This window comes from Klenkia terrae, assembly GCF_037083865.1.
Lineage (GTDB): Bacteria > Actinomycetota > Actinomycetes > Mycobacteriales > Geodermatophilaceae > Klenkia > Klenkia terrae.
Genome location: NZ_JBAPLV010000012.1, coordinates 1 through 56,079, shown reverse-complemented (window position 1 = coordinate 56,079; position 56,079 = coordinate 1). Strand labels below are relative to the sequence as shown.

Here is a 56,079-nt window from a genome sequence, read left to right as displayed (position 1 = left end):
ACAGGGCCCGGGCACCGGGTCGCCTGGACCTACCCGGCCTGGCCCTGCTGACGACCGCGCTGCTGCTGGTGATGGCCGGGCTGGTCGCCGTCCGGCTGCTCGGGCCCGGCGCCGTGCTGCCCTGGCTCCTGGTCGCCGCGGGGCTGGCCACCCTGGTGCTGCTGGTCCGGGTGGAGGCCCTGCAGGCCGAGCCGCTGGTCGACGTGCCGGTGCTGGCCGCGCCGGGGCAGTGGCCGATCCAGCTCACCGCGTTCCTGTTCGGCATGTCCGTGCTGGGCGCCCAGGTGCCGCTGTCCACGTTCGCCCGGGCCGACCCCGCGGTGACCGGGTACGGCCTGGGTGCAGCCGCGTCGTTCGTCTCGGTGCTGATCGGGCTCTACGTGCTCACCCTGCTCGCCGGCGCGCTGCTGCTGCCGCTGGTCGCCCGCGCGCTGGGCACCCGGGGCGCGATGGCCGCGGGCTGCGCCACGGTCGCCGTCGGGTACGCCCTGTGGCTGCCGTTCCACGACACCGCGGCGCAGGCGCTGACCAACATGGGCGTGGCCGGCGTGGGCTCGGGCCTGCTGGTGGCCGCGCTGCCGACGGCCGCGGTGGCCGCCGCCCCGGCCGACCGGACCGGGTTCGCCGCCGGGATGACCAACACCACCAAGACCATCGGCGGCGCGATCGCCTCGGCGGTCTTCGCGGTCGCCCTGGCCGCCACCGGCGGCATCGACGACCCCACGGCCGGCGCGGCCCCGCTGTCGGGCTACCTCACCGTGTGGGCGGTCTGCGCGGCGACGGCCGCCGTCGCCGGGGTCGTCCTGGTCTCCGTACGCCAGCGGCCCGGGACCGAGTCGGTTCCGGGCCGCTGAGGTACGTCGCTCAGTCCAGGTAGTCCCGGAGGACCTGCGACCGGGACGGGTGGCGCAGCTTGGACATCGTCTTGGACTCGATCTGGCGGATCCGCTCGCGGGTCACGCCGTAGACCTGGCCGATCTCGTCCAGCGTCCGCGGGGTGCCGTCGGACAGGCCGAAGCGCAGCCGGACCACGCCGGCCTCGCGCTCGGACAGCGTCTGCAGCACCGAGGTCAGCTGCTCCTGCATGAAGCCGTAGGACACGGCCTCGACGGCCACGACGGCCTCGGAGTCCTCGATGAAGTCACCGAGCTGGCTGTCGCCCTCGTCGCCGATGGTCTGGTCCAGCGAGATGGGCTCCCGGGCGTACTGCTGGATCTCCAGCACCTTGTCCGGGGTGATGTCCATCTCCTTGGCCAGCTCCTCGGGGGTGGCCTCGCGGCCCAGCTCCTGGAGCAGCTCACGCTGTATGCGGCCGAGCTTGTTGATGACCTCGACCATGTGCACCGGGATGCGGATGGTGCGCGCCTGGTCGGCCATCGCGCGGGTGATCGCCTGGCGGATCCACCACGTCGCGTAGGTCGAGAACTTGAAGCCCTTGGTGTAGTCGAACTTCTCGACCGCACGGATCAGGCCCAGGTTGCCCTCCTGGATCAGGTCCAGGAACGCCATGCCGCGGCCGGTGTAGCGCTTGGCCAGCGAGACCACCAGGCGGAGGTTGGCCTCGAGCAGGTGGGTCTTGGCGCGCTCGCCGTCGCGGACGACCCAGTTGAGGTCGCGGCGCATGGTGGGCGTGAACTTGGCGTCGCTCTCGGCGAGCTTGTGCGCGGCGTAGAGCCCGGCCTCGACGCGGCGGGCGAGGTCGACCTCCTGCTCGGCGGTCAGCAGCGCGACGCGGCCGATCAGCTTGAGGTAGGCGCGGACGGCGTCGGTCGAGGTGGCCAGCTCGGCGTCCTTGCGGGCCTTCTGCAGGGCGAGCGACTCCTCCTCGTCCCACTCGAAGGACGTCGAGGCGGCGGCCGGGACGGCCGGCTCGTCCGCGACGTCGGTGTCGTCGTCGAGCTCGGCGTCGGCGTCGGGCGCGGGGGCGATCTGCACCGACTCGCCGTCGGTGGACCGGGCCTTGCGGGCGCCCGCGGCGGCCTTCTTGCGGGGGGTCTTGGCGGTGGTGCTGTCGGCGACTGTCGTGCTCATCTCGCCTCTCCTGAGGATGTCGTGCGGCGTCGCGAGGACACATCGGTCCTGGCGGAGAGGCCGCCCACGGATGGGCGGCACAGGCCGCCCACGTGAGGGACGGGTGGTCGGAGGCCGGGCGGCTGAAGCATCGGCCTCCGACATTCTAGTCCGGATGGTGCACGAGGGGGGCGCCGGTGGGTACCCGGGTGGGGGAAAGACGACACCTCGGGTACCCACCGGACCTGCTCAGCGGTCGATGGAGGACATGTCGCCGTACCGGTCGCCGGCCACCGCGTCGCGGGGCACGGCCTCGGAGAGCCTGGTCAGCGCCGCGTCGTCGAGCCGGACGCCGGCCGCGGCCACGTTCTCCTCCAGGTAGCGGACCCGCTTGGTGCCCGGGATCGGGGCGACGTCCTGCCCCTGCGCGAGCACCCAGGCCAGGGCCAGCTGACCCGGGGTGCAGCCCACCTCGGCGGCCAGCTCGCGGACCCGGTCGACGAGAACCAGGTTGGCCGCCAGCGCCTCGCCCTCGAAGCGCGGGAAGTAGCCGCTGGCCCGGCTGTCGCCCTGCGCCGGGGTCTGGGTGACCGCGCCGGTGAGCAGACCGCGGCCCAGGGGCGAGTAGGGCACCAGGCCGATCCCGAGCTCGCGGAGCACCGGCAGGACGTCGTCCTCCAGGTCGCGGGTGAACAGCGAGTACTCGGTCTGGACCGCGGTGACCGGGTGCACCGCGTGCGCCCGGCGGATGGTCTCCGCGGAGGCCTCCGAGAGCCCGAGGAAGCGCACCTTGCCCGCGGTGACCAGCTCGGCCATCGCGCCGACGGTGTCCTCGATCGGCACGGTGGGGTCGACCCGGTGCTGGTAGTAGAGGTCGATGGTGTCCACGCCCAGGCGCTGCAGCGAGGCGTCGCAGGCCGACCGGACGTACTCCGGGGAGCCGTCGATGCCCAGCCGGGAGCCGTCCTCGCCGCGCTTGTTGCCGAACTTGGTGGCCAGCTGCACCTCGTCGCGGCGGCCGGCGATCGCCCGGCCGACCAGCCGCTCGTTGGTGAACGGGCCGTACATGTCGGCGGTGTCCAGGAACGTGACGCCGAGGTCCAGGGCGCGGGCGATGGTGTCCAGCCCGGCCTGCTCGTCGGGGGCGCCGTAGAACTCGCTCATGCCCATGCAGCCCAGGCCGAGGGTGGAGACGGTGAGGCCGGCGGGGCCGGTGCCGAGGGTGCGGGAGCCGAGAGGGGTGGGGGTCGAGGTCATGGCTCCCAGCCAACTCCTTCGAGCGCGCTCGAAGTCAACTCGACAGCTGGGCCCGGTACCGGTCGACCTTGGCGTCGATGGCGTCCAGGTGCCGGGCGGTCTCGGCCAGCTGGGCCTGCACCCGGTCGCGGTGGTCCTGCAGCAGGGCCAGCCGCTCGGCCTCCGACCCGGCCCCGCCGCGGACCAGGGCGGCGTAGCGGCGGACGTCGCGGATCGGCATGCCGGTGGCCCGCAGCGCCGCGAGCATGGCCAGCCACTCCAGGTCCCGCTCGGTGTAGCGCCGGCGGCCCCCGGCGTCCCGGTCCACGGCGGCCAGCAGCAGCCCGTCGCGCTCGTAGTAGCGCAGCGTGTGGGGGGTCAGGCCCGAGCGCTGCGCCGCCTCGGCGATGCCCAGGGCGGGGATGGTGGTCACGGTCCCCAGTGTGGCGCCGGGCAGGATCGGACGACGTGGCGTACTTCCAGCGGCTGAGCACCGCACCCGACGGCGGCGGCCGGTTCCGCGCGACCGAGCACACCGGCGGCGGCTGGAACCCCGCCGAGCAGCACATCGCCCCGACGATCGGGCTGGTCACGCACTGCCTGGTGACCGCCGGCGGCGGGGCGCCCGTGCAGCGGCTGGCCGTGGACATCCTCGGCGTGATCGGCGTCGACGAGGTCGAGGTGACCGTGGCGACGGTGCGGCCGGGCAGGACGATCGAGCTGGTCGAGGCGACGGTCACCTGGGCCGGCCGGGACGTCGTCCGGGCGCGGGCCTGGCGGCTGGCCGGGGCGGACACCGCCGAGGTGGCGTCGTCGGCCGAGCCGGCCCTGCCCGCCCGGGACGAGCTGCCGGCGTGGGACATGAGCGTGGGCTGGCCCGGGGGCTACATCGCCTCGCTGGAGCTGCGGCACCGCGACGTCGCGCCGGGTCGGGCCCAGGCGTGGCTGCGGTCGCGGCAGGACCTCGTCGAGGGCGAGGAGGTCGGCGGGCTGGCCCGGTTCCTCACGCTGGCCGACACCGCCAACGGCCTGGTGCAGGGCCCGGAGCGGCGCGGGTGGTTCTACCCGAACGTCGACCTGACCGCGCACCTGTTCCGGGAGCCGACCGGTCCGTGGGTGGGCATGGACACCGCGGTCAGCTGGGGGCCGGGCGGGCACGGGCTGACCGCGACCGTGCTGCACGACGACGCCGGTCCGGTCGGCCGGGTCGCCCAGCTGTGCACCCTGCGCCGCCCCGCCGGGTAGCTGCCAGCATGTGCCGGTGCCCGCCACCCCGCTGACCCGGATCGCCGACGCCCTCCTCGACCGGGCGGTGGTCCCCGGCTACAGCAAGCTCGGGCCGGCGCTGCGCCGCCGCTGGTGGCCGGCCGACCCGGCGCCGGGCTCGATGGCCGGGAAGCGGGTGCTGGTCACCGGGGCGACCTCGGGCATCGGGACGGCGATCGCCGAGGGCCTGCTCGACCTGGGCGCCACCGTGCACGTGCTGGGCCGCAACCGCGCGAAGACCGACGACCTGGTGGCCCGGCTGACCGCGGAGAACCGGGGCGCGGACGTGGTGGCCGAGGTCTGCGACGTGGGCGACCTGGCCGCCGTCCGGGCCTGGGCGGCGGACTTCACCGGCCGGGTGGACGCGCTGCACGGCCTGGTGCACAACGCCGGCGCGCTGCCGCCGGAGCGCTCGGAGACCGCGCAGGGCCACGAGCTCACCCTCGCCGTCCACGTGCTGGGCCCGCACCTGATGACCGCCCTGCTGGCCGACACCCTGGTCGACGGCGCGTCCGCGGTGGTCTGGATGTCCTCCGGCGGCATGTACGGCGCCGGCCTGCGCGACGACGACCTGGAGTTCACGCAGGGCGAGTACAGCGGGGTGCGCGCCTACGCCCGCACCAAGCGCATGCAGGTCGTGCTGGCCGCGGACTGGGCGCAGCGGCTGGCCGGCCGACGGGTCGGCGTCTACTCGACACACCCGGGCTGGGTGGCCACCGACGGCGTCACGGCGTCCATCCCGGGCTTCGGCAAGGTGATGGCCCCGCTGCTGCGCACCCCCGAGGACGGCGCGGACACCACCGTCTGGCTGGTCGCCACCCGGCCGTCGTCCCGGGCACCGCACTTCTGGCACGACCGCGCGCAGCGGCCCTCCACGCTGGGCTGGGAGCGCAGCCAGGACCCGACGGCGGTCGGCCGGTTCCTGGCTCAGGTGGCGACGGACACCGACGTCGCGCGCTGAACCGTGCTGTGCGGCCGCCGCTGCCAGGCCGCCCACTCGCCGCTGATCTCCCCCGCCGTGCGCAGCAGCAGCGGAAGGTGCTCCTCCAGCAGGGTCTCCCGGCCGGTCTCCGCGGCGTGCACGGTGACGTTGGCCGCCGCCCGCACCGCCCCGGTGCCGTCCCGCACCGGGACGGCGACCGACCGCACGCCGGGTGCCAGCTCCTCGTCGGCCAGCGCCCAGCCCCGCGCCCGGACCTCGGCCAGCTCGTCGTGCAGCTGCTCCGCGCTCCGGCCGATGTAGCGCGGCAGGCCCGAGCGGGAGGGCTCAGTGAGCGCGGCGGCGAGGTCGTCGCCGTCCAGCGCGGCGAGCAGCACCTTGCCCTGGGAGGTCTGCACCGCCGGGAACCGGGTGCCGATCTCCACCCGGAGGGTGATCAGCTTCGGCACGGCGACCCGGGCGACGTAGACGATGTCGGACCCGTCGAGCTGGGCCATCGACGAGGACTCCCCCGTGCGCGCCACCAACGCCTCCAGGTGCGGCCGGGCGATGTCCCACAGGCCCAGCGACCCGATGTAGGCCATCCCCAGCGACAGCACCTTGGGCGTCAGCCGGTAGCCGCCGTCCGCCGCGGCCACGTACCCCAGCTCCTCCAGGGTCAGCAGCAGCCGGCGGGCGGTCGGCCGGGCCAGCTCGGCCGCCCCGGCCACCTCCGACAGCGACAGCACCGGCCGGTCGGCGGAGAACACCCGGAGGACGTCGAGCCCCCGGGCCAGCGCCTCGACGAAGTCCGGGCCGTGCCCGCGGCCGGCCATCAGTCGCCGAACAGCGAGCCCCGGGCGCCGTGGGTGTCCTCGCTCTTGTAGTCGGTGTAGGTGTACGGGTTGTCCAGGACGTCGTCGCCGTCCTCGGGCATCGCCGGGTTCATGCCGGCCTGCCACGTCTCCTCGCCCATGGCGCCGCGCAGGTGCTCCACGGTGCTCTCCACGGCCGAGCGGACGGCGGCCCCGTCGTAGCCGACCAGCCGGCCCTCGCTCTTCACGACCCGGCCGCCCACCAGCACGGTGTGCACGTCGCCGCGCTGGGCCTGGAAGGCCACGTGGCCGTAGGGGTTGAGCAGCGGGAACGAGACCGGCGAGGCGTCGTTCTTGATCAGCACGACGTCGGCGGTCTTGCCCGGCTCCAGCGAGCCCAGGTCGTCCCGGCCCAGCGCGCGGGCGCCGCCGCGGGTGGCCCACTCGACGACCTGCTCGGCCCGCAGGTGCACCTGGGTGACGGTGTTGCCCTCGACGTGGGCCTCCAGGTGCTCGCGCGACCGGTCGGCGCCCAGCGTGGTGCGCATGGCGGAGAACAGGTCCGCCGACCACCAGACGCTGGTGTCCATCGACAGCGAGACCGGGATGCCGTGCTTGCGGACCTGCCAGGTGGGCGGGTAGCCCTGGCCGGCGCTCTGCTCGCTCTCGGTGGACACCGACACCGAGCCGCCGGACGCGGCGATCCGGTGGTAGCTGTCGGTGCTCAGCGAGGCGGCGTGCACGTAGACGGTCTCCGGCGTCATGAACCCGGCGTCGTGCATGAGCTGGATCGAGGCGTCGGAGGTCGCACCCCAGACGCCGGCGTGCGTGGTGACCGGCAGGCCCAGCTCGCGGGCCACCTCGAAGGCGGCCTTCTCCGGGAACGCCGGGTCGCCGGTGACGTCGAAGGCCAGCTGCAGCCCGAGCTTGCCCTCGTCGGCCCGGCGCTTCAGGAAGGCCTGCACGGCCGGGTCGGCGGTCCACTCCCAGGGGCCGGCCTGGATGTTGCCGTAGGCCAGCACGAACCGGCCGGGGACGGCGAGCAGCGCGTCGGCGGCGGCCTCGGCGTGGTCCACGCTCTGCAGGCCGTGGCTCCAGTCCACCGTCGTGGTGACCCCGGCCTCCAGGCCCTCCCAGGCGCTGAGCAGGTTGCCGGCGTGCACGTCCTCGGGGCGGAAGGTCTTGCCGTGCTCGAGGTAGTACCAGACGAAGTACTGGGTGAGGGTCCAGTCGGCGCCGTAGCCGCGCATCGCGGTCTGCCACATGTGCCGGTGGGTGTCGACCATGCCGGGCATGACGACTCCGCCGGTGGCGTCGACCTCCTGCGTGCCCTCGGGGACGTCGAGCCGCTCGCCCACCGCCGCGATCTTGCCGTCGACGACGAGGACGTCGCCCCGCGGGAGGACGGTGTGCGCGTCGTCCATGGTCAGCACGGTGCCGCCGCGGAGCACCAACGGGCGGGCGTCGGGGGTGGACATCGTCGTCTCCTCGGGATAGCAGCGGACAGGTGTCCGCAGAACGGTCAGCGTCACCCTGGACGTGACGGGCACCACCTGTCAAGAGGGCTCGTTCCCGGTTGACATGCTGGCCCCGCGGTGGTGAGACTGCGGTGCCGGTCACACCGGACAGCTGTCCGCCGACGTCGAGGAGTGCTCCGACCCGATGACCGACCCCGCACCGACCGGCCCGCTGGCCGGGCTCCTGGTCGCCGACTTCTCCCGCATCCTGGCCGGCCCCTACGCCACCATGCTGCTGGCCGACCTGGGCGCCGAGGTGGTCAAGGTCGAGGGCCCGGCCGGCGACGACACCCGCACCTGGGCGCCCCCGGTCCGCGACGACGTGGCCACGTACTACCTGGGCGTCAACCGCAACAAGCGCTCGGTCGCCCTGGACCTCAAGGACCCGACCGACGTGGCCGCGGCCCAGGAGCTGGCCCGCCGCGCCGACGTGGTGGTGGAGAACTTCAAGCCCGGCGGCCTGGCCCGCTTCGGCCTGGACTACGACACCGTCGCCGCCACCAACCCCCGCGTCGTCTACGCCTCGATCTCCGGCTTCGGCAGCGGCCCGGGCGGGGCCGCGCTGCCCGGCTACGACCTCATCGTGCAGGCCATCTCCGGGCTGATGTCGCTCACCGGGCCCACCGACGGCGAGCCCTACCGGGCCGGCGTCGCCGTGTTCGACGTGATGGCCGGGCTGCACGCCACCATCGGCGTGCTGTGCGCGCTCAACCTGCGGCACGAGACCGGGGTCGGCCAGCACGTCGAGGTCAACCTGCTGTCCTCCGCGCTGTCCGGGATGGTCAACCAGACCTCGGCCGCCGTCGCCGGGGGCACCGTGCCGTTCCGGATGGGCAACAGCCACCCCTCGCTGTTCCCCTACGAGCCGCTGCAGTGCGCCGACGGCGAGCTGATCATCACCGCCGGCAACAACGGCCAGTTCCGCAAGCTGGTCGAGGTGCTCGGCGTCCCCGAGCTGGCCGACGACCCGCGCTTCGCCCGCAACGAGGACCGGACGGCGAACCGCGACGAGCTGCGGCCGCTGCTGGTCGAGCAGCTGTCCCGCAAGGGCAAGCAGGAGTGGTTCCGCGAGATCATCGCCGCCGGGGTGCCGTGCGGGCCGATCAACACCGTGGACGCCGGGGTCGCCTTCGCCGAGGAGGTCGGGCTGGACCCGGTGGTCGAGGTCGGCGGCATCCCGTCGATCCGCAACCCGATCACCTTCTCCGCCTCCGCCGCCTCCTACCGGCTGCCCCCGCCCGGCCTGGACGAGCACGGCGCCGAGATCCGCGCCTGGCTGTCCTCCGACGACTCGGCCTCCGATGACTGAGCCGCGCCGCTACGAGACCGCGCTGGGTGCCTCCACCCGGGAGACGATCACGCTGCTGGGCACCGACCTGGCCCGCGACGTCATGGGCACCGTCGGCTTCGGCGAGCTGGCCTTCTGGTTGGCCACGCAGCGCCGTCCCACCCCGGGCGAGACCCGGGTGTTCGAGTCGGTGCTGGCCGCCCTGGCCGACCACGGGTTCACCCCGACCGCGATCGTCACCCGGCTGACCTACCTGTCCGCGCCGGACTCGGTGCAGGGCGCGCTGGCCGCCGGCCTGCTCGGCGGTGGCTCGCGGTTCCTCGGCGTCACCGAGGACTGCGGCCGGTTCCTGGACGACGTCCTCGTCGCCCAGGACACCCTGCCCACCGACGACGCCGGCTGGGACGCCCTGGCCCTCACCGTCGTGCAGCGCGAGCGGGAGGCCAAGCGCTTCGTGCCTGGCCTGGGCCACCACGTGCACAAGGACGGCGACCCGCGCACCCCCCGGCTGTTCGAGATCGCCACCGAGGAGGGCCTGGTCGGCCCGCACCTGTCGCTGTTCGCCGCGATCGGCCGGGTGCACCCGCAGGTGCTGGGCAAGACGCTGCCGCTCAACGGCGCCGGCGTCTGCGGCGCAGCGCTCGCCGACCTCGGCCTGCCGCTGGAGCTGCTGCGCGGGTTCGCCCTGCTGGCCCGCACCGCCGGGCTGATCGGCCAGCTGGCCGAGGAGCTTCGGCACCCCGTCGCCAACGACGTCTTCCTGTCCGTCGACCTGAACAACCGCTCGGTCGACCCCGACCCGTACGAGAGGGGCCCCCGTGGCTGAGGTCTGCGCCGTCGTCGCGTCCACCCACCACCCGTTCTACTACAAGACCTCGACCATGCCCGAGGCCGAGCGGCCGCCGTTCGCGGCGGAGTGGATCGCGAAGATCGAGTCCTTCCGGGAGACGCTCACCGCGGCCCGGCCCGACGTCCTGGTGATGGTCGGCAGCGACCACTTCCACCAGCTGTGGCTGGACAACATGCCGCAGTTCCTGGTGGGCAAGGCCCCGTTCTTCGACGCCAACTGGCACAACGAGGAGCGCGAGTTCGGGCTGCCGAAGATGCGGCTGCCCGGGCAGGAGGAGCTCGCCGCGCACCTGCTGCGCGACGGGCTGGACCGGGACTTCGACCTGGCGTTCTCCAACGAGCTGCGGATCGACCACAGCATCACCTGCCCGATCATCACGCTGCGGCCCGAGGCCGACCTGCCGATCGTGCCGGTCTACACCAACATCTTCGCCCCGCCGCTCCCCCAGCCCCGCCGGTTCGTGGCGCTGGGCAAGGCGATCCGGGAGATGGTCGAGTCCTGGGAGTCCGACCTGCGGGTGGCCATCATCGGCACCGGCCACCTGTCCCTCGAGCTCGGCGGCCCCCGCCAGTTCGGGCCCACCGGCCCGGACCCGGTGTTCGACCGCAAGGCCGTGGACTGGATCGCCTCGGGCGACATCGAGGGCTGCCTGGCCGAGGTGAGCCTGGACAGCCTGCACGCCCCGGGCAACGCCACCCACGGGTTCATGGACTTCATGCTGATGATGGGCGCGGCCGGCGAGGGCGTGGCGGCCGACTTCGTGGAGACCGTGGACCTGTTCCACACCATGGAGGCCTACTTCACCTGGTACCCGGGAGGCGACCCGCGATGAGCAAGTACCTGGTCGACAAGTTCCTCTACTCGGTGGACCGCGACCCCGAGCTCACCGAGCGGTACCGCACCGAGCCGGCCGAGCTGGTCACCTGGTGGGAGGCCAACCTGGCCGGCTCGCTGCTGAACTGCATCCCGGCGGAGCAGACCACCTGGCTGGCGTTCACCGACGAGGAGCGCCGGGCGCTGGCCGCCCACGACCACGTCGCGCTGTTCGAGCTGGGCGCGCACCCGTTCCTGACGCTCACCCTGTTCATCGCCCTCTTCGAGCGCGACCACGGGCCGATGGAGTACCAGCTCGCCTACGCCCGGGCCCTGGACCACGTCACCCAGCCCTACCCGGACATCGCGACCTAGCCGGTCGGGCGCCCACCACCGGGGCCACCACCACCCGGGCCGCCGGCCACCGCGCCGCCGCCGGCCTGGGTGGTGGTGTCCACGCCCACGGTCATCGCGACCGTGTAGCCGGCCGACGCCGAGCCGGTGACCGTCGGCGTCTCCAGCTCCGCGCCGTCGGAGAAGACCCCGTCGGTGTCGAGGCTGACCGCCGACAGGTTGGCCACCGAGGCGTCGTAGCCCTCCGTGGCGTAGACGGCCTCGCAGGCCTCCTGCGGCATGGCGATCTGCGAGGTGGCGACCGCGTTCGCGGAGTCGGTGATCGAGCCCTCGTCGGGGTAGACCTCGACGTGGATGTGCGGCCACCGGCCGTCGTAGCAGGCCGGCCAGATGCTGGTGAAGGTCACGACCCCGTCGGCGTCGGCGACCTGGACCCCGCGCAGGTAGTTCTGGTCGGTGATGCCGTCGGAGTAGAGCGAGTACCCGCCCTCCCGGGTGCAGTGCCAGACGTAGACCGCGGCGCCCTCGTAGGCCCCGCCGGCGGCCAGGTCCTGGACGGTCAGGGTCAGCGTCATGGGCACGCCCCCGGCGATGCCGGTCATCCCGCCGAAACTGGTGGTGAGGTCGCTGCGCACGATGCCGTCCAGCTCGAGCACGTCCGGGCCGTTGGACCCGTCGCCGGGGTAGGGACCAGCCGTCTCCTCGGGGATCTCCCCGGCCGAGGTCGTCGTCGTCCCGCTGGTGGCGGTTGCGGTCGTGGCGGAGCCGCCGCAGGCTGCCAGCCCCACGGTGGCCGCCCCGATCCCGAGGAAGCCCAGCATCCGGCGCCGGGTGACCAGCGTGCCGAGGTCGAACTGCAGGCCCTGGTCCACCACCTCCTCGGCGGGTCGGGCCAGTGGGCGGCCCTCGTAGGTCGGCGTGCGGTCGGTGCTCATGGATCTCCCTCGGCTGGTGCGGCGTCGGGGACGACCGTGCCGGGCCGGACCAGGTGCGCGGGCAGCGACACCTGTGCGCCTCCTGTGGTCACGGCGCTGTCGGACCCCTCGGCGACACTGGGCGGGTGCTGCGGTCCGTCGTCCTCCTGCGCCGGGGCGACGGGGTCTTGGCCCACGAGGACGGCGGCGCTGTCACGTGCCTGGCGCGGGAGGACCTGGCGGGCTTCGTCGCCGCCCGCGAGCCCGACCGCCCCCGGTGGGTGTGGGACGACGCCACCCGCTGGTACCCGGGCCTGCTGGCCGCCGGGGTGCGGGTGGAGCGCTGCACCGACCTGCGGCTGTGCCACGCGGTGCTGCGCCGGTCGGCGCACGTCGACCAGGAGCTGCTGGTCGGTCCGGACACTGAAGGCTGGGACGCCCTGGCCCCGACGACGGCCGACGAGCCGGCGCTGTTCGCCCTCGACGACCCGGCCGACCGGCTCGACCCGCTGGCCGAGCTCGTCCGCCAGCAGTCGGCGCTGGCCGCCAGCCCCGAGCGCGGCCGGCTGGGGTTGCTGCTGGCCGCGGAGTCCGCCGGTGCGCTGGTCGCCGGGGAGCTGCAGCACGCCGGGATGCCGTGGCGGGCCGACGTGCACGACCGGTTGCTCAGCGACCTGCTCGGCCCCCGGCCGGTGACCGGGCAGCGGCCGGCGGAGCTGGAGCGGCTGCTGCCGGAGATCCGCGCGGCGTTCGGCCAGCCGGCGATGAACCCGGACTCCCCCACCGGGCTGCTGGCCTCGCTGCAGGCCGCGGGGCTGGCGGTGACCGACACCCGGCAGTGGACGCTGGCCGAGCTCGAGCACCCCGGCATCGAGCCGTTGCTGCGCTACAAGAAGCTGCTGCGGCTGATGCAGGCCAACGGCTGGGCGTGGCTGGACACCTGGGTGCGCGACGGCCGGTTCCGCCCGGTGTTCCTGCCCGGCGGGGTGGTCACCGGCCGGTGGGCCTCCCAGGGCGGCGGGGCGCTCAGCGCGCCGGTGCAGCTGCGGCCGGCCGCGGTGGCCGACGAGGGCTGGCGGCTGGTGGTCGCCGACGTCGCGCAGCTGGAGCCCCGGGTGCTGGCCGGGATGAGCCGGGACACCGCGATGGCCGAGGCCGCCCGGGCCCGCGACCTGTACCAGGGCATGGTCGACAGCGGCGCCGTGGAGACCCGCACGCAGGCCAAGCTCGGCATCCTCGGCGCGATGTACGGCGGCACCCGGGGCGAGAGCGGCGCCATGCTGCCCCGGCTCACCCGCCGCTACCCGGCCGCCGTCGGCCTGGTCGAGCAGGCGGCCCGGGCCGGCGAGCGCGGCGAGGTGGTGAGCACCCTGCTCGGCCGGGGGTCGCCGCGTCCGGGGCCCTTCGGCGGCGGGTCCGACGACGACGCGGCGGGGCGGGCCGCCGACGCCCGGCGGCGGGCGTGGGGGCGGTTCACCCGCAACTTCGTCGTGCAGGGCACCGGCGCGGAGTGGGCCTCGTGCTGGCTGGCCGACCTGCGCAACCGGCTGTGGCGGCTGGGCGACGGCCGGCTCACCGACCGGCCGCACCTGGCCTTCTTCCTGCACGACGAGGTGGTGGTGCACACCCCGGCCGAGCTGGCCGACGAGGTGGTCACCGCGGTCCGCGCGGCCGCGGCCGAGGCCGGCCGGTTGCTGTTCGGCGACTTCCCGGTCGACTTCCCGCTGGACGTGGCCGTGGTCGCGTCGTGGGCCGACGCGGACGCCCCGGCCGACGCGGTCCTCGAGGACGAGGGCCCGCTCTAGGATCCGCGGATGCCCTCCGACCGGCTCCAGCAGCTGGTGGACTCCCTGGCCGAGCAGCTGCAGCGCTCCGTCGTGATCGACGACCCCCAGGTGCGGCTGCTGGCGACCAGCCGGCACTTCGGCGACGAGGACGACGTCCGGGTGCGGGCGGTGCTGCAGCGCGACGCGGGCAGCGCCGCGGTGGCGCACGTGCTGGGCAGCGGGGTGTCGGCCTGGTCGCGCGCCGGCTGGATCCCGGCGCAGCCGGCGATCGGCATGCACCCGCGCTGGTGCGTGCCGGTGCGCTGGCGCGGGGAGCTGCTGGGCCTGCTGATGGTCATCGACGCCGGGCAGGCGCTGACCGCGGAGGAGGCGGCGGTGATCGGCACCGCGGGCGAGGAGCTGGCCGCCGTCCTGGTCGCCGACCGGCACGCCGCCGACGCCGCGACCGCTGCCCGCGAGCTGCTGGTCGCCGGGCTGCTGTCCCGGGACCCGGCCGAGCGGGCGCGCGCGCTGGCCGGGCTCGCCGGGGCGGTGCCGGCCGCGGGTCAGGTGCGCGCCGTCGTGCTGGCCCTGCACGGCGTCGGTGCGGAGGACGAGGAGCAGGCCCGGGCCGCCGTCCGCCGCGGGCTGGCCACCCTGGGGTCCCGCGCCGGCACCGCCGTCCTGACCACCGCCGGGCCCGACGGCGGCGCCGGCCTGCTGCTCACCCCCGGCCCGGTGGACGACGCCGCGGTGGCCGAGCTGGCCGCCCGGGTGGTGGCCGAGGCGACCGCGGTCGCCGCCGGCCGGTTCACCTGCGTCGCCGGCACCGGTCCCCCGGTGGCCGGCCTGGCCGAGGCCTGGACGTCGCACCGGACCGCCGAGCTCGCCACCCGGGCGGTGCCCCGGCTGGCGCCGGGTCCGGTGGTCGACGGCTCCGCGCTGGGCGTGCACGCCGTCCTGCTGCGGGTCCCCGCCGAGGAGTGGGACGCGACCGCGCTGCCGCCCGAGCTGGTGGCGCTGCGGGCCGCCGACCCGCAGGGCCGGCTGACCGGCACGCTCGCCGCCTGGCTGGACGCCGGTGGCAACGCACCGGCGGCGGCCGAGGCGCTGCACGTGCACCGGACGACGTTGCACTACCGGCTGGACCGGGTCCGCGAGCTGACCGGCGCCGACCTGGACGACGGCGGCACCCGACTGCGGCTGCACCTGGGCCTGGCGGTCGCCCGGCTGCTGGGCTGACTCCGACGCAGCGAGCAACGGGGGCGTCCGCTCTGCTCGCCGGGTCCGTGGTGGTGCCGGTCACACGGCGTCGATGATCACCGGGTGGGTCCACGGCGACCCGGCAGGAGGCCCCGATGAGCACGTTCACCACCGGCGACGGCACCGACCTGGACTACCGGGACACCGGGCCCACCGCCAGCGGCCGCACCCTGGTCCTGCTGCACGGCTGGTCGCAGACCCGGGCCACCTGGGACCGGGTCGTACCGGCCCTGGCCGAGCAGCACCGGGTGGTCAGCTACGACCAGCGGGGGCACGGCCTGTCCGGCAAGCCCGACCACGGCGCGCGGGTCGCCCGGCTGGCCGCCGACCTGGCCGAGCTCGTCGCCCACCTCGAGCTGACGTCGTTCGACCTGGTCGGGCACTCGATGGGCGCCTCGGTCGGCTGGAGCCACATCGACACCCACGGCACCGGCGCGCTGGACTCGCTGGTGGTCATCGACCAGCCCAGCGCGTGCGTCGTGCTGCCGTGGATGACCGCGGAGGAGGGCGCCGCGGCCGGGGCGATCCTGGACTTCCCGAGCACCGAGGGATTCGTCGGCGCCGTGGGGGCGGCCGACGCCACCGAGACCCGGCGGGCGTTCCTCACCTCGATGCTGTCCGACGTGCTGCCCGAGGACGACCTGGCGTTCCTGTTCGGGGAGAACCTGCAGATGCCCGGGCCGTGGGGCGCCCGGCTGCTGCTGGACCACGCGATGCAGGACTGGCGGGACGTGCTGCCGCGGATCGACGTCCCGACCCTGGTGGTGGCCGGCGAGGTCAGCCACGTGGCGCCGGCGTCGCAGGAGTGGACCGCCGCGCACATCCCGGGGGCACAGCTGCGCACGTTCGCCGCCGACGAGGGTGGGTCGCACTTCCCGTTCTACGAGGGTCCCGAGCACTTCGCCCGGGTGCTGCTGGACTTCCTCGCCGGGACGCCCGGGCCCCGTGGCTGACGGCCGGCTGGCCGGGAAGGCGGCGATCGTCTTCGGCGGCGGGCTGAACACCGGTGGCCCGCCCGGCGTGAGCTCGATCGGCGCGGCGACGGCCCGGACGTTCGCCCGGCACGGCGCGCAGGTCGTCGTGGTGGACGTCGACCCGGCGGCGGCCGGCCGCACGGTGGACGCGATCACCGCCGACGGCGGGACGGCGGTGGCCCTGGTCGCCGACGTCACCGACCCGGAGCAGGTGCAGCGGGTGGTGGGCGAGGCGGTGGACCACTGCGGCCGGTTGGACGTCGTGCAGAACACCGTCGGGGCGACCCGGCTGGGCGGGGTGGACGAGCTGACGCTGGCCGACTGGCACCGGACGCTGGCGCTGAACCTGGACAGCGTGTTCCTGTCGGCGCAGGCGACGCTGCCGCACCTGCTGGAGCGGGGCGGGTCGATGGTGAACGTGTCGTCGACGGCGTCGATCCGGTGGACCGGCTACCCCTACCCGGGCTACGCAGCGGCGAAGGCGGGGGTGAACCAGCTGACCCGGAGCCTGGCGCTGCAGTACGCCGACCGGGGGGTGCGGGTCAACGCGGTGCTGGCCGGGCTGATCGACACGCCGCTGGTCTACCAGCAGCTCGCCGGGGACGCGTCGGCCGACGAGGTGCGGGCGGCGCGGGACGCGCACAGCCCGACCGGCCGGATGGGCACCGCGCAGGACGTCGCCGATGCGGCGCTGTTCCTGGCGTCCGACGAGTCCCGGTACGTCACCGGGGTGCTGCTGCCGGTGGACGGCGGGCTGTCGGTGCGGGCGGCGTGACCCGGCGCGGGACGGCGGGGATGCTGTCGGGGTGATCGACCCCGAGCTCCTGGCCGCCGCGTCCTGGACCACCCGACCCGTCGCCGCGGAGGACACGGAGGGGCTGCGGGTGACGGCGGCCGAGGGCAGCGATGCGTGGCGGCACACGTCGTACGGCTTCGTGCACGACGACGCGAACGGGTTGCTGGCGCCGTTCGGGGTGCGGGACGCGGTGGAGGTGGAGTTCGTGCTGGACTACACCGAGCAGTTCGACCAGGCCGGGGTGCTGCTGCGGGCGTCGGCCGAGGAGTGGGTGAAGGCCGGGGTCGAGGTGTCCGACGGCGTGCCGCAGATCGGTGCGGTCGTCACGCACGGCACGTCGGACTGGTCGGTCGCCCCCGTCCCGGACTGGGTGGGCCGCCGGGTGACGGTGCGGGCCAGCCGCGACGGCGACGCGATCACCGTGCGCGCCCGCGCCGACGACGAGCCGTTCCGCCTGGTGCGGGTGGCGCACGTCGACCCTGCCCTCGAGCTACGCGCCGGCCCCTACTGCTGCGCCCCCACCCGCGCCGGCCTGACCGTGCAGTTCACCCGCTGGGAGCGAGTGGCCCCGGACGCCGCGCTGCACTGAGCCGCGCCCCACCCGCGCCGGCCTGCCGGTGCAGTCGAACCGCCGACCGCGAGTTGCCCCCGCCGCCACCGTGCAGGGAGCCGCGCCCCACCTCTCGGCCGTCCCGCCGCTCCGGGGCCCGCCCCGGGGTCCGCCCCGGGCAGTCCCTTCAGCCGGTCCTCGTCCCTCACTGCCACCAGACCATCACCGCCATCAGAAGGGCGGCGGGTCGTCGTCGCTGCCCCCGTCCTGGACCCGATCCCCGGCGTGGTCTGCGGCATCGGTCGCTACGTCGTCGCTCGATCCAGCACCGCCGGCCGCGTCCGGGTCACCGGGTCGGGTCTCATCACGCCGGGTCTCGCTGTTCCGGCGGGCGAGTGCGGCGTCGAGCTCAGCCTCGATCTCGGCGGCCAGGCGCGCGCGGTCCGCGGCTGCGGCTCGTCGTGCGGCTCGTTGCTCGGAGGTGGGGCTGCGGAACCGCTTGGGGGTGGGTCCGAGGAGGTCGGTGAGGGTGTCGAGGTGGGTGGGTGTCGACATGTCGACCTGAGCGATGCCGGCGGGTCGGGTGGTGCGTGTGCGTCCACCGGGTGGGGTGACGTGCAGCGTCCCGTCCGGGTCCATCGCGAACACCCAGCCCGGTGCATGGGTCTTGAGTCGGTGGTGTCGTCGGCACAGGCAGACCAGGTTCGTCACGCAGGTCGGGCCGCCGGCGGACGGCTCGTCGTGGTCGTAGGGGATGGCGTGGTCGAGGTCGACGTACTCGGCTGGTCGTGCGCAGCCGGGGAACCGGCAGTGCCGGTCCCGGGCTTTCACGAACCGGGTCTGTGCGGCGTTCGGTTCGTAGTCGGCGATCCGGGGTGGTGGTCCGAGGCCGGTGCCGCGGCGGAGGGCGGCGCGGGCTTCGGCGGGTGAGGTGAGGGCGCGGAGTCGACCGGTGGCGTCGAGGATCTCGAACCACACGTCCCCGCCCTGCACCCGACCACGGGCACCGGAGGCCAGGAGCGCGTCGAAGCGGGCCAGCAGCTCGGCCACCGCGACCGGGGACACCGACAGCCCACCGATCTCGCCGACCCCGGAACCGGCGCCCTGCTCGCTGTGCTCGTGCTCGCTGCGCTCGTGCTCGCTGTGCTCGTGCTCATCCTGCCCACCGTGCTCGCGCTGCCCATCACGGCCGTCGCCGGATCGTCGGGGTGTGCTGCTCGTGCTGCCGGTCGGTGCCGGCCGGCCGTTGTGGTTGTCGGTGCCCGGCTCGGGTGCCGTACCGATTGGTGGACCGTCCTGAGAGCCTTCGCCGTCGGCGGTCGGTGCAGCAGACCGAGGGATTGAGCCCAGCGAACCCAGGCCGTCGAGGTCGGCCAGCTCCACCCGCATGGCGAGTTGCCAGCGGGCGCGGGCGACGTCGTCGGGGAGTGCCTCCCAGGGGCGGAGGACCAGCTGCCGGTGCGCATCGACCCGCAGCTGGCCGATGGGGCGCCGGTCACCGGCCTTGCGCATCGTGGCGGCCATCGCATCGACCACTGCCTGCATCTGTGCGGCGTCTGCTGCGTCGAGCAGGTCTGCCCGGAACCCGGCGAGGCCGTCGCCGCAGCCGACGGTGGTGACGTTCTGCTTCTTCTTGCGCCGCTCGGCCCGGCGGTCGGCCTCTGCGGGGTCCGCAGCGATCAGTGCGCCACCGATCCGGTCGGCGAGCGGGGTGGGGCCGATGCCTTCGCCGATCCACCGCAGTCCCCGCCGGGCGATGTCGTCCACCAGGTCGTCGGGCAGGCCGCCGCCGAAGGATTGCTTGCGGTGGGCGAGGTCGTCGACGAGCACCTGGCAGCGGCGGACGTCGATGACGCCGTCGGCCAGCTCCTCCCACACCTGCGGCAGCTGCTCCACCAGCACCCGCTGTTTGTCGACCAGCGATACCGCCGAGCTAACCCCGATGCCCAGCACGACGGCGACCTCGTCGGCGACCCAGTCGTCGGGCCGGTCGGCGTCGGCCGGGTCATTGCGGCGGCTGCCGGGCAGCGGTTCTTGCGCCGGTTGCAGCTCGGCCAGGCGGGCGATCGCTGCAGCCTGCAGGGCGTGCAGCTGCGCCTGGGCGTCGGCGACGTCGCGCAGCACGGCGTGCACCCTGGCCCGGCCGGTGTCGGGGGTGACCAGCAGCTCGGACAACCGGGTCGGTCGCAGGGTGGCACCCGCGGGCGCCAAGCCGGCCGCGATGCGGGTCGCCTGCTCGGCCTCCAGCACCGCTGCGTGGGCGGCGGCGGAGGCGAAGACCTCGACCTGGGCGATGCCCACCGACAGCCCCATCCGGGTCCCGACCTCTTGCTGGTGCACCGCTGTCACCGCCTCGCATCATTCGAATGTGTGTTCGAAGTCTAGCCGACCCGGCGACCTCCGGCAAGGCGAATCCCCAGCTCAGCGCCTCGTCCACAGGGTGGTGCAGAAATTGTCGGAGGGTCCCGTCAACATCGCCGGCCATGTCGAGAAGTCGGTGGGAACGGTTCAAGGCACCCCTGTGCGAGGACCCAGCGCCCGCACCGGTCGGGAGCGGAGCTCACCACCGCGAACCGAGCCGTCCGCCGCGGTCAGACCTCCCGCACCACCTGCGCCAACGGCACCCGTCGACGGGACCGCGCCTCCCCCACCACCGACCCGACCACCGCCAGAACCGGGGGCAGGAGCAGCCCGACCACCCACCACGGGACGACGAGGACGGGATCGGTGTCCTGGCCGGTGAGCAGGGACAACCCCAGCGGCCCGGCCACCAGAGCGGTGACCAGCGCACCGAGCGCGATCCCGGGCAGCACGGTGGTCAGCACCCCGGGCAGCAGCTCGAGCAGGGTGACCGCCCGCGCCTGCCGCTCCCCCAGCCCCAACGTCCGCAGCACGCCCGACGTCCCGCGCCGGCGCCGCACGCCCGCGTTGCCGGCCAGCACGACCGCCAGCACGCCGAGCACCACCAGCAGCACCGCGGTCGCGGCGACCAGACCGGCCAGCCCGCGGGTCAGCGGGGCCTCCTGCACCAGGGCCAGCCGGTCGGCCCGCAGCTCCACCGTCCCGCCGGGCACCGTGGCCGCCGCGGCGGCGGCGCCGGTGCCGGTCAGCCACAGCGTGTCGGGGACGGCCAGGTCGGCGGGCACCGCGTCGGCGGGCAGCAGCACCGTCGTCGGGCCGGCCGGCAGCGCACCGACCACGGCGATCGGCACGGACTCGCCGTCCAGCAGCACCGACCCGACGGCGGCGGTGATGTCCGGGGTGACCAGCGCCTGCACCCGGTCGCCGGACGTGCCGAGCCCGGCCAGGCCCTCGACGTCGGGCAGCGGCGTGCTGCCCACCAGCCGGGCGTAGTCAGCCGGGTCCACGACCACCACCCGGGCACGGGCACCGCCGGCCGGGGTGGACAGCTGCACCCCGTCGGTGACCCGGGCCCGCACGGCGAGGTCCACGCCGTCGACCGCGGTGTCCGGCAGCGGGTCGACGGTGACGGTGGCATCGGCACCGACCGCGGTCCACGAGGCCGCCACCTGGCCGGACGTGGTCGTGGCACCGAGCGCGACGGCCACGGTGGCCAGCGCGGTGATCGCGGTCAGCGCCACCGGCCCGAGCACCGCGGTGGACCGGGCACCGGCCGCGGCCAGCAGCGGCACCGCCCCGCGCTCGCGGGCGGCCGGGCGCAGCAGCGCGGCCGACAGCGCCGGCTGGACCCGGGCGACCAGCACCGCACCGGCCAGGACCGCCACCGTCGGGGCGGCCACCCCCAGCGCGTCGCCGGACAGTCCCCGGGCCCGCACCGCGAGCACCGCGCCCACGGCCAGCAGCAGCAGCGCGCCGTCCACCGACCAGCGCCGCAGCACGACCTCGCGGCGGGCCCGGGTGCGCGCCCGCTCGTCCAGCGGCACCCGCCGTCCCCCCGTGGCCCGGTCGGCCGCCCGCACGCCGAGCACCGGGAGAGCGAGCAGCCCCGCGGCAGCCACCGGCAGGACACCGGCGACCGCGGCCCCCACCGGCACCGGTCCCGGGGCGAGCGCCACGCCGACCACCAGCCCGACGGCGACCCCCAGCGCGGTGAGGACGGCGGACTCGACCAGCAGATCGGCACCCACCCCGGGCAGGGAGCCCCCGCGCGCCCGCGCCGCGGCCAACGGCGCACCCCGGCGGGCGACCAGCACGGTGGCGCCGAGCAGCAGCACCAGCGCGGTGGCCGCGCCGACCGCGGTGACCAGCACGGCCGCCTGCGTCCGGGCGGCGGTCAGCCGGTCCTCGGCGCGCAGCAGCACTGCGTCCAGCCGGCTGTCCACCCGCGGCAGCGGCGCGATGCGCAGGGTGATCGGCGACGCGCGCAGTGCGGTCACCGCCCGGGTGACCGCGGCGGCCGTGTCGGCGGACAGCTGCCCGGGCCGCGCGGCCAGGGTGAAGATCCGGGTGGTGTTCTCGTCGCCGACGGCCAGCCGGGCGTCGGGCAGCGAGTCGTCGGAGAGCAGCACGGCCACGTCGGTCTGCCGGGCCGCGCCGGCACCCCGGGTGCTGGGCGCCAGCAGCGCCGGCGCCGTCGCCCAGGCGGGGTCGGCCGGGTCGTCGACCTCGAACAGCCCGCTGACGACCACCTGCACCAGCGCACCGTTCGGACCCCGGCCCTCGACCACGTCGCCGGCGGACACCCCGAGCGCGGCGGCGACCGGGGCGGACAGCCCGGCCTGCACCTGCCCCTCCGGGGACGCCCCCGGGACCGTCCCGGTCGACCAGGTCACCGCGGCGCCGCCGGGCCGGGCCACCCAGTCCAGCCGCAGCGTCGTCGGGCCCAGCACGACCGCGCGGTCGGCGGGCAGCGCGAGCAGCACCTCCCGGGTGCTGGCCGTGGCCACCGGTGCCGCCAGCACCCCGGACAGCTCCGGGGGCAGGCCGGCGGTCAGGATGTCGGCCGTCGCGCGGGTCTCGGCCGCCGCGTCGTCCTGCCGGGCGCTCGGGGTGTCGAGGTCGGGCACGAACGGCGCCGAGACCACGGTGTCGGCACCGTGGCCGGCGTCGGCGACGGCGGCCCGCACCGTGTCGTCGGCCGTGGCGGCGACCGCGCTGGGCACCACCACCGCCAGCACCGTGGCCAGCGCGACCACCACCAGGCACAGCACCCAGGCGGCCGGGGCGGCGGCGACCCGGGCCCGGGTGCCGACCAGCGGCACGCGCCAGCGGGTCATGCCGCGCCCTCGCGCAGCACGACCGGGACGTCGACCCGCACCAGCGCCCGGACGACGGGCAGCACCAGCGCGGTCCCGACCAGCGCCGAGCCGACCACCGCCACGGCCCACGCCCCCCACGGCAGCTGGACGGTCGCGGCCGGCACCGGCGAGCCGGTCAGCGCCGGGCCGACCAGCACGGTGCCCGCCACCCCGACGACGGCGCCCAGCAGCACGGCCAGCACGGTGCTCACCCCGTGCTGCAGCACCAGCACCTGGCGGACCACCCGGCGCGGCACCCCGGTACCCATCAGGCGGGCCACCTCGGTCCGCCGGCCGCTGCGCACCGCGGCCACCTGCAGCGCGGACGCCGCGGCCAGCAGCACCAGCGCACCGACGGCCAGCACGCCGAGCGCCACGGGCAGGCCGACCTGCAGCGGACCGCTGCGCAGCTCGTCGGTGACGCCCGACCGGGTCCGCGCGCCGTCCAGCCCGGACGCGGCCAACGCGGCCGGCGCGCCGGCCCTCGGCCCACCGACCCACCACGCCGCTCCCGCGACGTCGGCGTCCCCGGCAGCCAGCAGCGCGCGGGCCAGCGTCTCGCCGTCGGCCAGGACCGCGGGGCCGCCGGGCACCGACGGCACGGCGGGCACGACCCCGGCCACCGCGACGTCGACGGCGGTCTCGCCGACCGTCATGGTCAGCCGGTCGCCCGTGGTCGCGCCGAGCGCGTCGGCCAGGGCACCGGACAGCAGCACCGGCATCCGGGCCGGCGTCGGGGCCGCGGCCAGCACCACCCGGGACGGGGCCAGCGAGAGGCCGAGCGGGAACGCCCGGCCGGTGAACCGGAGCCCGTCCTCGGCCAGCTCCGGCTCGGTGACCCCACCGCGGTCGTCGGGTGCCGACGCGGACCACCCGACGGCGGCACCGGGCAGGGTGACCTCCAGGGACATCGGCACGGTGACGTCGTCGTCCGGGTCGCCGTCGACCAGCGAGACGTCCAGCAGCACCGCGACGACGGTGCGGTCGGCGGGCACGCCGATCCCGGCGTCGTGCGGGACGCCGTCGAGCGGGACCGCCGGGCCGGGCACCGTCGTCCGGGCGCCGGTGGGGTCGGCGAGCACGACCGTCGGGACGGCGACCGCGCCGAACCCGCGCACCGTCCCCGCGACCGTCACCGCGCCGGGACCGGACACGCCCGGGGCCGCGGCGGGCACCAGGTCGGCGGTGACCGTCGCCCAGTCGCTGCCCGCCGGCAGCCGGCCGCGCAGGACGGCGCCGGCGTGCGCGGTGTCCACGGCGACCAGCTGGGTCGCGGCCCCGTCGCCACCGGCCCGCAGCAGCGTGCCCAGTGACACCGGCGAGGTGCTCACCGGCGAGACGGTGCCCCCGGTCGCGGCGCGGACGGCGGCCCCGTCGACCCCGGCCACGGCGGGGACCGCGAGGTCGGTGCCGACCTGGAGGGCGGCCTGGTCGGCCTGGGACACCCGCCAGGTGGCGTCCACCCCCAGCGCGGCGACGGTGGCCGCCGTGGTGAGCACCAGCAGCCCGGCCGCGCCGGCCGCCAGGGAGCGTCGGGCCAGGTCGCCGGCCACCAGCACCGGCATCAGCGAGCGGCTGCGCGCGGCGCGGCGGTCGGCGAGCCCGGCCAGCAGCGGCGGGACCCGGAGCAGCAGGGCGGCGCCGGCGAGCAGCACCAGGGCCGGGGCCGCGACGAGGACCGGGTCGGTGCCGGCGGTGGCCGCCCCGAGGCCCAGCACGGCCGCCGCCGCGAGGCCGACCAGCAGCACGTCGCCCCCGGAGCGGGCCAGCGCGCCGCGGCCGCTGCGCCGACCGCCGGCCGGCAGCCGGGTGGCCGCGACCGCCAGGCCGAGACCCAGCAGCACCGCGGCACCCAGCACCGGGACCAGCAGGCCGGCGGTCAGCGCCGGGCCGGGGGCGGACCCGGGCAGCGCGCCGCCCAGCACGACCCGGGTCACCAGCCTGGTCGACAGCACCGCGAGCACCGCGGCGACCGCCACCAGGGCGGCGGCCTCCGGGAGCGCGCGACCGACCAGCTGCCGGCGGGTCGCGCCGCGGTCGCGCAGCAGCGCGGTCTCCACCAGCCGGCGGTCGCCCAGCACCCGGGCCGCCGTCCCCAGGGCCGCCACGGTCAGCAGCCCGCCCAGCACGCCGACGGCGAGCACGGCCGACCGGGTGGCGGCCTGCCGGTCGGCGATGCCGGCCAGGGTGGCGGCCAGCGGGGCCCGGACCCGCACGGTGCCCTCGGTGGCCGAGCGGGCGTCGGCGGTCAGACCGGCGAGCCCGGCGGTGGCCGTGTCCAGCGCGGCGGGAGCCGCCGCGGCGACGTCCGGCGCGGCGCGGACGCTCGCCCGCTCCACCCCGGCCCCGGCGGCCAGCAGGGTGCCCGGGTCGACCAGGACCGGGCCCGCCGCGGGGAACCGCAGACGGCTGAACACGCCGAACTCCTGGTCGGGCACCGTGCCCGCGCCGGCCGACCGGTCGCGGTCCCAGCTGCCGTCGGTGCGCGGCTGCACCAGCCCGACGAGCACCACGGTCACCGGTGCGGTCTCGCCGGCGTCGTCCAGCCCGGTGCTCGGCGCCAGCAGCAGGGTGTCGCCGAGCCCGAGGCCCATCGCGTCGGCCGCGGCCACCGGCAGGACCGCCGGCCACGGCGCCCCCGGCGCGGGGGCGGTCGGCCACTCCCCCGCGACCAGGTCGCCCCGCGCCGTCAGGTCGTCCACCCCGGCCAGCCAGCTCAGCCGCCGGGCCTGCCCCGCGCCCGGGGGCACGTCGCGCAGCGTGGAGGTGACCCAGGTCGAGGACCGCGGCGGCACCGGGGCGAGCGCGGCGGCCACCACGCGCGCGGCGGCCGCGACGTCGGGACCGGCGTCGGCCGGCAGGTCGGTGAGCTCCACCTCGACGGCCAGGTCCGCCGACGAGGTCGCCGCCAGCGCCGACTGCTGCGCCCGCTCGGCGCCGGAGGTGAGCAGGACCGCGCAGCTGCCGAGCACGGTCAGGCCGGTCACCAGGACGACGACCACCACGACCAGCAGCCGCGCCTGCACCCGGCTGCGGGCGATCACCCGTCGACCAGTCGGCCGTCGACCACCTGCACCGCCCGGTCGGCCAGCGCGATCATCACCGGGTCGTGGGTGGACACCAGGGCGGTGACCCCCTCGGCCTCCACGATGCCGCGGATCAGCGCCATGACCGCCAGTCCGGTCTCCCGGTCCAGCTGGCCGGTCGGCTCGTCGGCCACCAGCAGCCGCGGCGACCCGGCCAGCGCGCGGGCCAGCGCGACCCGTTGCTGCTGCCCACCCGAGAGCTCGTCGGGCCGCTGGGTGGCGTGCGGGGTCAGCCCGACCAGGTCCAGCAGCCGGGCCACCCGCGACTCCCGCTCGTCGGCGGGCAGCCGGCGCAGCCGCAGCGGGACGCCGACGTTCTCCGCGGCGCTGAGCACCGGCACCAGCCCGAAGGTCTGGAAGACCGACGACACCACGTCCCGGCGCATCGTCACCAGCCCGTCGTCGTCCAGGGCGCCGACGTCGGTGCCGGCCACGTGCACGGTGCCCGAGTCGGGCCGGTCCAGCCCGCCGACCAGGTTGAGCAGCGTGGTCTTGCCCGACCCGGACCGGCCGACCAGCGCCACCAGCTCGCCGGGCTCGATGTCCAGGGACACCCCGCGCAGCGCGTGCACCGCGGTCGCGCCGGACCCGAACGTGCGGTGCACGTCGCGCACCTGCACCAGCGTCACGAGCCGGCGTCCCGGTGGACGGCGACGTGGTCGGCCTCCAGGGTCAGCCGCACCCGGCGGGTGAGGTCCAACGCGGTCCGGTACTCCACGGGCAGCTGCAGCCGCCCGGACCGGTCGAGCACGGCGAACTCCTCGGCCACCACCGGGGCGCCGTCGGCCGTCGCCCGCCGCAGCACCTCGCTGGCGGTGCGGCCGTCCCGGATGGCCACGGTCCGCTCCACCTGGTCGGAGACGGTGGGGTCGTGGGTGACCACCAGCACCGTCGTCCCCAGGTCGCGGTTGACCGCGCGCAACGCCTGGTAGACCTGCTGGGAGCTGGCGGTGTCGAGCTCCCCGGTCGGCTCGTCGGCCAGCAGGACGGCGGGGGCGTTGGCCAGCCCGACGGCGATGGCCACCCGCTGCTGCTCCCCGCCCGAGCACGCCGCCGGCCGCCGGTCGGCCACGTGCGGCACGCCGACCAGCTCGAGCAGCTCGGCGGCGCGCGCGGCCCGGGTGCGCCGCGGCGTGCCGGCCAGGGCCAGCGGCAGGACGACGTTCTCCGCGGCGGTCAGGTAGGGCACCAGGTTGCGGGCGGTCTGCTGCCAGACGAACCCGACGGTCGAGCGCCGGTAGGCCACCCGGTCGGCGCGGGACAGCGCGGTGAGGTCCCACGGGCCGACCGTGACCCGGCCGGCGGTGGGGGCGTCCATGCCGGCCAGGACGGCAAGCAGCGTGGACTTGCCCGACCCCGACGCACCGACCACCGCCAGCACCTCGCCGGCGTCGACGACCAGGTCCAGCCCCTGCAGCGCCTGCACCTCGACCGCGCCGGTCCGGTGGATCCGCACCAGGGACTCGCACACCACGAGCGGCTCGGACCCGGCCATCCCACCCCCGCCCACTGGTTGCACCTTGCACCGGGCGCGGATGTTAGCGCTCTCACACCTGGTTGGTCGATCAGGCGGCCAGGCCGCGCCGCAGCACCTCGACGGTCTGCGCGACCAGGGCCTCGTCGGCCGGCACCCCGGCGGGCGCGACCACCTGCATGCCGATCCCCCGCAGCAGGCCCAGCAGCAGCACGGCCACCGCTGCGGGATCGGCGTCGGCGCGGACCGACCCGTCGGCCACGCCGTCGCGCACCAGGTCGGCCAGCGTCGCCCGGAAGTCGGCGTCGCGCTCGGCGAACAGCGGCGCCAGCACCGGCTCGCCGGCCACGGCCTCGGCCCACAGCAGCAGGAACGCCCCGGTGCTGGGCTGCCGGTCGCGCACGTTGCCCAGGTAGGCCCGGACCACCGCGCCCAGCCGGTCCAGCCCGTTGCCGTCCACCGGCGGGACGGCGAACCGCTGCGCGTCCCGGACGACGGCCTCCAGCAGCTCGGCCCGGCTGCCGAAGGAGGCGTGCACGATCCCCCTGCTGTAGCCCGCCTCCCGGCCGACCTCGGCCAGCGTCACCGCCCGGGACCCGCGCTGGGCGATCAGCGCGGTGGCGGCGTCCAGCACCCGGCGCTCCGTCTCGGCCCGGCGCTGCTCCTGGGTCCGACGGGTCACCTGGCTGGGCACCGGGCCACTGTGCCACCGACGGCCCGGCTGCGGGGACGTTGACCAGGCACCCGGGCAGGGCCAGGCTGACCGACGGGGCCGGGTCGACGGAGTGCCCGGTCACCGGCCAGGGAGTGCCCGTGCCCGATCCGACCACCGCCTTCACCGGATCCCTCCCCGTCGTCTACGACGAGCAGCTGGTCCCGGTCGTCTTCGCGCCCTACGCCGTGGAGCTCGCCGCCCGGGTGGCCGCCTGGGCACCGGATCGGGTGCTGGAGGTGGCCTCGGGCACGGGCGCCCTGACCCGGGAGCTCGCCGACCGGCTGCCCGACGCCGACATCACCGCGACCGACCTCGCCCCGCCCATGGTCGAGCGCGGGGCGGCCCGGTCGGGATCGGCCCGGGTGCGATGGCAGCAGGCCGACGCGCAGGACCTCCCGGTCGCCGACGCCTCGGTGGACGTCTGGGTGTGCCAGTTCGGCGTCATGTTCGTGCCGGACCGGGCGCGGGCCTACCGCGAGGCGCATCGGGTGCTGCGACCCGGCGGCCACCTGCTGCTGTCGACGTGGGGGCCGCTGGCCGGCAACGGGTTCGCCCAGGTGCTCGCCGAGGCCCTGGCCGCCTGGCGCCCCGCGGACCCGCCGACCTTCGTCCGCGACGTGCCGCACGGCTACCCCGACCCCGACCGGGTGCGGGCCGACCTCACCGCCGCGGGGTTCGCCGACGTCCGGGTCGACGTCGTCGACCTGGAGAGCCGGGCCGCCTCCGCCCGTGACGTCGCCACCGCGTTCCTCACCGGGACCCCCGCCGGGGACCCGGCGCGCCGGGAGGGGCCGGGGGCACTGGCCGAGGCCGTCGCCGCCGTGACCGCCGCGGTGGAGCAGCGCTACGGGTCGGGCGAGGTGTCGGCGCCGATGAGCGCCCTCCTCGCGGACGGGGTTCGACCGGACGCATGATCGCACTTGGTTGCTCGCCGACAAACAAGTGAGTACGGTCGGACCCAGCCCACCCCGAGGAGACGTCGTGACCGACCACCACCCCACCCACCCGCGCACGCCCGGCCCGACCGAGGACCGGGGTACCCCGCCGTTCCGCTGGCCGCACCGGCGCCGGACCGTCCCCCGCCGGTCCGGCCCGGCGCTCTAGCCGACGCCCTGCACCACCCCGACCACCTGCTCGACGGCGGTGCCGTGACCGGGCTCGTCACCGCTGTCGGGGTCGTTGGGCGCGCACTGGCTGACCCCCAGCATCACCGCGAAGATGATCACGACCACCCCGACGATGGCACCGAGGACGGCCGCCCGGCCACGGCCCCGGTGCCGGCGGTCGGCGCTCACGAGCCCGGTTCGAAGACGGTCCGGACGCAGCCGTCCGCCTTCTCCTTGAAGATCCGGTAGCCCTCGGCGGCCTGGGTCAGCGGCATCGTGTGGGTGGCCAGGTGCTCGGTGGTGAGCACCCCGCTCTCCATGTGCCGCAGGATCTCGGGCACGTACCGCTGCCCGTGCTGCTGGGCGCCCCGCACGGTCAGGCCCTTGTTCATCATCGCGCCGAGCGGGAACTTGTCGACCATGCCGGCGAAGACGCCGAGCACGAAGACGCTGCCGCCCTTGCGGCAGGCCCGGATCGCCTCCCGCACCGCTGACGGCCGGTCGGTCTGCAGCCGCAGCTGCTGCTTGACCTGGTCGAACGCGCCCTGCACCCCGGTGCTGTGCGCCTCCATGCCGACGGCCTCGATGCAGACGTCGGGCCCACGGCCGCCGGTCCGCTCGCGCAGCTCGGCGACCACGTCGGTCGTCGAGTAGTCCACCGCCTCGGCCCCGATGTGCCGGCGCACCTGGGCCAGCCGCTCGGGCAGCCGGTCGATGACCACCACCTGCTCGGCGCCCAGCAGCATGGCCGCGCGGGCGGCCATCTGGCCCACCGCGCCGGCCCCCCACACCGCCACGACGTCCCCGGGCTTCGTCCCGCCCAGGTGCGCCCCGGTCCACCCAGTGGTCACCGAGTCCGAGGCGAACAGCGCCCGGGTGTCGGACACCCCGTCGGGGACGAGGAAGCAGCCGACGTCGGCGTAGGGCACCCGCATGTACTCCGCGTGGCTGCCGGCGTCGCCGCCCATCGCGTGGGAGTAGCCGAAGCAGCCGCCGGGGCTCTGCCCCCACAGGCCCTCGGTGATCCCCGGGTCGGGGTTGCCGTTGTCGCACAGCGAGTAGAGCTCCTGCGCGCAGTACCAGCACTTCCCGCAGGCCACGAAGGACGGGACGACGACCCGGTCGCCCACCTTGACCTTCTGCACGCCCGAGCCGACCTCGACGACCTCGCCGGTGAACTCGTGGCCCAGCACGTCGCCGGCCCGCATGGCGGGGATGTACCCGCCGATCAGGTGCAGGTCCGACCCGCAGGTGACCGTCTTGCTGATCTTGAGGATGACGTCGTGGGAGTTGAGCAGCTGGGGTTCGGGGACGTCCTCGACGGCGACCTCGTTGACCCCCGCCCAGATCGCGGCCTTCACAGCACGCCCTCCTTCGGTGCCCGGGCCGCCGCACCCTCGAGGGCGGCGCCCTGGGGGGTGGCCTTGCGGGTGCCGTGCGGCTGGGGGTCCACCCGCAGCACCTCCCCCACCTCCGCGAGCTGCTTGGTCCGGCGCAGCGCGGCCCGCAGCTCCCCGATCTGGTCGGTGGTCGGCGAGCCGTGGAACCGGGCGGCCAGCTCGGTGCCCCGCCCGCCCGGTGCGGCTTGCATGCGCACCTCCAGGTCGGACCCCAGGGCGTCGAGCTCCGGGAACGGCCCGGCCAGGTCGTCGGTGTAGACCGTGACCGCCCGCCAGCGCGCGGCGGACACCTCGGCCGGCTCGGTGGTCGAGGCCTGCCCGACGCCGGGGATGCGGGTGTGCTGCAGCTTGCCCAGTGCCGCACCGCCGAGGCTGGCCGCCCGGGACAGCACCTGCTGCAGGGGGCCGCTCACCGGGCGTCCTGCACGGTGTCCTTGGCCTGCTGCGCCTGGCCCTGCACGTCACCGGCCGCCGACTGCCCCTCCTCCTTGACCGTCTGCACGGCCTCCTGCGCGGTGCCCTTGACCGACTCCACGGCCTCCTGGGCAGCCGGCTGCAGCGCCTGGCCGGCCTCCTGCGCCACCTGCTTGGCCGACTCCTTCGCCGACTCCAGCAGCGGCTGCGCGGCGTCCTCGGCCTGGGCGGCGAGCTGCTTCTCCTTCTCGCTGGTGGGCAGCAGGGAGGAGACCAACCAGCCGACGCCGAAGGCGATCAGACCGGCGGCCATCGGGTTGCCGCGGGTCTGGGACACCACGGCGTCCGGTGCCTGGGCCACCCCGTGGGCGGCGTCGTGCGCGGCGCCCTTCACCGGGCCGGCCATGCCGCCGGAGGAGGAGTCGCGCCCCATCACCCGTCCGCGCAGGTCGTCGACGGCCCGCTTGGTGCGGGTCACCCGCCGGTCGACCACCCGGGCCGGGTTGACCTTCTCGTTGAGCGCGTCCACGTCGTAGCTGAGGTTCGCGCGGGTGTCCTCGATCTGCTGGCGGATGACGTCGGGGTCGCTGCTGCTGGTCATGGCGGGTCCTCTCGGGTCAGGAGTTGGGGGTGACGGCGCCGGGGACCCGCTGCAGGGTCTCCACGGTGCGCTCGGGCTTGGGGTTGACGGTCTTGAGCTGCTTGCGGCCGAGCACGAACAGGACGCCCGCGACGACGGCCCAGACGACGGCGACGATGAGCGCCGCCCACCCGGCCGGCATCGCGCTGGCCAGCGCGGCCCACAGGGCCAGGCTCAGGAACAGCACGGTCAGGTGCCCGGCGTACCCGGCCCCACCGAGCATCCCGGCGCCCTTGCCCGCCTTGGCGGCCTCGGCCTTCACCTCGGCCTTGGCCAGCTCGAGCTCCTGCCGCATCAGCGTCGACAGGTCCCGGCTGACCTCGCCGAGCAGCTGCCCGACCGAGGTGCCCTCGACGTCGGGGTGGCCGTCGTCGGTCGCGGGCTGCCCGCCGGTGTAGGGCGTGCTCATGCCTGGCCACCCCCGGCGGTCCCGTACGGCGCGGGCGGCACCGGGGGCGCTGCGGGCGCGGACGGCGCGGGCGGGACCGGGCTGTAGCCGGTGACCGGGTCGTAGCCGGGCCCGTCGGCGACCGGCGGGACGGCGGCGTACCCGGCCGCCGCGCCGGGCGCACCGGGCAGCGGTCCGGTCCCGGTGGTGACGTCGTGCGGCGCGGGCGTCGGGGTGGTCGGCGTCGGGGTCGAGGAGGTGCCCGGGCCGTCGTCCTTGTGCGCGGCGACGACACCGCCGGTGAGCCGGCCGGCCAGCACCCCGGCGACGGCCGCGCCGAGGAGGAACGCGCCGGGCCGGCGGCGAGCGAAGCTGCGCACGTCCTCCAGCAGGTCGGCGGGCTCGCGGTCGCGCAGGTGGTCGGCGAAGGACTCCACCCGGCCGGTGGCCTGGCGCAGCAGGTCGGTGGCCGGACCGGAGGCACCCTCGCCGTCGGTCAGCGTGCGCAGCTCCTCGGCCAGCGCGGACAGGCTGCCGGCGGCCTTCTGCTGACCACCGCGGGCCTGCTCGGTGGCGTGCTCCCGGCCCTGGGAGAGCAGGTCGGAGGCCTGCCGGCGGGCCTCGCCGGCCACCTCCTTGGCCTGGTCGGCGGCGGTGCCGGCGACCTGCTTGCCGGCCTCCGCGCCGGACTGGCCCACCGCGCGGGCCTGGTCCTTGGCCACGTCGGTCGTGGACGGGTCGCCCGAACCGGTCGGGGTGTCGAGGGAGTGGGACATCGTTCCTCCTGGGGGTGCGGGGTGGGTCAGGGAGTGGCCGTGGCGGCGGCCGCCGCGGCGGGCAGGGCTGCGACGTGCTGCCGGCGGTGGTGCGCGACGGCGAGCCGGTGCACGGCACCGGCGGCGACGACGACGCCGGCCAGGGGCGGCGCCCCGGGCACGAGGACGGCGACCAGCACCGCCAGCAGCAGCGTCAGGAGCAGGGGCAGGGAGCGGGGGCTGAGCAGCACGGGGCACCTCTTCCGTCGACGTTCCGGGCAGGGGTCGAGCAGGTCACCGGGGCCCGCGGGTGCGGGCCCCGGTGGAGCGGCTACTTGAGGGCGTCCTTGGCCTTCTGCAGCAGGGACTCCCCCGGCACCGGCGGGGTGCCGAACAGCCGCGGGTCGCCCGGCGGCAGGATCGGGGCGTCGGCGTGCGCGGCGATCGGGGCGGCCGACAGCGTGTTGTCGGTGCCGTCCAGGGCCGGGCCGTTGGCCCAGCGGCCGGCCGCGGCGTCCGGGCCGTCCGAGGCGTCGATGAACGTGTAGGCGAACTCCGGGAGCTCCTCGTCCAGCGGGAACGCCTCGGGCACCGGGATGCCGTCCAGCCCGTCGGCCTTGAGCTCCTCCATGGCGGCCAGCCACTGCTGCTGGTGCATGTGGTCGCGGGTGAGCAGGAAGCGGAGCAGGTCCTTGACCCCGTGGTCGTCGGTCATGTTCCACAGCCGGGCGACCTGCAGGCGGCCCTGCATCTCGGCGGTGGCGTTGTAGGAGAAGTCGGCGAACAGGTTGCCGCTGGCGGTGACGTACGCGCCGGTCCAGGGGTTGCCCATGCTGTCCATGTAGGAGGCGCCGGAGCCGTTGGCGATGAGGTGCTGCGGGTTGTGCTGGCCGTAGCCGGCCGCCGCCTCCTTGGTCCGGTCCGCGGCGTCGGGCTTGAGCGGCGCGTGGTCCAGCAGCCGGTCGATCATCGTCACGATCATCTCGACGTGGGCGAGCTCCTCGGTGCCGATCGCCAGCAGCATGTCCTTGTACTTGCCGGGCAGGCGGCAGTTCCAGCCCTGCAGCAGGTACTGGGTGGCGACGGTCATCTCGCCCCACTGGCCGCCGAGGACCTCCTGCATCTTGCGGGCGAAGTCCGGGTCGGGACCGTCGGGCTTGGCCTCGAACTGCAGGGCGTGGGTGTGGGTGAACACGGCGTCTCCTCATCGGTGGTGGGTCGAGCGCCGCGTCGCGGCCTCAGACCCTCACTCCCCATCCCGGGTGGCCCACCGGGGCCCGTCCGTGGCCCCCGCGGGCCCGGTTCAGCGGTCGGGCAGGTCGACCACCACACCGAGCCCGGCCGGCCCGCGCCGGCAGGTCACCCGACCGCCCAGCTCACGGGCCTGCCGCTGCACCGACCACAGCCCGAGCCCGGTGAGGTCCCCGGGCGGCCGGCGGGCCTGCAGGTGCTCCACGACGCGGTCCGGGACGCCGGGCTGGGTCACCACCAGCTGCACCCACCCCTCGCGCACGTCGGCGGCCACCTCGACCGGGCGGCCCGCCCCGTGCCGGTGCGCGTTCTCCAGCAGGTTGGTCAGGATCCGCTGCACCCGGGCGTCGCCCACCGGGACCTCCGCGGCGGCGGGCTCGACGTCCAGCCGCACCTGGCCCGCGGGCAGCCCGGAGGCCTGCAGGCTCGCCCGGACGACGTCGACCAGGGCCCGCGGCCAGCCGCCGGCCGGCAGGGCTCCCCCGGTCGCGGACGCCGTCCGCAGCATCGACACCAGGCTGTCCGCCTGGGCCAGGGCCAGCTCGGCCACCGGGTCGGCGTCCGCGCCCTCGCGGGCCAGGTGGCCCAGCAGGGCGTGCAGGCTGGCCAGCGGCGTGCCCAGGTCGTGGCACAGCGCGCGGACCAGCGCCTCCTCCTCGGTGACGACCACCGGGTCCACGGGCCGGCGGCGCAGCCGGCGCAGGAATCCGGTCCGGGAACGGCCGGTCGTGGTGTCGCCGGTGATGGTCACGGGCACACCCCCTGACGACCCAGCGGCCAGAACCGTCGCCGGCAGTCCCCCACCCCGGGCGAGTGATGACCGAACTGCGTGCGACCCCTCCCCCCACCGTCGACGTCGTGCTCGTCGACGACCACCCGCTGTTCAGCCGTGGGCTGGCGATGCTGCTGCCGCCGGCCAGCGGTGGCCGGCTGCGGGTGGTCGGCTGCACCGACGACGCCTCCGCCGCGGCCGCCCTGGTCCGCCGGGAGCAGGCCGACCTGGCCCTGGTCGACCTGGCCATGCCGCCCCCGGGCGGGCTGCGGGCGATCGCGGCGATCCGCCGCACCGCCCCCGCCGTCCGGGTGGTGGCCCTGTCGGGCACCGCCGACGAGGAGGAGCAGCTGGAGTCGCTGCGGGCCGGGGCGGAGGCGTTCCTGCCCAAGGCCGCCGAACCCGACAGCCTGGTCCCGCCGCTGCTGGCGCTGGTGCAGGGCTGGTCCGTCGTCCCCGCCGAGCTGCTGCGCCGGCTGCTGGCCGACGCCGCGCCGCGGGAGGACCGCGGCGTGCTGGGCCGGCTGTCGGCCGACGACCGGCGGCTGTGGCGGCTGGTGGCCGCGGGCACTCCCACGCTGGACATCGCGCTGGCGCTGCACGTGTCCGAGCGGACGGCCAAGCGCCTGGTGGCCGGTCTGCTGCGGCAGCTGCGGGTGTCCAGCCGGACGGAGGCCGCGGCGCTGGCCGGCCGGGTGGGCCTGACCGCGGCGGAGTGAGGCGGCAGAGGTGTGAGGCATCGGGATCCCTGGGGGCGGGGTGATCGCGGTGCGGAGGGCCCCCTGCTGGACCTCCGGTCGGTCCCCCCGAGTCGACGGGATCCGGCCCGGGCGCGCCACCCGGGACGCGAGGCTGGCCCCCGGGGGCCACGACCGGCCCGCGCGGGCCGGTGGCCCGGGCACCGCAGGAGGGACCGTCCGTCGTCCGCCCTGGGGGTCCCGTGTTCCTGTCCCGCACCGAGGCCGCCGCGCTGCCGCGCACACCGACCCCGCCGCCGCCCACCCGCCGACGGACCCGGCTGTGGCCGATGCTCGGCCCCGCCTTCGTGGCCGCCATCGCCTACGTCGACCCCGGGAACGTGGCCACCAACGCCACCGCCGGCGCCTCGTTCGGGTACAGCCTGCTGTGGGTGGTCGTCGCGGCCAACGTGCTGGCCGTGCTCGTGCAGACGCTCACCGCCAAGCTCGGGCTGGCCACCGGCCGGGACCTGGCCACGCTCTGCCGGCAGACGCTGCCCCGGCCGGTCACCCGCGGCCTGTGGGTGCAGGCCGAGGTGGTGGCCATCGCCACCGACCTGGCCGAGATCGTCGGCGGGGCCGTGGCGCTGAACCTGCTGTTCGGGGTGCCGCTGCCGATCGGCGGCGTGCTGACCGCGGTCGTCGCGTTCGCCCTGCTGGGGCTGCAGCGGTTCGGCCACCGACCCTTCGAGCGGGCCGTCACCGGGTGCCTGCTGGTGATCGCGGCCGGCTTCGGCTACACGATGCTGGACGCCGGGGTGGACCCGGCCGGGGTCGTGGCCGGGCTGGCCCCCACGCCGCTGAGCGGGGACGCCGGGGTGCTCGCGGTCGGGATCCTGGGTGCCACGGTCATGCCGCACGTGGTCTACGTGCACTCCGCGCTCACCCCCGGCCGCTACGGCGACGCGGTGACCGCCGCGCGCACCCGGTCCGGGAGGGGGCGGCTGCTGCGGGCCCAGCGGCTCGACGTCCTGCTGGCCATGCTGCTGGCCGGCGTGGTGAACGCCGTCCTGCTGGTGGTCGCCGCGGGGCTGTTCTCCGGGGAGGGCGAGCAGAGCCTGGAGAGCGTGCACGCCGGGCTCGCCGAGCGCAGCGGGCAGGGCGCCTCGATCGCGTTCGCGCTGGCGCTGCTGGCGTCGGGGTTCGCGGCGTCCTCGGTCGGCACGCACGCCGGCCAGGTGGTGATGGCCGGGTTCCTGCAGCGCAGCATCCCGGTCCTGCTGCGCCGCACCATCACCGTGGCGCCGGCGGTCGGCCTGCTGGTCTGGGGCGCGGACCCGACGACGGCGCTGGTGTGGTCGCAGGTGGTGCTGAGCTTCGGCATCCCGTTCGCCCTGGTCCCGCTGGTCTGGCTCACCGCCCGCCGGTCGGTGATGGGCGCCTGGGTGAACCGCCGGGTGACCACGGCCGCCGCGGTGCTGGTCGCCCTCGCGGTCACCGCCCTGAACGCCTGGCTCGTGGTCGACGTCCTGACCTGAGGTCAGCCCAGGGGCCGGGCGTAGACCAGCAGGTCCGTCCCCGGCATCGGCGACCAGTCGCGCTCGGGCAGCCGGGTGAACCCGAGCCGGGCGTACAGCCGGTGCGCGGCGTGCATCCGCGGGTCGGTGGACAGCACCATCGTCGTGGCGCCGGCCGCGGCGGCGCGCTGCAGGCAGGCGGTCACCAGCGCCTCGCCGATCCCCTGACCGCGCACCGCGGGGTCCACCACCAGCATCCGGAACGCGGCCTCCTCCGGCCCGGCGGTCACCTCGCCGAAGTCGCCGTCCAGCACCAGGGCGACGCTGCCGACCAGCCGGCCCTCCAGCCGGGCCACCAGCAGCTGCGCCCGGGCGGCGCGGCCGGCGACGTCGGCCAGCTGCTGCTGGTACCCGGGCCCCGCCCAGCCCTGGGAGACGTAGGTCTGCACCGTGAGGTCGGCGATCGCCGGGAAGTCGGCGGGGTCGGCGGGCTCGACGAGGACGGTCACCGGCGGACGGTAGCCCGGGCTCCCCACCCGTCACACCCGCCCCAGTTCGGGCCCGTCGCCGGTGTGGCGGCTCTGGGCCCGGCACTGCTCTCCCTAGGTTCAGCAGCACGCCCCGCAGGACCGGCCGCCGACGCCCGGAACCGCACCACCCGCGCCCCGCCTCCCCCGGAGTACACCGTGATCCGTCTCAAGAAGAACCCCGCCGACGTCGCCGTCACCTTCGCCCTCGACGAGCAGGCCGCCCCCGGCCCGGTCTCCGTCGTCGGTGACTTCAACGGCTGGACCCCCGGCACCCACACCCTCAAGAAGCGCAGCAACGGCACCCGCAGCGTCGTGGTGAAGCTGCCCGTCGGCGAGGCCGTCCGCTTCCGCTACCTCGCCGACGGCGGCGTGTGGCTGGACGACCCGACCGCCCACGCGCACGACGAGCAGGGCTCGCTGCTCCACCTCTGAACCCCGCAGGACCCGGAGCCCCCGTCGCAGCACCGGCGGGGGCTCCGCTGCGTCCGGGGCCTGTCGCCCGGGCCCGCACACGGTTAGCGTCCCTCAGGACCGGTCCACAGCGGACCCCCAGGGAGGGACCCCGATGCACCTGCCCCGCGCCGCAGCACCCGGTACCGCACTCGTCCTCGCCGCCGCCCTCGTCCTCGGCGGCGGCGCCGCCCAGGCCGCGCCCGGCAGCCCCGGCCCCCGCTACGCCGACGGCAGCACCACCTCGACGGACCCGTACTTCCCGAACGCCGGCAACGGCGGCTACGACGTCGCCGACTACGGACTGCAGCTGGCCTACGACCCGGCGACCGGTCGGCTGGACGGCACCGCGACGATCACCCTCACCGCCACCCAGGACCTGCGTAGCCTGAGCCTGGACCTGCGCGGGCTGACCGCCACCGCGGTGTCCGTGGACGGCAAGCCCTCCCGGTTCGCCCAGACTCCCCCGCCCGCCGACGGCCGCGGCGGCGAGCTCGTCGTCCAGGTGGCGCCCAAGCTGCGCGCCGGCACCCAGCACACGGTCACCGTCGTCTACGGCGGCGTGCCCGGCCAGCCGACCGACATCGAGGACGCCAACTACGGCTGGACGTCGACCCCGGACGGCGCCCTGGTCGCCAACGAGCCCGAGGGCGCCTCGACCTGGTACCCGGTGAACGACTCCATCCTCGACAAGGCCACCTACACCTTCGCCATCACCGTGCCCGAGGACCTGACCGCGGTCGCCAACGGCGAGCCGGTCGGTGCCCCGGTCACCGTCGACGGCCGGACGACGTACACCTGGCGGGCCTCGGACCCGATGGCCAGCTACCTGTCCACCGCGTCGATCGGCGACTTCGTCGCGACGGAGTCGGTGGGCCCGGACGGGCTGCCGATCCTCGACTACGTCGACGCCGACGTCACCGGCAGGGCGCTCGAGGTGACCCAGGAGGCGCTGGCCCTGCAGCCGGACATGATCGCGTTCTTCGAGGGCATCTACGGGCCCTACCCGTTCACCTCGTTCGGCTCCATCGTCGACGACGACTCGGTCGGGTACGCGCTGGAGACCCAGACCCGGCCGGTCTACTCCGGGTACGCCGACGAGGACACCGTCGCCCACGAGCTGGCGCACCAGTGGGTCGGGGACAGCGTGACGCCGACGACCTGGCGCGACATCTGGCTCAACGAGGGCTTCGCGACCTACTCGCAGTGGCTGTGGTCGGAGTCGCGCGGCGGCCCGTCCGTGGAGGACCTCTACGCCGACATCTACTCGATCCCGGCCGACGACGAGTTCTGGGACACCCCGCCCGGTGACCCGAGCCCGGAGACGCTGTTCGACGCGGCCACCTACGACCGCGGTGCCGCGGCGCTGCAGGCGCTGCGCACGCAGATCGGGGACGGCGCGTTCTTCCAGCTGCTCCGCGACTGGACGACGACGAACGCCGGCGGCTCGGTGTCGACCGACGACCTCCAGGACCTCGCCGAGGAGATCAGCGGTGAGGACCTCGGCCAGTTCTTCATCGACTGGATCGACACCCCGGCCAGGCCCGAGGGCTACTGACCCGATCTCAGCTCGGACGCGCAGGAGCCCCCGTCGACCGTGGTCGGCGGGGGCTCCTGGTGCGTGGATCAGGCGGCGCGCTGCGCCCGGTCGTAGGCGCGGCGGACCTTGGGACCACCGGTGGTCAGCTTGTAGAGCTGGGCCACCTGCTGGGGCGCGTTCGCCGGCGTGGTCGCGGCCATCCAGCCGTTGGGCAGGGAGAGCCGGAAGACCTTGTGCCAGGCGCTGCCGACCTGCCGGGGCAGCGACGCGGTGTGGTACCGCAGGCCGTACTCGTCGAAGATCGCGCGGACCTTCGGGGCGATCTCGGCGTACCGGTTGCTCGGCAGGTCCGGGAACAGGTGGTGCTCGACCTGGTGGGACAGGTTGCCGGTCATGATGTGCATGGCCTTGGACCCGGAGATGTTGGCCGAGCCGAGCATCTGGCGCAGGTACCACTCACCGCGGGTCTCGCCCTCGATGGAGGTCTTCTCGTAGGTCTCGACGCCCTCGGGGAAGTGCCCGCACATGATCACCGAGTGCGACCACAGGTTGCGGACGACGTTGGCCACGAAGTTGGCGGCCAGGGTCGGCACGAAGCTGGGGCCCGACAGCGCCGGGTGCACCAGGTAGTCCTTGGTGGCCTGCTTGCGGATCTTGCCCAGCACCTGCTTGGCGGCTGCCTTGAACTTGGGGTCCTTGCGCCGCTCCGGGGTGGCCAGGTTCTTGCCCAGCTCCAGGTCGTAGGCGGCGATGCCGTACTCGAAGAAGCACGCGTTGACGAAGTTCCACAGCGGCTGCGCCAGGTACAGCGGGATCCACTTCTGGTCCTCGTCGACCCGCATGATCCCGTAGCCGAGGTCGTTGTCCTTGCCGATCACGTTGGTGTACGTGTGGTGCAGCTCGTTGTGCGAGTGCTTCCACTGCGCCGACGGGCTGGCCATGTCCCACTCCCACGTCGTGGAGTGGATCTTGGGGTCGCGCATCCAGTCCCACTGGCCGTGCAGGATGTTGTGCCCGATCTCCATGTTCTCGAGGATCTTGGCGACCGAGAGGCCCGCCGTCCCGAGGATCCAGGCCGGGGGGAACTTCGACAGCAGCAGCACCGCGCGGCTGGCCAGCTCGAGCTTCCGCTGGACGTCGATCACCTTGCGGATGTAGGCGGCGTCGTCGGCACCGCGGCTGTCGGCGATCTCCTTGCGGATGGCGTCCAGCCGGCGGCCGATCTCCTCGACGTCCTCGGCGGACAGGTGCGCCACGGGGTTGTCGGACTTCTTCTGCAGTGCGGTCACGGTGGTTCTCCTCAGCCTGGGGGAACGGGTGTCGTGGATCGGGTGGATCAGTGGTCGATGTCGCAGTCGCCGGCCGCGGCGCTGACGCAGGTCTGCACCAGCACGCCGTCGCCGGGGGCGGCCACGGTGAGCTCGCCGTTGCGCAGGTCGCGGACGGCGCCCTCGCGCAGCGGGAGCACGCAGCCGTAGCAGATGCCCATCCGGCAGCCGCTGGGCATGATCAGCCCCGCCTCCTCGGCGGCGTCCAGGATCGGGGTGGCGCCGTCCGACGGCACCGTCGTCCCGGTCTGGTTGTAGGTGACCGAGCCGCCCTCGCCGGTGACCAGCACCCGCGGGCGGAACTGCTCGATCAGCAGCCGGTCGGCGATGTCCTCGGCGGCCCAGTGCTCCTCGAGGGCCTCGAGCAGACCGGCCGGGCCGCAGGCCCAGGTGGTGCGCTCGGCCAGGTCGGGCACCAGCTCGGCCAGCTCGGCGGGCTTGAGGAAGCCGTCGGTCTCGGTGTGCCGCTCGACCAGCCGGAGCCCGCCGGTGGCGGCCATCGCGCGCAGCTCGGCACCGAACACGACGTCGTCCGCGGTCGGCGCGGAGTGCACCAGGACGGCGTCGGGCAGCTCGTCGAGGTGGTTGCGCAGCATGCCCATCACCGGGGTGATGCCGGAACCGGCGGTGACGAACAGCGCCTTGGCCGGCCGCTGCTCCGGGAGGGTGAACTCACCGGTCGCCTGGTCGAGCTGGATGACGGTGCCCGGGCGCAGCTCGCGGACGACGTGGTTGCTGACCTTCCCGCCGGGGATGGCCTTCACGCAGATGCTGATCGTGCCGTCGGTGGCCGCCCGGTCGGAGGTGACCGAGTAGGCGCGCCACTGCCGGACGCCCTCGACGTCCACACCGATGCGGACGTACTGGCCGGGGACGTGCTCGCGCCAGCCGCGGCCGGGCCGGATGACGACGGTGGCGGCGTCGGCGGTCTCGGGACGGACGTCGACGACCTTGCCGCGCAGGTCGGCGCCGCTGCGCAGCGGGGCGAAGATGTCCAGGTAGTCGCGGGGCAGCAACGGCGTGGTGGCCGCCTCGACGAAGCGCGCCACGCGCTCGCGGAGGTTGGGTCCGGTCGTCGGCATGGTCTGATCATGTCCCACCTGAGGGATGAATACCTGTGCCCTGCATGTGAATCCGGGTGTAGTTTTCACCCCCTGCGAACAACGGTTCGGGGAACCATCTGGTCAGCGAGGAGTTGCGGTGTCCGAGCCCAGCACGTTGTCCGTCGAGGTGGCCCGGACCATCCGGCGGGAGCTGCCCGGGGTCGCCGAGGCGACCGTGGCCACCATCGTCGCCGAGGTGCCGGCCTACGCCGGTGCCTACGCCGACGGCATGAGCGCGACCATCGAGAACGCCGTCCAGCTGGCCCTGGGCGGGTTCCTCGAGCTGGCCACCACCCGCGGCGCCGACGCCGCGGACACCCCGATCCAGCCGGCCCTGGACGCCAGCTACAAGCTCGGCCGGGGCGAGGCCCGCGGCGGGCGGTCGATGGACGCGCTGCTGGGTGCCTTCCGGGTCGGTGCCCGGGTGGCCTTCCGCGGGCTGGCCGACCAGGCGGTGGCCGCCGGGCTCACCGCCGCGCAGCTGGCCCGGTTCGCCGAGCTGGTGTTCGCCTACATCGACGCGCTATCGGCCGCCGCGGTGGCCGGGCACACCGACGAGCGGCAGGCCACCGGGCGGGTCCGGGCCCGGCTGCTGGAGAAGCTCGGCCAGCGGCTGCTCGCCGGGGCGCCGCAGGACGAGCTGGTCGCGGACGCCGAGCGAGCCGACTGGCCGCTGCCGCGGACGCTGACCGCCGTGCTGCTGCCGGCGGCCCGGGTGCGCGGCGCGCTGGCGCTGCTGGACGGCGGCACCCTGCAGCCCGGCGACGACGAGGTGTCGGTGCTGCTGGTGCCCGACGCGGAGGGGCCGGCCCGCGCCGCGCTGCTGCGGGCGCTGGAGGGCAAGGAGGCCGTCGTCGGTCCGCCCCGGCCCTGGTGGGACGCCGCGGCCTCCCACCGCCGGGCGCTGCGGGTGGTGGAGCTGGGCGCGGTCCCGGACGGGTCGGCGCCGGTGGACACCCAGCAGCGGTTGTGCGAGCTGGTGCTGCGGGCCGACGAGGACGCCCTGGCCGACCTGCGGGCGGCGGTGCTGGCGCCGCTGGACGAGCTGTCGGAGGGGGCGCGGGAGAAGCTGACCGAGACGCTGCGGGCCTGGTTGCTGCACCACGGCCGCCGCGAGCAGGTGGCCGCCGCGCTCTTCGTGCACCCGCAGACCGTCCGCTACCGCATGGGCCAGCTGCGCGAGCTGTACGGCGACCGGCTGGAGGACCCGCGCACCGTCCTGGAGCTGACCCTGGCGCTGGCCTGAGCCCTGGCCTGAGCTCGGGCCTGACCTCAGGTGAGCGGCAGGCCGGTGACCACGCGGGCGGCGACCCGGCCGGCGCGGCGCCCGTCCGCGGCGTCCCCCTCCAGCGCGGGGTGGTCGGCGGGCAGCTGGGCGTGGTGCACGGCCAGCGTGCCGTCGGCGGACACCCCGACGCCGACCGACAGCCGCGAGTCCCGGGCCGCCGCGTGCGCCAGCTCCACCGCCTCCCCCTCGCCGGTCTGCCGGCGCAGCGGGACACCTTCCTCCTCCGCGCCCGCGGACACCTCGCGCAGCACCCCCGCCGGAGCGCCCGGGGCGTGGTTCAGCACGATCGCCGGCGGCTCGACCCGCTCCTCCCGCCGCGGGCTCACCCGATGCCCTGGGCGAACGCGGCCACCAGGCCCGAGGCCACCGCGTTGCGCGGGCCCTGGTCGCCCAGCACGTTGCCGGTGCCGCAGACCACGCCGTGCGCGGCCAGCGCGTCGGCGATCAGGTCGGGGATCTCGAAGTCCAGCGCCGAGCCGCCCAGCAGCACCACGAAGTCCAGCCGGCGCAGGTCGCCGTCGGGGGCGACCTGGCGCAGCGCCCGCAGCGTGTTCACCACGAACACCCGGCGCTTGGCCTCCCGGCGGACCCGGCGGACGGCGTCCAGGCCGTGCCGGGTGCCGATCGGCACCGGGCCCTCCGGGCTCAGCACGACGACCCGGGCGAAGACGTGGGCGGGCAGCGGCTGGTCGAAGAACTGCACGGTGCCGTCCTCGTGCCGGACGTGGAAGAAGCTCTCCACCTTGGCCAGCGGCGACCGCTTGACCAGCTCGGCGACCTCGCGGTCGTCCAGCGCGAGCTCGGCGTCGACCAGCTTGGTGACCAGCTCCCCCGCCCCGGCGACGTGGACGGCGGTGCAGACGCCCTCGGCGGTCAGCGAGGCGGCATCGGTGGACCCGCCGCCCAGGTCGACCACGACCACCGGCGCCCGGGTGCCCGGCGTGGTCAGCGCGCCGAGCACCGCCATCTCGCCCTCGACCCCGCCGATGGTGGCCTCGGCACCCAGCTCGGCGGAGACCCGGGCGGCGACGGCGGCCATCCGGCTGCGGCTGGTGCGCACCATCGCGGCCAGCCCGACCGCGTTCTCCAGCGTGATCTCCCCGGCCAGCCCACCGCGCACCTCGGCCGGCACGAAGGTGTCCACCGCCAGCACGTCCCGGATCGCGATGTCCCCCGGCGCTCCCCCGGACCCGTCGTCCATGGTGTCGGCCATCGTGTCGCGCACCGCGGCGAGCATGCCGCCGACGTGGGTGCCGGGCTCGCCGTGCGCGTCGCGCAGCGGCTGCACCCGGGCCAGCGCGTCCATGATCGCCTCGGCGCCGGCGTCCACGTCGACCTTCACGGTGCGGACCTCGCCGCGCAGCTCCAGCACGCCGACCGGGATCCGCCGGTCGGTGACGTCCCCCGACGGCGTCCGGACGACGACGGCCGACCGGTTGCCGGTGAGCGCGCGGGCCACCGGGGACACCTGCCGGGTCTGGTCGGGGTCCAGGTCGAACACCGTCGCGATGCCGTAGGTGTTCGACAGCGTGCGGATGGTCCGGCCCGGGGCCGCCACCTCGACCGCGGCCCGCATGCCCAGGGGCACCTTCTCCACCGCGGAGACCTCGTCGACGACCGGGATCGGCTGCCGGAGGCGGTTGGTGACCAGCACGGCGTCGTCCCCGGCGAGGACGGCGGCCACCACCGGCACCCCGCGGGCGACGGCGGTGTTCAGCGCGGCGGCCACGTCGTCGAAGTCCCAGCCGTGCGGCACCACGACCACCGCGGGCTCGTCGCCCGGGTGGCCGGCGAGGTCGAGCACCGAGACGGTGGTGCCCACGCCCAGGCCCTCGCCGCCGGGGGTGGCCGGGTTGTGCCCGATCATCGTGGACTCGGTGATCACGGTCTCGGTGATGGTCTCCATCGCCAGCCCGCTGATCACCGGGGTCGCCTCGTTGAGCAGCACCCGGTCCAGCTCCCCGGGGCGCCGGCCGGCGTCGGTGAGCACCCGGCGGACGGCGGTCAGCGCGCCCTCGGTGGAGGCCGGGGTGCCCTTGACCCCGGTGGTCCGGGTCAGCGCGGTGCCCAGGTGGGTCACCTCGCCGCCCGGGCCGACCAGGGCCAGGCACGCCTCGGTGGTGCTGTTGCCGATGTCGACGCCGACGACGAGCCGGCCGCTCACCCCGCGGCGCGCTCGATGGTCACCTCGAGCTCGACCGGGCCGGCGTCCGCCCGGATGCACTCGAACTCCTTGAGGTGCAGCAGCGCGGCCTTGGCCTGCCAGCGCGGCCGGGCCATCTGGTCGTTGCGGGTGGGCACCGGCTGCGGCGACTGGCCCTTGGCGTACTGCGCGGCGTTGGACCCGATGGCCCGGAAGACCGGGGCGTCCAGCAGCGGGGACTGCGGGAAGAGCTCCAGGTTGGACAGCCGGGGCAGGTCCTTCTGGTGGATCATCGTCGTCCCGCGGGACAGCATGCCCACCGAGACGCCGGACCCGGACAGCCGGGCGGCGATGTGCGAGACCGCGGCCAGGTCGGCGGTGTTCCAGACCCGCACGACCCGCACGCCGACGCCCTGCTCCTCGATGCCGGCCATCAGCTGGCGGAGCACCTCGGCGTGCGGCACCCCGACGATGGTCTGGGTGAACGGGTCGCCGAACGCCGGGGAGACCGCGATCACCACCTCGTCGGGGCGGGTGCCCCGGGTGGCCGGGCCGGTCTCGCGCAGGGTGAGCGTGCGCTCGACCGGTGCGTCCAGGGTCGTCATCTCAGTCCACCTCGGTCTCGGGGTTGGTGGCGGAGGTGACGTGCCGGAGCTTCTTGAGCTCCTCCCACCGCTCGCCCTGCAGCCGGTAGCCGGTGCCCGGGCCGGCGTAGTCGTTCGCGTCGTTGATCGCCGACAGCGGGGTGAAGTCGGCGGTGAGGATCGCCGCGGTCTGCAGCAGGTCCCCCGAGACCCGCTGCCGGAGCACGGTGAGCAGGTTCTCCGCCACGTCGTGGAAGCCGGTGGCCTCCAGCCCGCGGACCAGGTCCAGCCCGGTGACCCCGCGGTCCATCACCTGCTGGGCGCCGGTGAGGTCGGCCAGCACGTCGCGGAACGGGTAGTCGTTGGAGCTGTTGGCGTAGGTGGCCGCCTCGACCTCCTCGTCGGTGATCCGGGGCAGCTCGAGGTAGTCGAACAGCGCCTGCAGCACCCGGGCCGCCTTCGCCCGGACCGCGACGATCTCGGCCTCCCGGACGTGCCGCAGGCCGCCGTCCACCTGCAGGTCGCGCTGGATGGTGTTCCAGTCGTCGTAGTCGTCGGTGTCGAAGTTCGACCCGGCGAACATGTTGTCCGAGTTCGGCACCGCCGAGTACCCGGAGCAGACGAAGTCGGTGCCGGGCAGCAGCTGCGGCAGCATCCGCGCGGTCCGGCGCATCGCCGAGTGCGAGAACGACTGGTCGTTCCCCGACGCGCACTCCAGGTCCATCATCGAGGCGACCAGGTTCTCCGCGGCCACGGCCCGGATGCCGCCGGGCACCGCACCCGGGACGCCGATGCAGCTGATCGAGCCGTTCTGCAGGCCCTGCACCCCGGCGCCCTTGGCCATGAGGATGCAGCGGATCTCCAGGTAGAGCATCGAGCGGCCCTCGGCGTTGCCCATCTGCACCTCCGACCCGGTGCCCGAGGTGAAGCGCATCTTGATGCCGCGGGAGGCGTAGGCCGAGGCCAGGAACGTCTTGGACCACGGGGTGTCGTCGCCGTCCACGAAGACGGACTCGGTGCCGTAGATGGAGATCGTCTCGGCGTAGGCAGTGATGCCGCGCATGCCGAGCTCCAGCTCGGTGGCCTCCTCCAGCGCGCACTGGGTGAGCACTCCCCCGCGGCCGACCTGGCCGCCGACCTGCAGCGCGATGGCCACCAGCGGGGCGTACCGGACGACGCCGAGGGTGGTCTCCAGCTCGGCGAACCCGCGCAGCGCGCCCTCGGCGGCGTCCACCGCGACCTGCAGCGGGTTGTCCCGGGCGCTGGTGGAGTGCGCCTGGTTGGCCGGGGTGCGGCGGGCCCGCATCTTCTGCATCCCCTGCATGATCTCCACGACGTTCATCAGCTTGACGACGTCGAGCACCTTGGCCGGGGTGAGCCCGCGGGTCACCGCGATGACCTCGGAGCGGGAGACGCCGGGGTCGATGAGCATCCGGGCGATCTGCACCGAGGGCAGCGCCATGGACGCCTCCGTCGTCGCCACGTCGATCGCGTGGTCGGCGATGAAGCTGTCCATGAAGTCGAAGTCGGCGCGCTCCCGGCCGTCGAGCTCCACGATCCGGCCGTCCTCGACCCGGACGGAGGGCTGCGGGTCGAAGTCGCTCTCCATCGCGACCAGGCCCTTCTCGGGCCACTCCTCGACGAACCCGTCCAGGTTGACCGGGCGGGCCTCGAGCACCTCGGTGCGCAGCGAGTGCCGGGGCTCCTCGGCGCGCAGCGGCTGGACGGCGGTCATGCGGGGCTCCCGGTGGTCTCGTCGGCGGCTGTCTCGTCGGCGGCTGTCTCGTCGGCCGCGACGGCAGGGGTGACGGCGTCCGGGCTGGTGGCGGCGGTCGCCGCGTCCTCGGGCTCGTCGTCGGCCAGCAGCCGGCGGCGGCCGTAGACCTCCGCGGCCTCGCGGACCAGCGCCGCGGACACCGGGGCGCCGTAGGTCTGCTCGAGCTTGTCGGCCATCGCGGTGAGCTTGGCCGCGGTGGAGGCCCGCGGGCGCAGCGCGTTGTACATCGACAGCACCTCGGCGTCGGGGATCGCGGTCATCTCCGCGGCCCGGCGGAAGTTCGCGGCCAGCTGCGGCCGGCCGCTGGCGTCGGCGAGCTGGGCCTGCAACTCGAGGGTCTCCGGGGCGATCCGCAGGTCCTCGGCGGTCAGCTCGCCGGAGACGACGGCGTCCATGGTCAGGGCGGTCACGGGCTTGCCGGTGGGGGTGCGCAGCAGCTCGGGCCGGTTGACCGACAGCGGGTAGTCCGCGACGGTCAGGGTGGGTGCGGTGGGACTGCTCATGCGGGGGTGCTCCTGGGGTCGACGACGTCCTGGGCGCGGGTCTTCGGGGGCACTGTGACAGCCGACACGTTGCGCGTTCGTTGCGCGGGCGCGGGGTCTGGTCTGCGGGGCGCGGAGGGGTTCTGATGGGCGCCATGAGCGCATCCCTGAGCCACGCCGACGCCCGCGCCGTCCTCGACGCCGGACTCGCCCACGCCGCCGAGATCGGCCAGCCGATGAACGTCGCGGTCGTCGACGACGGCGGCCACCTGGTCGCCTTCGCCCGGATGGACGGGGCCATCAAGGCCAGCATCGACATCTCCACCCGCAAGGCCGTGACCTCGGTGCTGATGGCCGCCCCGACCGCGGCGCTGACCCCGCTCGTGCAGCCCGGCGCCGAGCTGTACGGCCTGGAGCAGACCGCCGGCGGCATGGTGGCCTTCGGCGGCGGCATCCCGCTGGTCCGCGACGGAGTGCTGGTCGGCGCCGTCGGGGTCAGCGCCGGGTCGGTGGAGCAGGACGTCTCGGTGGCCGAGGCCGCCGTCGCGGCGCTGCCGGGCTGAGTACCTCGGGCTGAGCACCCCGGGCACCCCCGGCGCTTGCCCGGGCACCCCGCGCCCCCGATGATCTGGGGGGCGTCGAGGTGACCGGCGCCACGTCGAGGGCAGGGGGCGACCGTGGCCGGACGACGGGTGGGGCGACCCGCGAGGGACCCCGGCACCGACCCGGCGGCGCACGCCCGGGTGCTGACCGGCGTGTTCGACGCCGTCCTGTCCGGCGACGAGCACGGCCCCGCGCCCCGGCCGGTGGTGTCGGCGTCCTGGCAGCGCAGCCTGGCCGCGCACGTCGACCCCGAGCACCGCACGCCCCCGGTGGTCTACGCCGAGGACGAGCTGGCCGCGGTGCGGGACGCGCACCCGCTGGCCGAGGTGCTGCCGCTGCTGCGCGGCACCCTGGCCAGCATCGCCGACGAGGCGATGCACGTGATGCTGGTGACCGACGCCGCGGGCAACGTGCTGTGGCGGGACGGCGCGGCCAAGCTGCTGGTCCGGGCCGACGGCGTGGGCCTGTTCCCGGGCACCAACTGGAGCGAGGCCGCGATCGGCACCAACGCCATGGGGACGACGCTGGCGGTGGACGCACCGGTGCAGATCCACTCCGCCGAGCACCTGGTGCGCACCTACCACTCGTGGACCTGCGTGGCCGCGCCCGTGCACGACCCGGACACCGGCGCGATCCTCGGCGCGGTCGACGTCAGCGGCCCGCTGCACACCGTGCACCCGGCGCTGGTGCAGCTGGTGGCGGCCACGGCGCAGCTCGCCGAGCACCACCTGCGGGTCAAGCTGGCGATCGCCGACGAGCGGCTGCGGATGGAGAACATGGGCCACCTGACCCGGCTGGGCCCGGCCGCCGGCGCGCTGGTCACCCGGTCGGGCCGGTTGCTGGCCGGGCAGCCCTACGGCTGGTGGCCCGAGCGGGTCGCGCTCCCCCCGGCGCAGGACCGGCTGGTGCTGGACAACGGCGCCGAGGTGGTCGTCGAGCCGCTGGCCGACGGCTGGCTGCTGCGCTCCCCCGCCCGCCCGGTCCGGTTGGCGCCGGCCCCGCCCACGCTGACCCTGCGGTTCCTGGGCGACGGGCTGCCCCGGGCGCGGCTGGACGACCGGCCGCTGCCGCTGACCCTGCGCCCGGCCGAGGTGCTCACTGCGCTGGCCGTGCACCCCGACGGGCTGACCGGTGAACAGCTGGCGCTGCTGCTGTACGGCGACCGCGGCAACCAGACCACCGTCCGCGGCGAGGTGCACCGGCTGCGGCAGCTGATCGGCGCCGACCTGCTGATGACCCGGCCCTACCGGCTGGCGGCCACCGTGGACAGCGACGTCCTCGCCGTCCGGCGGGCGCTGACCGACGGCCGGGTCGCCGACGCGCTGGCGGCGTCCCCCGGCCTGCTGCTGCCCCGGTCGGAGGCACCCCTGGTGCGCGGGCTGCGCGAGGAGCTGGCCGGCGGGCTGCGCCGGGCCGTGCTGGACACCGGGGACGTCGACCTGCTGCACCGGCTCGCCGGCAGCGGCGTGGGCGCCGACGACCTGGCCGTGCACGACCGGCTGCTGGAGCTGCTGCCGGCCGGGGATGCCCGCCGCGGTGCGGTGCTGGCCCACCGGGACCGGCTGCTGGCGGGCTGACCCGGGCTGCGACCATCCGCGGGTGGTGCGAGCGGGCCGGGGGGACCTCCCCCGGGAGGTGTGGGTGCTGGCCGTCGTGGCCTTCGTGGTCGCGCTCGGGTTCGGCATCGTGGCGCCGGCGATCCCGCTGTTCGCCCGGTCCTTCGGGGTGGGGACGACGGCCGTCGGGCTGGCGGTCAGCGCGTTCTCGGCGGCCCGGTTCGCCTCCGCGTTCGGCGGCGGGGCGCTGGTGGAGCGGCTCGGCGAGCGGCTGGTGCTCAGCGCCGGGCTGGTGGTCGTCGCGGCCGCCACCGGTGCGGCCGGCCTGGCGACCAGCTTCCCGGTCTTCCTGACCCTGCGGGCCCTGGGCGGGGTGGGCAGCGCGATGTTCACCGTGGCCGCCCTGTCGCTGCTGCTGCGGGTGGCGCCCCCGACCCACCGCGGCCGGGCGGCGGCCACCTACCAGGGCGGGTTCATCCTCGGCGGCATCGCCGGCCCGGCCTTCGGCGGCGTGCTGGCCGAGCTGTCCCCGCGGTTGCCGTTCTTCCTCTACGCCGGGTTCCTGCTGGCCGCCGGCGCGGTCGGTCTCGCCCAGCTGCGGGTGCCCCCGGGCCCGGTGGACGCGGACCTGGTCGCCGCGCCCGAGGTGCCCACCGCGCGACCGCTGCCTGTGCGCGCGGCGCTGGCGCACCCGGCCTACGTGGCGGCGCTGGCCGCCAACTTCGGCGTCGGCTGGATGCTCTTCGGTGTCCGCAACTCCCTGGTCCCGCTGTACGTGACGGAGGAGCTGGGCCGGACGGTCGCCTGGGCCGGCGCCGGCCTGCTGGTCGGGTCGCTGGCCCAGGCGCTGGGGCTGCTGCGGTCGGGCCGGCTGGTCGACGGGTGGGGACGCCGTCCGTCGCTGCTGCTGGGCGCCGGGCTGGCCACCGCGTCGGTCGGCGTGCTGGCCGGCCCGGCGTCCACCCCGGCGTTCCTGGTGTCGATGGCGGTGTTCGGCCTGTCGGCGTCCCTGCTGGCCAGCACCCCGGCCGCCCTGGTCGCCGATGTCAGCCCGGTCCGCGGCGGGCGAGTGGTGGCGGTGTTCCAGATGGCCGCCGACCTCGGCGGGATCATCGGCCCGCTGGCCGCCGGTGCGCTCACCGACGCGGCGTCCTTCCAGGTGGCGTTCGCCGTCACCACCGGGGTGCTGGCGCTCGGCCTGGTCGCCGGCCTGCGGATCCCGCGGGCTCAGGGGTAGAGCAGCCGGTTCACCCGCACGATGAAGTCCGGCCCGCGGTCCGCGGACGGGTCGCCCATCAGCTCCCCGAGCACCGCCATCGCCAGGTCGCGGCGCTTCGGCGAGCGGGCCGGGTCGGCCGCGGCGAGGGCTGCGGGCAGCTCGGCGAGGGTGAGGTCGGTGCAGTAGGCCGGGGCGCCGGGCTGCTGGCGCCAGGAGTCGGCGAGCGGACCGGCGTCGTGGGCGTCGAAACCGGTCTGCTCGACCAGCAGCCGGCCCAGCGCGCGGTCGGCGTCGTCGTCGGCGGACACCGGGAGCGCGATCCTGTCCGGGGCGCCGGCGGGCCGGGCCAGGCCGGCGAAGGACCCGGCGACGATCGAGTTCCAGGCCTTGACCACCGGGCGGCCCAGCTGCTCGCTGACCCACAGGCTCTCGACCTGGCCGTCGTCCAGGGCGGAGATCTGGCCGTCCCGCATCGGGTAGTAGTTCGAGGTGTCGAGCAGGACGGCGTCGGGGGCCAGCCGGTCGACGACGGGCCGGATCCCGGGGATCGCGGACAGCGGGATGGAGACGACCAGCGCCTCGACGTCGGTGGCGACGTCGTCGGCGTGCACCGGGCGGCCACCGGCGTCGGTGACCTCGGCCGGGATGGTCTCCGGGCCGCGGGAGTTGGCGACGCGGACATCGTGCCCGGCGGCGGTCAGGCGGGCGGTGAGCGTGGCGCCGATGTTGCCGACGCCCAGGATGCCGATCTGCATGGTGGTCCTCCGTGGGTGGTGGTGGGTGGTCAGGCGGTGAGTCGGGGGTCGAGCCCGTACTGGTCGGGGACGCCGAGGTTCTCCCGCAGCGTGGGGCCCTCGTAGTCGAGGTGGAACAGCCCGCGCCGCTGCAGGATCGGGACGACCTGGTCGACGAACGCGTCGATGCCGTCGGCGTACACGTCGATCGCCAGGGAGAACCCGTCGCAGGCACCGGCCTCGAACCAGGCCTGCATGTGGTCGGCGACGTCCTCGGCGGTGCCGGGCACGACCGGGTGGTAGTCGATGACGCCGTGCGCGAGCACGTCGCGCAGCGTCCAGCCCTCGCGGGCGACCTGCAGCGCATGCGGGGCGCGCGGGTCACCGGGCGAGGGCCGCGCGGCGGCGAGCTGGTCGGCGGTGAGCGGCTCGTCGAGCTGGGCCGGCTCCAGGCGCAGGCCCAGCATCGAGCCCAGGTAGCCCACCCGCTGGTCGAGGTCGACGACCTCGTCCAGCCGGCGGCGGCGGTCCAGGGCCTCGCGCCGGGAGCCGGCGATGCTGGGCATGAAGCCGGCGAACAGCTTGACCTCGTCGGGGTCCCGGCCGACGGCGACGGCCGCGGCCCGCAGCGCGTCCCGGTGCGCCCTGCCCTCGGCGATGCTGAACGGGTTGGCGTAGACCCCGTCGGCGTACCGGGCGGCGACCTCCAGCCCGTTGCCGCCCCCACCGGCCTGGAAGACGACCGGCTGGCCCTGCTCCGACGGCGGGATGGGCAGCGGGCCGCGGGCGGCCACGTGCTCCCCCTGCAGGCCGACCGGCCGAATCTTGTCCGTGTCGGCGAACTGGCGGCGCTCGGCGTCCAGCACCCAGGCGTCGCGCTCCCAGCTGCCCCACAGCGCCTGGACCACCTGCACGACCTCGTGCACCCGCTGGTACTTCTGCGCCCGCGGCGGCAGCGCGATGCCGTAGTTGGCGGCCGCGGCCGGCAGCGAGGTGGGGACGGCGTTCCAACCGGCCCGGCCGTGGCTGGCCACGTCGAGGGCCTTGAACTGCCGGGCGATCGTGTACGGCTCGTTCAGCGTCGTGGACGCGGTGGCCACCAGCCCGATCCGCTGCGTGGCCCGGGCCATCGTGGTCAGCACCACCAGCGGGTCGATCGAGTGGTTCGGCACCGCCCGGGAGATGTCGTTCTCCAGCGCGGGGGTGTCGGCGAGGAAGACCAGCTGGATCTTCCCCCGCTCGGCGGCCTGGGCGTACCGGGCGAACACGTCCATGTCGGTGTAGCTGCGCGGGTCGACCCCGGGCATCCGCCAGGAGCCCGGCTGGGGGCCGTAGCCGTTGGCGATCTGGATGGCCAGGAGCAGCTGGTCGGGCACGGGACGTCCTGTCGGGGAGGCGGTAACCTGATTCGGAGATGGTCTCCGTTCGGGTGCCACCGACCATACGGAGACGTTCTCCGAATTGTCCACCGGGGAGGCCGGACGTGACCGGGACGACAGCCGGACGACGGCCGCGCACCGATGCCGCCCGCAACCGGACGCACATCCTGGACGTCGCCGAGCGGTACTTCACAGAGCACGGCGTGACCGGGTCGCTGGACGCGTTGGCCAAGCAGGCCGGCGTCGGCCCGGGCACCCTCTACCGGCACTTCCCCACCCGGGACGCACTGCTGGCGGCCCTGCTGGCGGCCCGGGACGAGGAGCTGATCACCCGCCGCGACGCCATCCGGACCGGCGGGACCGACCCGGCCGTCGCCCTGGACGGCTGGCTCGCGGCGCTCGGCACCTGGGCCACCGCGTTCGACGGGCTGCCCGACCCGCTGCGCGCCGCCGTCACCGAGCAGAGCTCGCCGCTGGCCCTGACCTGCCAGGGCTACGTGACGACGACCGAGGAGTTCCTGACCGCGGCCCAGGACGCCGGCCGGGCCCGGTCCGACGTCCGTGGGCGCGACCTGTTCCTGGCGGTGCTGGCGATCAGCTGGGTGCGCGGGGCGGCGATGGCCGACGCGTCGTCCCCCGCCGGGCTGGGTTCGCTGCTGCGCACCGGCTGGTCCACGACTGCCTGAGCTCTACCCCAGCCCGGGCAGCTCGGGCTTGCGGGCCACCAGCAGCACGTGGGTGTCGGGCCACTCCAGCGGCTCCCCGGTCGCGGCGTCCAGCAGATGGGCGATCGGGGCGAACACGTGCTCGACCAGCCAGTCGTTGCGCCAGGCGCCCGAGCGCGGGTCGACCTCGAAGCCGGCGCGCTGCACCAGCTGCGCCCAGGCGTCGCCGTCCAGGGCGCAGAACTGCTCGTGCACCTCGCTGAGCCAGTTGTCGGTGTAGCTGACCTTGGACAGGAACTCCATGGCGTCGGCCAGCCGCAGGACGACGTCGTCCCCGTCGGTGTCGACCCCGAACGGCACCCCGGCCGCGCGCCGGAAGTCCTGCGCGAACTGGTCGAACCGGGCGCGGGTGCTCAGGCCCTCCAGGTACGGGGCGACGTCGGCGGCGGGCAGCGCCGCCAGGTCAACCGGTGCCGCGGGCCGGTCGCCGTCGTCGGTGCGCAGCCGCAGGCGGACCCGGCGGTCGCCGTCGGCCGGTCCGCAGACGTCGGAGTTGACCCAGACCCCGCCGGGCACGGTGTGCGCGGCGACGTTGGCGGCGAGCTCCTCCAGGGCAGGCACCCCGCCGCCGTAGCTGAGGATCTCGTGGGTCAGCGCGAAGGTGGTCGTGGTGTCCACCGTGGACGGCGGGAAGACCGGCCCGTTGAGCACGTTGGCCTGCACGAAGAAGGTGTTCGGGTTGGCCGCGAAGGCGCCCTGCGCGCGGCGGTGCTCGCACTCGTCGAACAGGTGCCGGGCGACCTCGATGCCGAACAGGTCCGACTCGTGCAGCGTCGGCTCGGCGGCGGCCAGCTCCAGCATCGCGCCGGTGGCGCAGCCGATGTCGACGATCCGGCCGGGCTGGACGTAGGGCCGGGCCTGGTCCCACTTGCGCTGCGCCGCGGACTCGAAGGCGGCGATGTAGGAGCGGTACTCCCGGGTGGCGGTCAGCCCGCCCTCGGAGCCGACGACCGGGTCCGAGCAGATGACCCGGGTGGACTCCGCCAGCCCGTACCGGTCGAACACGGCGACCGTGGCCGGGTGGGCGAGCTCGCGCCAGGCCGGGTCGCCGGCCACCAGCAGCTCGAGGACGTCCCACGGCCGGGCCGGGTCGTCGGGCGAGCCGTCCTCGACGGGCACGATGCGGTACCCCAGCGCCCGGTACATGGCGGCGACCGAGGCGGTGGAGCAGGCGACGACGGTGTCGGCCGGGTCCGGCGCCCACCGGCCGCCGGTCTCGTGCGCCACGGTCTTGACGGTCAGCTCGGCGAACCGGTCGGTGGGTGCCACGTCGACCACGCCGACGACGACGCCGGTCAGGTCCTCGGCCAGGCAGAACCGCTCGATCGCGGCCTCCCGGCGGTGCGCGGGCACCGGGTTGCGCCGGGTGCCGCGGTGGTTGGCCGAGGTGACCGCCCAGACGACGGCGACGTCGCCGGTGCAGGCGACCGCGACACCGTCGGTGTCGGCGAGCTCCCCGGCGACGAGGGCCCGCAGGTGCTCGGCCTGGAACCGGGTCAGCACGTGGTGCCGCCCCGGGAACAGGATGCTGCTGACCGGCGCGGGCTCGGGCACGGGACTCCTCGTTCATCGGTGGCGGGGCAGCCTCATCCTCCCGACCGCCCGGCCGGCCGCCGCGACCCGGTGCCCGGCACGACGCGTCAGCCCCACCGCCCGCCCCGTGGAGGGCCCGCCACCGTCGCCCCACCTCTCGGACCGGGTCTCCGGGCCCCGTCCTGGCCAACCCGGACCACCGGCACCACCCAGACCAGCTCCTCCAGGCGCTGGTGCGCCTGCTCGTAGCGGTCGGTGCGCTCCCCAGTCATCGGCCGGACCGGCTCGGAGTCGCTCGCAGACCCCTAGATGAGTAAGTCCGATTGGATCAGTGGTCGTAGGCGATCAGTGATCTTGTGA

At 75.5% G+C, this 56,079-nt stretch carries 55 protein-coding genes (1 of these 55 only partly in view); 23 read left to right on the top strand and 32 right to left on the bottom strand.

All coding sequences use genetic code 11. The features are described from left to right. Window positions 1-854 carry the 3' portion of an MFS transporter gene (locus UXQ13_RS12215; protein ID WP_336392382.1) on the top strand. 592 nt of this gene lie to the left of the window's left edge, so 854 of the gene's 1,446 nt are visible here — the last part of the coding sequence; its start codon lies beyond the left edge, outside the window; its stop codon occupies window positions 852-854. 10 nt (window positions 855-864) lie between these two features. On the opposite strand, the gene UXQ13_RS12210 is transcribed toward UXQ13_RS12215, so the two are convergent. The 3 genes from UXQ13_RS12210 to UXQ13_RS12200 form a co-directional block, all read right to left on the bottom strand. Then, window positions 865-2,031, bottom strand: a complete 1,167-nt coding sequence (locus UXQ13_RS12210) for an RNA polymerase sigma factor (RefSeq protein WP_225235595.1) — start codon at window positions 2,029-2,031, stop codon at window positions 865-867. 228 nt (window positions 2,032-2,259) lie between these two features. Next, window positions 2,260-3,267 (bottom strand): aldo/keto reductase, encoded by a 1,008-nt coding sequence (locus UXQ13_RS12205; RefSeq protein ID WP_336392381.1) that lies wholly within the window; start codon window positions 3,265-3,267, stop codon window positions 2,260-2,262. A gap of 34 nt (window positions 3,268-3,301) precedes the next feature. Further along, window positions 3,302-3,679, bottom strand: coding sequence for a MerR family transcriptional regulator (locus UXQ13_RS12200; RefSeq protein ID WP_336392380.1), 378 nt, complete (start codon window positions 3,677-3,679; stop codon window positions 3,302-3,304). 35 nt (window positions 3,680-3,714) lie between these two features. Between UXQ13_RS12200 and UXQ13_RS12195 the strand changes: the two genes are divergently transcribed. Both UXQ13_RS12195 and UXQ13_RS12190 read left to right on the top strand, forming a co-directional pair. Further along, window positions 3,715-4,491 (top strand): thioesterase family protein, encoded by a 777-nt coding sequence (locus UXQ13_RS12195; RefSeq protein WP_336392379.1) that lies wholly within the window; start codon window positions 3,715-3,717, stop codon window positions 4,489-4,491. Window positions 4,492-4,507: 16 nt separating this feature from the next. Beyond that, the gene (locus UXQ13_RS12190) at window positions 4,508-5,473 is read left to right on the top strand and encodes an SDR family NAD(P)-dependent oxidoreductase (RefSeq protein ID WP_336392378.1); all 966 of its coding nucleotides are present in this window, start codon (window positions 4,508-4,510) and stop codon (window positions 5,471-5,473) included. Here UXQ13_RS12190 and UXQ13_RS12185 read toward each other — a convergent pair. Both UXQ13_RS12185 and UXQ13_RS12180 read right to left on the bottom strand, forming a co-directional pair. Next, window positions 5,440-6,267 carry an IclR family transcriptional regulator domain-containing protein gene (locus tag UXQ13_RS12185; protein WP_336392377.1) on the bottom strand — a complete coding sequence of 276 codons (828 nt, stop codon included), beginning with the start codon at window positions 6,265-6,267 and terminating at the stop codon, window positions 5,440-5,442. The two genes, UXQ13_RS12190 and UXQ13_RS12185, sit on opposite strands and share 34 nt — an antisense overlap. Continuing rightward, complete coding sequence (locus UXQ13_RS12180; protein ID WP_336392376.1) at window positions 6,267-7,724, bottom strand: amidohydrolase family protein; 1,458 nt, start codon at window positions 7,722-7,724, stop codon at window positions 6,267-6,269. The genes UXQ13_RS12185 and UXQ13_RS12180 overlap by 1 nt, the downstream gene beginning before the upstream one ends. A 184-nt stretch (window positions 7,725-7,908) precedes the next feature. Here UXQ13_RS12180 and UXQ13_RS12175 point away from each other — a divergent pair, with 184 nt between their 5' ends. Genes UXQ13_RS12175 through UXQ13_RS12160 form a run of 4 tightly spaced genes read left to right on the top strand, consistent with a single transcriptional unit; the run spans window position 7,909 to window position 11,089 of the window. Further along, entirely contained in the window at window positions 7,909-9,072 is a 1,164-nt protein-coding gene (locus UXQ13_RS12175) for a CaiB/BaiF CoA transferase family protein (protein ID WP_336392375.1), read from the top strand. After that, a complete protein-coding gene (locus tag UXQ13_RS12170) occupies window positions 9,065-9,877 on the top strand; it encodes a citryl-CoA lyase (RefSeq protein WP_225235587.1) in 813 nt (270 codons plus the stop codon). Before UXQ13_RS12175 ends, UXQ13_RS12170 begins: the two co-directional genes overlap by 8 nt. Next, window positions 9,870-10,733: a DODA-type extradiol aromatic ring-opening family dioxygenase gene (locus tag UXQ13_RS12165; RefSeq protein ID WP_225235586.1), complete on the top strand. Its 864-nt coding sequence runs from the start codon at window positions 9,870-9,872 to the stop codon at window positions 10,731-10,733. The genes UXQ13_RS12170 and UXQ13_RS12165 overlap by 8 nt, the downstream gene beginning before the upstream one ends. Beyond that, window positions 10,730-11,089 carry a hypothetical protein gene (locus UXQ13_RS12160; RefSeq protein WP_225235585.1) on the top strand — a complete coding sequence of 120 codons (360 nt, stop codon included), beginning with the start codon at window positions 10,730-10,732 and terminating at the stop codon, window positions 11,087-11,089. Before UXQ13_RS12165 ends, UXQ13_RS12160 begins: the two co-directional genes overlap by 4 nt. On the opposite strand, the gene UXQ13_RS12155 is transcribed toward UXQ13_RS12160, so the two are convergent. Next, a complete protein-coding gene (locus UXQ13_RS12155) occupies window positions 11,086-12,003 on the bottom strand; it encodes a dioxygenase family protein (RefSeq protein ID WP_225235584.1) in 918 nt (305 codons plus the stop codon). The two genes, UXQ13_RS12160 and UXQ13_RS12155, sit on opposite strands and share 4 nt — an antisense overlap. Before the next feature lie 128 nt (window positions 12,004-12,131). Here UXQ13_RS12155 and UXQ13_RS12150 point away from each other — a divergent pair, with 128 nt between their 5' ends. The 5 genes from UXQ13_RS12150 to UXQ13_RS12130 all read left to right on the top strand — a co-directional run bounded on the left by UXQ13_RS12150 (window position 12,132) and on the right by UXQ13_RS12130 (window position 17,370). Next, complete coding sequence (locus UXQ13_RS12150; RefSeq protein ID WP_419146487.1) at window positions 12,132-13,787, top strand: bifunctional 3'-5' exonuclease/DNA polymerase; 1,656 nt, start codon at window positions 12,132-12,134, stop codon at window positions 13,785-13,787. Window positions 13,788-13,796: 9 nt separating this feature from the next. Continuing rightward, window positions 13,797-14,990: a PucR family transcriptional regulator gene (locus tag UXQ13_RS12145; protein ID WP_336392373.1), complete on the top strand. Its 1,194-nt coding sequence runs from the start codon at window positions 13,797-13,799 to the stop codon at window positions 14,988-14,990. Window positions 14,991-15,106: 116 nt separating this feature from the next. Further along, window positions 15,107-15,964 carry an alpha/beta fold hydrolase gene (locus UXQ13_RS12140; RefSeq protein ID WP_336392372.1) on the top strand — a complete coding sequence of 286 codons (858 nt, stop codon included), beginning with the start codon at window positions 15,107-15,109 and terminating at the stop codon, window positions 15,962-15,964. Next, window positions 15,957-16,760 carry an SDR family NAD(P)-dependent oxidoreductase gene (locus UXQ13_RS12135; protein WP_336392371.1) on the top strand — a complete coding sequence of 268 codons (804 nt, stop codon included), beginning with the start codon at window positions 15,957-15,959 and terminating at the stop codon, window positions 16,758-16,760. The genes UXQ13_RS12140 and UXQ13_RS12135 overlap by 8 nt, the downstream gene beginning before the upstream one ends. Before the next feature lie 31 nt (window positions 16,761-16,791). Then, window positions 16,792-17,370: a DUF1349 domain-containing protein gene (locus UXQ13_RS12130; RefSeq protein WP_336392370.1), complete on the top strand. Its 579-nt coding sequence runs from the start codon at window positions 16,792-16,794 to the stop codon at window positions 17,368-17,370. Between the two features lie 192 nt (window positions 17,371-17,562). Here UXQ13_RS12130 and UXQ13_RS12125 read toward each other — a convergent pair whose 3' ends face one another. From UXQ13_RS12125 to UXQ13_RS12100, 6 genes are all read right to left on the bottom strand, one after another. Continuing rightward, complete coding sequence (locus UXQ13_RS12125) at window positions 17,563-19,671, bottom strand: HNH endonuclease signature motif containing protein (RefSeq protein WP_336392369.1); 2,109 nt, start codon at window positions 19,669-19,671, stop codon at window positions 17,563-17,565. A gap of 251 nt (window positions 19,672-19,922) precedes the next feature. Further along, window positions 19,923-22,529 (bottom strand): FtsX-like permease family protein, encoded by a 2,607-nt coding sequence (locus tag UXQ13_RS12120; protein ID WP_336392368.1) that lies wholly within the window; start codon window positions 22,527-22,529, stop codon window positions 19,923-19,925. Then, window positions 22,526-25,594, bottom strand: coding sequence for a hypothetical protein (locus UXQ13_RS12115; protein WP_336392367.1), 3,069 nt, complete (start codon window positions 25,592-25,594; stop codon window positions 22,526-22,528). Before UXQ13_RS12115 ends, UXQ13_RS12120 begins: the two co-directional genes overlap by 4 nt. Next, window positions 25,591-26,265: an ABC transporter ATP-binding protein gene (locus UXQ13_RS12110; RefSeq protein WP_225235576.1), complete on the bottom strand. Its 675-nt coding sequence runs from the start codon at window positions 26,263-26,265 to the stop codon at window positions 25,591-25,593. Before UXQ13_RS12110 ends, UXQ13_RS12115 begins: the two co-directional genes overlap by 4 nt. Beyond that, window positions 26,262-27,131: an ABC transporter ATP-binding protein gene (locus UXQ13_RS12105; RefSeq protein WP_225235575.1), complete on the bottom strand. Its 870-nt coding sequence runs from the start codon at window positions 27,129-27,131 to the stop codon at window positions 26,262-26,264. Before UXQ13_RS12105 ends, UXQ13_RS12110 begins: the two co-directional genes overlap by 4 nt. A gap of 70 nt (window positions 27,132-27,201) precedes the next feature. After that, complete coding sequence (locus tag UXQ13_RS12100; protein WP_225235574.1) at window positions 27,202-27,804, bottom strand: TetR/AcrR family transcriptional regulator; 603 nt, start codon at window positions 27,802-27,804, stop codon at window positions 27,202-27,204. Window positions 27,805-27,923: 119 nt separating this feature from the next. On the opposite strand from UXQ13_RS12100, the gene UXQ13_RS12095 reads away from it, so the two are divergent. Together UXQ13_RS12095 and UXQ13_RS12090 are read left to right on the top strand one after the other, a co-directional pair. Then, window positions 27,924-28,739: a class I SAM-dependent methyltransferase gene (locus UXQ13_RS12095; protein ID WP_225235573.1), complete on the top strand. Its 816-nt coding sequence runs from the start codon at window positions 27,924-27,926 to the stop codon at window positions 28,737-28,739. 67 nt (window positions 28,740-28,806) lie between these two features. After that, on the top strand, window positions 28,807-28,929 hold the full coding sequence (locus UXQ13_RS12090) for a hypothetical protein (protein ID WP_263639402.1): 123 nt from the start codon (window positions 28,807-28,809) through the stop codon (window positions 28,927-28,929). On the opposite strand, the gene UXQ13_RS12085 is transcribed toward UXQ13_RS12090, so the two are convergent. From UXQ13_RS12085 to UXQ13_RS12045, 9 genes are all read right to left on the bottom strand, one after another. Next, the gene (locus UXQ13_RS12085; RefSeq protein ID WP_225235572.1) at window positions 28,926-29,120 is read right to left on the bottom strand and encodes a hypothetical protein; all 195 of its coding nucleotides are present in this window, start codon (window positions 29,118-29,120) and stop codon (window positions 28,926-28,928) included. The two genes, UXQ13_RS12090 and UXQ13_RS12085, sit on opposite strands and share 4 nt — an antisense overlap. After that, window positions 29,117-30,292, bottom strand: a complete 1,176-nt coding sequence (locus tag UXQ13_RS12080) for a zinc-dependent alcohol dehydrogenase (RefSeq protein ID WP_225235571.1) — start codon at window positions 30,290-30,292, stop codon at window positions 29,117-29,119. Before UXQ13_RS12080 ends, UXQ13_RS12085 begins: the two co-directional genes overlap by 4 nt. Next, window positions 30,289-30,744 (bottom strand): hypothetical protein, encoded by a 456-nt coding sequence (locus UXQ13_RS12075; protein ID WP_225235570.1) that lies wholly within the window; start codon window positions 30,742-30,744, stop codon window positions 30,289-30,291. Before UXQ13_RS12075 ends, UXQ13_RS12080 begins: the two co-directional genes overlap by 4 nt. Further along, entirely contained in the window at window positions 30,741-31,346 is a 606-nt protein-coding gene (locus UXQ13_RS12070) for a DUF3618 domain-containing protein (RefSeq protein ID WP_225235569.1), read from the bottom strand. The genes UXQ13_RS12075 and UXQ13_RS12070 overlap by 4 nt, the downstream gene beginning before the upstream one ends. A 16-nt stretch (window positions 31,347-31,362) precedes the next feature. Continuing rightward, complete coding sequence (locus UXQ13_RS12065; RefSeq protein ID WP_225235568.1) at window positions 31,363-31,794, bottom strand: phage holin family protein; 432 nt, start codon at window positions 31,792-31,794, stop codon at window positions 31,363-31,365. Further along, window positions 31,791-32,549: a hypothetical protein gene (locus tag UXQ13_RS12060; RefSeq protein WP_225235567.1), complete on the bottom strand. Its 759-nt coding sequence runs from the start codon at window positions 32,547-32,549 to the stop codon at window positions 31,791-31,793. Before UXQ13_RS12060 ends, UXQ13_RS12065 begins: the two co-directional genes overlap by 4 nt. A gap of 26 nt (window positions 32,550-32,575) precedes the next feature. Next, entirely contained in the window at window positions 32,576-32,779 is a 204-nt protein-coding gene (locus UXQ13_RS12055) for a hypothetical protein (protein WP_336392366.1), read from the bottom strand. An 80-nt stretch (window positions 32,780-32,859) separates the two neighbouring features. Continuing rightward, on the bottom strand, window positions 32,860-33,723 hold the full coding sequence (locus UXQ13_RS12050; RefSeq protein WP_225235566.1) for a manganese catalase: 864 nt from the start codon (window positions 33,721-33,723) through the stop codon (window positions 32,860-32,862). Window positions 33,724-33,831: 108 nt separating this feature from the next. Next, on the bottom strand, window positions 33,832-34,530 hold the full coding sequence (locus UXQ13_RS12045) for a sensor histidine kinase (RefSeq protein ID WP_225235565.1): 699 nt from the start codon (window positions 34,528-34,530) through the stop codon (window positions 33,832-33,834). Between the two features lie 107 nt (window positions 34,531-34,637). Here UXQ13_RS12045 and UXQ13_RS12040 point away from each other — a divergent pair, with 107 nt between their 5' ends. Both UXQ13_RS12040 and UXQ13_RS12035 read left to right on the top strand, forming a co-directional pair. After that, window positions 34,638-35,270 carry a response regulator transcription factor gene (locus tag UXQ13_RS12040; protein ID WP_336392365.1) on the top strand — a complete coding sequence of 211 codons (633 nt, stop codon included), beginning with the start codon at window positions 34,638-34,640 and terminating at the stop codon, window positions 35,268-35,270. A 221-nt stretch (window positions 35,271-35,491) separates the two neighbouring features. Next, window positions 35,492-36,766 (top strand): Nramp family divalent metal transporter, encoded by a 1,275-nt coding sequence (locus UXQ13_RS12035; protein WP_225235563.1) that lies wholly within the window; start codon window positions 35,492-35,494, stop codon window positions 36,764-36,766. 2 nt (window positions 36,767-36,768) lie between these two features. Here the strand turns inward: UXQ13_RS12035 and UXQ13_RS12030 are convergent, their stop codons facing one another. Further along, window positions 36,769-37,254, bottom strand: coding sequence for a GNAT family N-acetyltransferase (locus tag UXQ13_RS12030; protein ID WP_225235562.1), 486 nt, complete (start codon window positions 37,252-37,254; stop codon window positions 36,769-36,771). Window positions 37,255-37,431: 177 nt separating this feature from the next. On the opposite strand from UXQ13_RS12030, the gene UXQ13_RS12025 reads away from it, so the two are divergent. After that, window positions 37,432-37,707 carry an isoamylase early set domain-containing protein gene (locus UXQ13_RS12025; protein WP_225235561.1) on the top strand — a complete coding sequence of 92 codons (276 nt, stop codon included), beginning with the start codon at window positions 37,432-37,434 and terminating at the stop codon, window positions 37,705-37,707. Between the two features lie 133 nt (window positions 37,708-37,840). After that, window positions 37,841-39,283 carry a M1 family metallopeptidase gene (locus tag UXQ13_RS12020; protein ID WP_225235560.1) on the top strand — a complete coding sequence of 481 codons (1,443 nt, stop codon included), beginning with the start codon at window positions 37,841-37,843 and terminating at the stop codon, window positions 39,281-39,283. A gap of 68 nt (window positions 39,284-39,351) precedes the next feature. Here the strand turns inward: UXQ13_RS12020 and UXQ13_RS12015 are convergent, their stop codons facing one another. Further along, entirely contained in the window at window positions 39,352-40,554 is a 1,203-nt protein-coding gene (locus UXQ13_RS12015; RefSeq protein ID WP_225235559.1) for a fatty acid desaturase family protein, read from the bottom strand. A gap of 47 nt (window positions 40,555-40,601) precedes the next feature. After that, window positions 40,602-41,675 carry a ferredoxin reductase gene (locus UXQ13_RS12010; protein WP_225235558.1) on the bottom strand — a complete coding sequence of 358 codons (1,074 nt, stop codon included), beginning with the start codon at window positions 41,673-41,675 and terminating at the stop codon, window positions 40,602-40,604. Between the two features lie 118 nt (window positions 41,676-41,793). Between UXQ13_RS12010 and UXQ13_RS12005 the strand changes: the two genes are divergently transcribed. Beyond that, the gene (locus UXQ13_RS12005; protein ID WP_225235557.1) at window positions 41,794-42,942 is read left to right on the top strand and encodes a PucR family transcriptional regulator; all 1,149 of its coding nucleotides are present in this window, start codon (window positions 41,794-41,796) and stop codon (window positions 42,940-42,942) included. A gap of 26 nt (window positions 42,943-42,968) precedes the next feature. Here the strand turns inward: UXQ13_RS12005 and UXQ13_RS12000 are convergent, their stop codons facing one another. From UXQ13_RS12000 to UXQ13_RS11980, 5 genes are read right to left on the bottom strand one after another with little or no spacing between them, the layout of a single operon-like run. After that, window positions 42,969-43,310 (bottom strand): glycerol dehydratase reactivase beta/small subunit family protein, encoded by a 342-nt coding sequence (locus UXQ13_RS12000; protein WP_225235556.1) that lies wholly within the window; start codon window positions 43,308-43,310, stop codon window positions 42,969-42,971. Continuing rightward, a complete protein-coding gene (locus UXQ13_RS11995; RefSeq protein WP_225235555.1) occupies window positions 43,307-45,148 on the bottom strand; it encodes a diol dehydratase reactivase subunit alpha in 1,842 nt (613 codons plus the stop codon). The genes UXQ13_RS12000 and UXQ13_RS11995 overlap by 4 nt, the downstream gene beginning before the upstream one ends. Then, window positions 45,145-45,732 carry a propanediol/glycerol family dehydratase medium subunit gene (locus UXQ13_RS11990; protein WP_225235554.1) on the bottom strand — a complete coding sequence of 196 codons (588 nt, stop codon included), beginning with the start codon at window positions 45,730-45,732 and terminating at the stop codon, window positions 45,145-45,147. Before UXQ13_RS11990 ends, UXQ13_RS11995 begins: the two co-directional genes overlap by 4 nt. Before the next feature lies 1 nt (window position 45,733). Continuing rightward, a complete protein-coding gene (locus tag UXQ13_RS11985; RefSeq protein ID WP_225235553.1) occupies window positions 45,734-47,446 on the bottom strand; it encodes a propanediol/glycerol family dehydratase large subunit in 1,713 nt (570 codons plus the stop codon). Then, window positions 47,443-47,991 (bottom strand): diol dehydratase small subunit, encoded by a 549-nt coding sequence (locus tag UXQ13_RS11980; RefSeq protein WP_225235552.1) that lies wholly within the window; start codon window positions 47,989-47,991, stop codon window positions 47,443-47,445. The genes UXQ13_RS11985 and UXQ13_RS11980 overlap by 4 nt, the downstream gene beginning before the upstream one ends. 134 nt (window positions 47,992-48,125) lie before the next feature. Here UXQ13_RS11980 and UXQ13_RS11975 point away from each other — a divergent pair, with 134 nt between their 5' ends. The 3 genes from UXQ13_RS11975 (at window position 48,126) to UXQ13_RS11965 (ending at window position 51,366) form a co-directional block, all read left to right on the top strand. Further along, window positions 48,126-48,533: a GlcG/HbpS family heme-binding protein gene (locus UXQ13_RS11975; protein ID WP_225235551.1), complete on the top strand. Its 408-nt coding sequence runs from the start codon at window positions 48,126-48,128 to the stop codon at window positions 48,531-48,533. 129 nt (window positions 48,534-48,662) lie between these two features. After that, window positions 48,663-50,150 (top strand): helix-turn-helix domain-containing protein, encoded by a 1,488-nt coding sequence (locus UXQ13_RS11970; protein ID WP_225235550.1) that lies wholly within the window; start codon window positions 48,663-48,665, stop codon window positions 50,148-50,150. A gap of 22 nt (window positions 50,151-50,172) precedes the next feature. Continuing rightward, window positions 50,173-51,366 carry an MFS transporter gene (locus UXQ13_RS11965; protein ID WP_225235549.1) on the top strand — a complete coding sequence of 398 codons (1,194 nt, stop codon included), beginning with the start codon at window positions 50,173-50,175 and terminating at the stop codon, window positions 51,364-51,366. Here UXQ13_RS11965 and UXQ13_RS11960 read toward each other — a convergent pair. Next, window positions 51,357-52,103: an NADPH-dependent F420 reductase gene (locus tag UXQ13_RS11960; RefSeq protein WP_225235548.1), complete on the bottom strand. Its 747-nt coding sequence runs from the start codon at window positions 52,101-52,103 to the stop codon at window positions 51,357-51,359. The genes UXQ13_RS11965 and UXQ13_RS11960 overlap by 10 nt on opposite strands. A 29-nt stretch (window positions 52,104-52,132) precedes the next feature. Next, complete coding sequence (locus UXQ13_RS11955) at window positions 52,133-53,458, bottom strand: NtaA/DmoA family FMN-dependent monooxygenase (protein ID WP_225235547.1); 1,326 nt, start codon at window positions 53,456-53,458, stop codon at window positions 52,133-52,135. A gap of 107 nt (window positions 53,459-53,565) precedes the next feature. On the opposite strand from UXQ13_RS11955, the gene UXQ13_RS11950 reads away from it, so the two are divergent. Further along, window positions 53,566-54,147, top strand: a complete 582-nt coding sequence (locus UXQ13_RS11950; RefSeq protein WP_225235546.1) for a TetR/AcrR family transcriptional regulator — start codon at window positions 53,566-53,568, stop codon at window positions 54,145-54,147. 3 nt (window positions 54,148-54,150) lie between these two features. Here UXQ13_RS11950 and UXQ13_RS11945 read toward each other — a convergent pair whose 3' ends face one another. Next, the gene (locus UXQ13_RS11945; protein ID WP_225235545.1) at window positions 54,151-55,740 is read right to left on the bottom strand and encodes a class I SAM-dependent methyltransferase; all 1,590 of its coding nucleotides are present in this window, start codon (window positions 55,738-55,740) and stop codon (window positions 54,151-54,153) included. Window positions 55,741-56,079: the final 339 nt, after the last annotated feature.

Excerpts from the sequence above, each read along its gene's own strand:
- UXQ13_RS12210 (WP_225235595.1), bottom strand. The coding sequence starts at position 2,031 with ATGAGCACGACAGTCGCCGACAGCACCACCGCCAAGACCCCCCGCAAG.
- UXQ13_RS12205 (WP_336392381.1), bottom strand. The coding sequence starts at position 3,267 with ATGACCTCGACCCCCACCCCTCTCGGCTCCCGCACCCTCGGCACCGGC.
- UXQ13_RS12185 (WP_336392377.1), bottom strand. The coding sequence starts at position 6,267 with ATGGCCGGCCGCGGGCACGGCCCGGACTTCGTCGAGGCGCTGGCCCGG.
- UXQ13_RS12180 (WP_336392376.1), bottom strand. The coding sequence starts at position 7,724 with ATGTCCACCCCCGACGCCCGCCCGTTGGTGCTCCGCGGCGGCACCGTG.
- UXQ13_RS12175 (WP_336392375.1), top strand. The coding sequence starts at position 7,909 with ATGACCGACCCCGCACCGACCGGCCCGCTGGCCGGGCTCCTGGTCGCC.
- UXQ13_RS12170 (WP_225235587.1), top strand. The coding sequence starts at position 9,065 with ATGACTGAGCCGCGCCGCTACGAGACCGCGCTGGGTGCCTCCACCCGG.
- UXQ13_RS12160 (WP_225235585.1), top strand. The coding sequence starts at position 10,730 with ATGAGCAAGTACCTGGTCGACAAGTTCCTCTACTCGGTGGACCGCGAC.
- UXQ13_RS12155 (WP_225235584.1), bottom strand. The coding sequence starts at position 12,003 with ATGAGCACCGACCGCACGCCGACCTACGAGGGCCGCCCACTGGCCCGA.
- UXQ13_RS12145 (WP_336392373.1), top strand. The coding sequence starts at position 13,797 with ATGCCCTCCGACCGGCTCCAGCAGCTGGTGGACTCCCTGGCCGAGCAG.
- UXQ13_RS12140 (WP_336392372.1), top strand. The coding sequence starts at position 15,107 with ATGAGCACGTTCACCACCGGCGACGGCACCGACCTGGACTACCGGGAC.
- UXQ13_RS12120 (WP_336392368.1), bottom strand. The coding sequence starts at position 22,529 with ATGACCCGCTGGCGCGTGCCGCTGGTCGGCACCCGGGCCCGGGTCGCC.
- UXQ13_RS12105 (WP_225235575.1), bottom strand. The coding sequence starts at position 27,131 with ATGGCCGGGTCCGAGCCGCTCGTGGTGTGCGAGTCCCTGGTGCGGATC.
- UXQ13_RS12070 (WP_225235569.1), bottom strand. The coding sequence starts at position 31,346 with ATGACCAGCAGCAGCGACCCCGACGTCATCCGCCAGCAGATCGAGGAC.
- UXQ13_RS12065 (WP_225235568.1), bottom strand. The coding sequence starts at position 31,794 with ATGAGCACGCCCTACACCGGCGGGCAGCCCGCGACCGACGACGGCCAC.
- UXQ13_RS12060 (WP_225235567.1), bottom strand. The coding sequence starts at position 32,549 with ATGTCCCACTCCCTCGACACCCCGACCGGTTCGGGCGACCCGTCCACG.
- UXQ13_RS12020 (WP_225235560.1), top strand. The coding sequence starts at position 37,841 with ATGCACCTGCCCCGCGCCGCAGCACCCGGTACCGCACTCGTCCTCGCC.
- UXQ13_RS12010 (WP_225235558.1), bottom strand. The coding sequence starts at position 41,675 with ATGCCGACGACCGGACCCAACCTCCGCGAGCGCGTGGCGCGCTTCGTC.
- UXQ13_RS11990 (WP_225235554.1), bottom strand. The coding sequence starts at position 45,732 with ATGACGACCCTGGACGCACCGGTCGAGCGCACGCTCACCCTGCGCGAG.
- UXQ13_RS11985 (WP_225235553.1), bottom strand. The coding sequence starts at position 47,446 with ATGACCGCCGTCCAGCCGCTGCGCGCCGAGGAGCCCCGGCACTCGCTG.
- UXQ13_RS11980 (WP_225235552.1), bottom strand. The coding sequence starts at position 47,991 with ATGAGCAGTCCCACCGCACCCACCCTGACCGTCGCGGACTACCCGCTG.
- UXQ13_RS11975 (WP_225235551.1), top strand. The coding sequence starts at position 48,126 with ATGAGCGCATCCCTGAGCCACGCCGACGCCCGCGCCGTCCTCGACGCC.
- UXQ13_RS11960 (WP_225235548.1), bottom strand. The coding sequence starts at position 52,103 with ATGCAGATCGGCATCCTGGGCGTCGGCAACATCGGCGCCACGCTCACC.